Source organism: Winogradskyella sp. UBA3174 (assembly GCF_002364335.1).
In the GTDB taxonomy this organism is placed as follows: Bacteria; Bacteroidota; Bacteroidia; order Flavobacteriales; family Flavobacteriaceae; genus Winogradskyella.
This window is the reverse complement of sequence record NZ_DEXW01000048.1, coordinates 1-57,671: the sequence shown is the minus strand read 5'-3', so window position 1 is coordinate 57,671 and position 57,671 is coordinate 1. Positions and strand designations below refer to the sequence as shown.

Sequence of the window (57,671 nt, the reverse complement as noted above, 5' to 3'; positions counted from 1 at the left end):
CGGAGGATTGACACAGTTTGATATTCTAACAGATAATTTTAATACTACAAAGGGTAATGGTTGGCTAATTAGCGCTTCTGCCACCGGAGATTTACCTCATAAATGGTATAACATTAGCTATGGTATGCAACTTTCTGAAAACACACTCGAAATAACAGGAGCTGAGTTTGATGAAGATGCCTTTCGAGACACACAGATAGAATACAAGTTAATGGCGGTACAGTTGTCGTTACTTTTTCATGTAAAAGTCATACCTAACTTTATTACATTAGATTTAGGTCCGGTAATTCAGTATAATGGAAAATTAGAAATGCAGTCTTCTGATGAAGAAAACCTTTTTGTAACATTAGCCGGTTCTGAGACCGTTTTAGCTAAGAATTTAGAAGATATTTCGCAGTTTAATGTAAACGGAGCTGTTGGAGCTACTTTAGGTTTTAAGTTCATAAAATTTAGAGCACAGTACATATACGGCTTCACTAATATGTTGAATAAACTAAATGACCAAGAGTTTAATTCAGGTGCAGGCAAGAGCAACTTTAAGGGTAATCAAAGTATGCTTACTTTTTCAGCCTTGATTACGTTTTAAAAATTGATTTGTCACTCTGAGTTTGTTTTAGAGTCTTATTTAAACTAGCCTATAAACTTTATTAAAGCCTCCACACGACTTACAGTTTCGTCTCTACCAATCATAAACATAATATCAAAAACGTCAGGACCTTGTAAAGCGCCAACCAAGGCTAAACGCAACGGCATCATTACTTTTCCGAAGCCAATTTCGTAGTCTGTAATCCAACCTTTAATGTTTGTTTGAAGGTTTTCAACCGTAAAATCATCAGTTGTTTTTACAAGCGCTATGACTTTATTAAGAACGTCAGTAGTACCTTCTTTTAAGGCTTTTTTAGAGGCCTTTTCATCATAAGACGTTGGTGCGGTAAAGAAGAAATCACTTAATTCCCAAAAACCGCTAATGAATGTTGCTCGTTCTTTTATTAAATGAACAACTAAAGCAATATAATTAACATCTACGTCTGCCAATTCTGGTTGTATAGATTTATACTGCTCAGCCAAATCCAAATCTAACTGTTGTTGCATATACTGGTGATTAAACCACTTTGTTTTATCAGGATCAAAACGCGCTCCAGCCTTATTAACTCTTGCTAAATCAAAATCTGAGATTAATTGCTCCAAATTAAACAGTTCTTGTTCTGTTCCTGGATTCCAACCTAAAAAGGCCAAGAAATTAATAACAGATTCTGCAAAATAACCATCTTCTTTGTAGCCCCTTGAGACTGTTCCGTCTGGTGCCGTATACTCTAAAGGAAACACAGGAAACCCTAATTTATCACCATCTCGTTTGCTTAATTTCCCTTTTCCAGTGGGTTTTAAAATTAAAGGAAGGTGTGCAAATTGCGGTGCCTCCCAACCAAATGCATCGTATAGTAATTTATGTAAAGCTAAAGAGGGTAGCCATTCCTCACCACGAATAACATGCGAGATTTCCATTAAATGGTCGTCTACAATATTTGCTAAATGATAGGTTGGCATACCGTCACTTTTAAATAGGATTTTGTCATCTAATACATTAGTGTCAATCGTCATGTTTCCACGAATAAGATCTTTTAAATGCAAGGTTTCATCTTGTGGAGACTTAAACCGAATTACAAAATCATCTCCAGACACAATTTTAGATTGCGTTTCTGCTTCAGTTAATACTAAAGAATTTACTAAACGTCCTTTTTCGCGATTGTGCCAATTGTAAATAAAGGTTTTACCTTCAGCTTCATGGCCTTTTCTGTGTGCATCTAATTGCTTAGGTGTATCAAAAGCGTAATAAGCATTGCCATTTGAAATCAATTGATCGGCATATTGCTTATATAAATGTTTACGCTCGCTTTGTCTGTAAGGGCCAAATTTCTCGTTCTTTCCTGGGCCTTCATCAAAAGGAATTTTACACCAATTTAAAGCGTTTACAATATAATCTTCTGCACCATCAACATAGCGATTTTGATCTGTATCTTCAATACGAAGTACAAAATCACCACCATGTTTTTTAGCAAATAAATAGTTGAATAAAGCAGTTCTTACACCACCAATATGTAAAGGTCCTGTTGGACTTGGCGCAAAGCGCACGCGTACGTTTTTAGACATAATTGCAAATTAAAGCGCAAAGATAGTTTGATAAGGTTTGAGAACAAAGTAAATAAAAATTTAAGATGTAATCATTTCTTTAGGAACACGCTTATTCATTATCCGAAACCATAAAGGCGGAATCATAGCTAAAACCATAGAGGTTGGGTAACCGTATGGCATTTGCGGACTTTCATCGTGGCAATCTAATACCTGATATTTTTTTGAAGATTTAAAATGATGATCGCTATGCCTTGTCAATTCATACAAAACAATTCTGCCAATAACATGGTTTGAATTCCATGAGTGCATTTCTTTAACGCGTTCGTACCGACCAGATTTAGTTGGTAAACGCAATAAGCCATAATGTTCAATATAATTCACAGTTTCAAGTAAAATAAAACCAATAATTCCCGAAAAAACAGCAAATAGTAAAGCTGCTGTACTAAATATTAAGACAATTGCTGATACGTAAGTGATTTGAAAAACAACATACCACAACATATCGTTCTTAATTGATAAGAAAGACTGGTTATTATTTTTTAATAACTTATTCTGAATTTTCCATGCACCAAAATATTGTCTAATTGTTGAGGTAAACCAAAATGAATACACACTTTGATTGTAACGCGCTGTTGCAGGATCTTCGGGTGTTGCTGCATGTAAATGATGGCCAAAATTGTGTTCAATATAAAAATGCATATAAAACGAAGGCAGAAGTAAAGCTTTTCCTAAAAAGCGTTCGTTTGTGGTTTGTCTGTGTCCGAGTTCATGCGCTACGTTAATACCATTAACACCTAAAACAATTCCAACAGAAACGATTAAACCTACAAATTCATACGTTGCTAAAATTTCATTTGACACTGTGAATAATGCATATATAATCAGCCCAAAAATTAAAGGTAAATTAAGATATAGTAACCAGTCAAAGAGGTTTTGTTTTAATTTACTATCCGCTTCTTCAGGTTTTAAATTGTCGGTATCTATTGGGAAAATAAGTTCTAATATAGGGATACAAACAAAGGCAAAAATCGGTGTAGCCCAAACCCAGTAACCCTTAAAATATAAGCCTATAAAGGCCATTATCGGTATTGAAAATGCTGCTAAGTATTTCAGATCCTTCATAAAAAGCGATATGATTTAACAATTAATTCCTCTAAATTAACAGAATCTTACCAAATTTAAAGAAATGGCTGTTAAAATAAAATCGTAAATTAGTCAGTTAGAATAGTATATGAGCAATTTTGAAACCATAAAACACAAATTAGAGCAGTTCATTAAAAGGTATTATACTAGTGAGTTGCTTAAAGGAGCTATCTTATTTTTTGCCATAGGCCTGTTGTATCTCATCGTTACTTTGTTTGTAGAATATATGCTTTGGTTAAACCCAACAGCAAGAACTATTTTATTTTGGACTTTTATTGCGGTAGAAATAGGTCTATTTATTAAGTTTATAGCTATCCCTATATCTCACTTATTTAAATTGAGACAAGGTATAAATTACGAAACAGCTTCAAAACTTATCGGAAACCATTTCCCAGAAGTCAATGACAAATTACTCAACGTACTTCAGTTAAATCAAAATTCAAAGCAATCTGATTTGCTTTTTGCAAGTATAGAACAGAAGTCTCAAGAGTTGCAACCTATTCCGTTTAAATCAGCAATTAATTTTAATTCTAATACCAAGTATTTAAAATATGCTGCCATACCAATTGTAATTATATTGTTATCTCTAGTTTCAGGAAAAATAAACTGGTTTAGCGATAGTTACGAGCGTGTTGTAAATTATCAAATGGCTTATGAGCCACCAGCACCATTTTATTTTTTTGTGATTAATGAATCGTTAGAAGCTATTGAAAACAAGAAGTTTAAACTATTGGTTTCAACAGCTGGTGATGTAATTCCAGAGAATCCGCAGATAAAATTTAATGGACAATCGTATTTTTTACAGCAGATTGCTCCAGGTGAGTTTCAATATACATTTAGTCTTCCTAAAGAAGCTGTTGAATTTACACTATTAGCAAATGATGTGTTATCTAAACAGTATACTTTAAACGTTATAAACACACCGAATTTGGTGAATTTCGAAATGATTTTAGACTATCCGTCTCACACTAAGAATCAAGACGAAACTCTTAAAAGCACTGGTTCTGCTGTGATTCCTGAAGGTACAAATGTAACCTGGAGAGCAAAAACAAAATCTACAACTAGCGTTAATATTTATGCTGCTGACACGTTGAGCTTCACCACAGGCGACAATGGTAATTTTGAAGCGTCAAAACGGTTATATAAAAACTATAATTACAGTATTTCAACAAGTAATAAAAGCCTTAAAGATTATGAGAATTTAGCATATAATATTAGTGTTGTTAGAGATATCTACCCAGTACTAAGTATTAAAGTTCAGAAAGATTCAATAGATCAACAAAGTTTATATTTCTATGGACAAGCAAGTGACGATTACGGCTTAAGCAAGTTACAGTTAGTGTATTATCCGTCTGAAGATGAATCTAAAAAGGTGATTGAGCCGATTAGTATTTCAAAATCTAATTTTAGCGAATTCGTGAGTGCGTTTCCTAATCAGTTTAATTTGGAAGAAGGAGTTAGTTATCAATTGTATTTCGAAGTTTTTGATAACGACGTAATTCATAATTACAAGCATACAAAAAGCAGCGTTTTTAGTTACCGAAAACGAACCAAAGACGAAGAAGAGCAGAAGCAACTCCAAGAACAAAACGAAACTATAAAAGATATTAGCAAAACGTTTGATAAGCTTCAAGAACAAGATAAAAAGTTAGAAGAGTTATCTAAAACTCAAAAAGAAAAGGAAAGCCTCAACTTTAATGACAAAAAGAAATTCGAAGATTTTTTAAAGCGTCAGAAGAATCAAGAACAGTTGATGAAAAACTTCAATAAAAAGCTTCAGGAGAATATAGAGGAGTTTCAGAATGAAAAGAAAGAAGAAGACCCATTTAAGGAAGATTTGAAAGAGCGCTTAAAAGAAAACGAAGAACAGTTAAAGCAAGACGAAAAATTACTTGAAGAACTTGAAGAATTAAAAGACAAAATAAACAAAGAAGAGTTTACCCAAAAGCTAGAAGAGTTAGCTAAACAAAACAAGAATAAGAAACGCAGCATGAAACAGCTTTTGGAATTAACCAAGCGTTTTTATGTAATGAAGAAAGCTGAAAAAATAGCGAGTGAACTCGAAAAATTAGCTGAGAAGCAAGAAGAGCTTTCGGAAAAAGATAAAGAAAACACTAAAGAAGCTCAGGAAGAATTAAATAAAGATTTTAATGAGTTACAAAAAGATTTAGATGATTTAAAGCAAGAAGATAGACGTCTTCAAAAACCAATGGATATCCCTAGGGACAAACCTTTAGAAGATGGTGTGAAATACGATCAGAAAAAAGCCAAAGAAGCTTTAGAAAAACAGGAACAGAGCGCAGAAGAACAAAAACCAGAAGTAGCCAAAGAGGAACAAGAGAAGGCAAAAGAAAGACAAAAGAAGGCTGCAAAGAAGATGAAAGAAATGAGCGAAATGCTAAAGCAGAGCGCTAGTGGTGGTGGTGGTGGCGACCAAATGTCTGAGGATATTGATACACTTCGTCAAATATTAGAAAATTTATTATTGTATTCGTTTGATCAAGAGTCACTTATGAATACGTTTGACGGTATTGATATAGATAATAATAAGTATGGCAAGTATATTATAGAACAAAGTAATCTTAGAGACCATTTTGAACACATAGACGATAGTTTATTTTCTTTATCATTAAGACAACCTAAGCTTTCGGAAAAAGTAAATTCTCAGATTACAGATGTATATTTTAATATAGATAAAGCACTTGGTCAACTCACAGAGAACAGATTGTATCAAGGTGTTTCATCTCAACAATACGCTATTACTGCAAGTAACGAATTAGCAAGTTTTTTAAGTGATGTTTTAGATAATATGGAAATGTCCATGAACCAACAACCAAGTTCTGGTTCTGGAGGTGGCGAGCAGCTTCAAGATATTATTATGAGCCAAGAAGAGCTAAACAAGGAGATGGAGGAAGGTGTTAAGAAAAGTGAAGAAGGAAAGGAAGGTGAAGAAGGAAAAGAAGGACAAGGCAAGAAACCAGGTGAAGAGGGAAAAGATGGTGAGGGAGAAAAACCTGGAGAAACAGGTAAAGAAGGCAAAGAAGGTGAAAGTGGTCAGAGTGGAGAGAATGGTAAAGATGGAAAACAACAAGGAAAAGATGGTGAAGGCGGTCAGAGTGGAGAGAATGGCAATAATAATAATAGTGAAGGTAAACAGGGCGGAAAAGAAGGCAAGAATGGAAAGGATGGTAAGAACGGAAAAAAAGGTGGTGAAGGAGCTGATGTAGAAGGCGAAAAGAATGATGGTTATGGTGAAGGAGGAAGTGAAGAACAAAATGGAGAGCTTTTCAAGATTTATCAGAAACAACAATTATTGCGTCAAGCATTAGAAGACCGAATGGTTAAAGAAGGTAAGATTGAATCTGCTGGCGAATTGATTAAAAAAATGGAGGACATCGAACTCGATTTATTAAATTCTGGGTTCACAAATCAAACCTTGCAAAAGATGATGGATTTACAACATCAATTACTCAAATTAGAGAATGCAACATTTATGCAAGGACAAGATTCTAAGCGTAAATCTGAAACTAATAAAAAGCAGTTTAACCAAACAAACCCAAGTCAAATACCAACAGCTAAACAATATTTTAATACTACTGAAATTTTAAATCGCCAAGTACTACCTTTGCAGAATCATTTTAAGAAAAAGATCCAAGAGTATTTTAAAAACACCAATGATTAGTTTTAACTACGAAACAGATTTTGAATTAGAAAATTCTAACGATATTTCTAAATGGATATCTAAAGCCATTTTAGAAGAGAACCGCAAAGAAGGAGAGATTAATTATATCTTTTGTACGGATGATTATTTGGTGAAAATTAATCAAGATTTTCTTAATCACGACACCTTAACTGACATCATAAGTTTTGATTATTCTATAGGAAAAGAACTACATGGTGACATCTATATTTCTGCAGATAGAGTGAAAGAGAATGCTATAGACTTTAAGGTTGTTTTTAAAGATGAAATAGCGAGAGTGATTATTCATGGTATTTTACATTATTGCGGATATAAAGACAAGAACCAGGAGGATGAAAAGTTGATGCGTTCAAAAGAAGATCACTACTTATCTAAGCGTTCTTAAGTATCGCTATTTCATTGTATATTTGCAAACTGAAATTTTTGAAACCAAATTGTTCCACGTGGAACATAAATGAATTGAATTATGTTTAATGACGTTTACGATGTTATAGTAGTTGGAGCTGGTCACGCAGGAAGTGAAGCAGCAGCAGCAGCAGCTAATATGGGAAGTAAAACACTGTTAATTACAATGAATCTTCAGAACATAGCACAGATGTCTTGTAATCCTGCAATGGGAGGAATCGCTAAGGGGCAAATAGTAAGAGAGATTGATGCGCTTGGAGGGTATAGCGGTATTGTATCAGATACATCTGCGATCCAATTCAAAATGTTGAACAAATCTAAAGGGCCTGCAATGTGGAGCCCTAGAGTGCAAAGCGATAGAATGCGCTTTGCGGAAGATTGGAGATTGTTATTAGAGGGCACACCAAATCTTGATTTTTACCAAGAAATGGTTTCAGGACTTATTGTAGAAAATCATAAAGTAGTTGGTGTTAAAACATCACTAGGAATAGAAGTAAGGGCTAAATCTGTAGTACTTACAAATGGAACTTTCCTTAACGGTCTAATACATATTGGTAACAAGAATTTTGGGGGAGGAAGAGCGGGTGAAAGAGCAGCAACCGGAATTACAGAACAGCTAAGAGAATTTGGCTTTGAGTCTGGTAGAATGAAAACAGGAACACCGCCAAGAGTAGACGGAAGATCATTGGATTACTCTAAAATGGTTGAACAACCTGGTGATGAAAAGCCAGAGAAATTTTCGTATTTAGATACGACGAGTATCCTTAAAGAACAGCGTTCTTGTCACATGACTCACACGAGTCAATTAGTTCATGATTTATTACGGGAAGGTTTTGATCGTTCTCCAATGTTTAACGGTAGAATTAAAAGTGTTGGACCACGTTATTGTCCATCTATAGAAGATAAGATTAATCGTTTCGCAGATAAAGATAGTCATCAGCTGTTTGTTGAGCCAGAAGGTTGGAATACTTGTGAGGTTTATGTCAACGGATTTTCAACATCTTTACCAGAAGATATTCAGTTTAAGGCATTACGTTCTGTTGTTGGTTTTGAAAATGTAAAATTCTTTAGACCCGGTTATGCTATAGAATACGATTATTTTCCACCAACACAATTAAAGCACACGCTTGAAACCAAGTTAGTGGAGGGTTTATATTTCGCAGGTCAGATTAACGGAACAACAGGTTACGAAGAAGCGGCATCCCAAGGATTAATGGCTGGTATAAATGCTAGCTTAAAAGTCCAAGAAAAGGAAGCTTTTACGCTGCAACGTGATGAAGCTTATATAGGAGTTTTAATAGATGATTTAATCACCAAAGGAACTGATGAGCCTTACAGAATGTTTACCTCTAGGGCAGAATACAGAACCTTACTAAGACAAGACAATGCGGATTTTAGACTAACACCAAAGGGGTATCAATTAGGATTAGCCTCTAAAAAGCGTCTAGATCGAATGCAAATTAAACAATCCAAGTCAGATGCTTTTGTTCAGTTTTTTAGAGACACAAGTGTAACTCCGGCAGAAGCAAACCCTGTTTTAGAGGCTAAAAGCTCTGCTCCCGTTAAACAACAAGATAAAATGTTTAAGTTATTTGCGAGACCCAATATCACAATAGACGATGTTCGTAAATTTGAATCAGTAGAGAACTTTATTCAGTCTAATGAATTAGATACTGAGGTACTTGAGCAAACAGCAATTCAAGTTAAGTATTCTGGTTATATAGAAAAGGAGAAGAACAATGCCGATAAACTAAATAGACTTGAGAATTTAAAAATTCCTGCAGGTTTTGACTATACAAAGCTTAAATCTATGAGTATGGAGGCAAGACAAAAATTAACAGCTATTGAACCAGTCACCATTTCTCAGGCTTCTCGTATCAGTGGTGTATCACCTAACGACATTTCTGTTTTATTAGTTTACTTAGGAAGATAAATAATATGTTCCACGTGAAACAATTTGTAAAATATTAGAAATTAAAGAACCGTATTCTCAAATTCGTGGCAAACCAAAATCCAACATATCTAACTGTAAAAGACCACTCTGTTTCAGGAGAAGAATTCCAATTGTTACACAATGAGGAGTTAGACATGTTAGAAACATTTCCGCAGCCACAAACAGATAAACTATCTAACTATTATAAAAGTGAAGACTATATTTCACACACAGATACAAAGCGCAATCTTTTAGAATATGTGTATCATTTAGTGCGTCAAGTTTCATTAAAGCGTAAGTTGAAACTTATTAATTCTTTTGATTCAAAGAATAAAAATTTACTAGACATTGGTTGTGGAACAGGTGATTTTTTGGAAACAGCTTTAAAAGCGAATTGGACGATTACAGGAATAGAACCTAACCAACAAGCAAGAAAAATCGCCAATTCAAAAACAAATAATTCTGTTTTTGAAATAGAGCATTTAGAAAAATTAGAACCTAATAGTTTTGATGTCATTACGCTTTGGCATGTTCTAGAGCATCTACCAGATTTAGAAATGCATGCAGCATTATTTAAATCACTTTTAAAACCAAAAGGAACTCTTGTAATTGCAGTTCCAAACTTTAAGAGTTATGATGCTAAATACTACAAAAACTTTTGGGCAGCTTACGATGTGCCAAGACATCTTTGGCACTTTTCTAAAACATCCATTTTAGAATTATTTAAAAAGCAAAATTTACAGTTGGTAAAAACGTTACCTATGATTTTTGACGCTTATTATGTGAGCTTGCTTTCGGAAAAATATAGATCAGGATTTATGAATCCATTCAAAGCATTTTGGATAGGTTTCAGGTCAAATCGTAAAGCAAGAAATACAAATGAGCATTCTTCTCATATTTACATCTTAAAAAGCGGCAATTCGTAATTTAAAAAGAGCTCCTTTTAGCTTTAGAACTAACCTAGTGATTTTATAACCAAAAAAAAAGAAACGTCCTTAAAACGCTTTATTACGATTCAATTTCAATAGTTTTTTAAAATATTAAATAGCTTTTAGCATAGATATAATCAATATCTAAAAAATTAGTGAAAACATAAATGAACTTTTATACATTTACAAAAATTTAATTAGAATAATATTATGAAGAGAATAATTATTGCGATGGTTGTTTTACTCGCATTTTCATCTTGCCAAGAGCAGCAGAAAATTGCATTTGTTGATAACGGAAAAGTCATCAACGATTATCAAATGAAAATTGATATCGAAACGAGGTTCAAGAAAAAGGATGAAGCTTATACGAGAAAGACAGATAGTGTGGGTCAATCTTATCAAATAGATGCTCAACAAACGCAAATGAGATTAAGTCAGTTATCTCAAGATAAGCAGCAAGAAGGTTCTCAAGAATTTAGCCAAAAGTGGCAAGGCATACAACAACAACTGCAATTAGAGCAGCAACAGATGCAACAATCTTTTAATCAAGAAATGGATTCTGTGATTGTTAAGGTTAAGGCATTTGTTGGTGAATATGGAAAGGCAAAAGGATATACTTATATATTAGGGAAAAATGAAGCTGGTAGTGTTTTATATGGAAGTGCGTCTAACGATATTTCGGAAGAAGTAGCTAAAGCAATAAACGAGGCTTACAACGTAAAAAGCACAGAGAAAGTAGTCGCTACAGAAGAGAAAGAAGTTTCTGAAAAGTAAAAACGAAAACTTATTTTTATTAAAAGTCAAGCTTAAGCTTGACTTTTTTTATGCAATAAACGTGTTAGTTTAATCGATAAATCTGTAAGAATAATCTTAGAGTTGCCATTCCGTTCTATATGGTAAATTGCATCTTGTAATTCATCTGAGATTTCTAAAATATTTGAATCGTGAACAAAGGGAGCGAACTTTTCTAGCTTAAAACTTTCAGATTTTGGTTCTAAATAAACGAGCTCATTAGCCTTATAATTCATTAGTAAAGCTTGTCTAAAATAATTCAGACAAAACTTTAAAAATTTCTTTTGAGTTTCACGGCCAGTTTTAGCGACCTCTTCAGACCAAGAAATTAAATCGTGAATAGCGCTTTTATTTCCTTTAGCTTTAAATGCAGAACGTACCCAAAGTATAAACCATTTTTCAAACTGAATATCTTCACTATCCTGATATATTAGGTCACATGCTTTATTATAATTACCATTAGCTTGGTGTGCTATTTTTGAAGCGACGGAGTTTTCAATATGATAATTCTTTACTAGTGCGTCCGTGATAGCGGATTCAGCTAAAGGTGGAAAATGTAAAACCTGACAACGTGATCTAATTGTGTTTATAATTTGCTCTTCATCTTCTGCAATAAGAATGAAAACAGTTTTTTCTGGTGGCTCTTCAATTAATTTTAAAAGTTTGTTGGCCGCTGCTGTATTCATTTTTTCAGCCATCCAAATCAACATTATTTTATGACCTCCTTCATAAGCTTTAAGTGAAAGTGATTTTACGATTTGTAAAGCTTCATCAACACCAATTTGGCCTTGTTTATTGTCAATACCAAGTAGTTTGTACCAATCAAATAAATTACCATAAGGTTGTTGGTCTAAGAGTTGACGCCATTCTGGTAAGTAGTAACTCGAAACAGGCTTGCTTTTAACCTTATCGCTTGTTGTAACCGGAAATGCAAAGTGTAAATCTGGATGTGAGAATTTTTTAAACTTTAAATTACAAGAATCATTACCACCAGTATTTTCAGCATTAGAGTTGCTGCACAAAATATATTGAGCGTAAGCTAAAGCCATTGGGAGTGTACCAGAACCTTCTGGACCAACAAATAATTGTGCATGTGCAATTCTGCCTGCGTCAACACTTGTTGTAAGATGGTTTTTTATATGTTTTTGCCCTAAAATTTCAGAAAATAACATAAAGCAAAACTATGTAATTTTTTTATGTTTTCTAATCTTTATATTTGCCTTTCAAATTTTAAAAAATGAAGACTTTAAACGATTTTAATTTTCAAGATAAAAGAGCACTAATTCGCGTAGATTTTAATGTGCCGTTAGACGATAATTTTAAGGTTACTGATGATACAAGAATTGTGTCAGCCAAACCTACTATTATCAAAATTTTAGAAGACGGAGGTAGTTGTGTTCTAATGTCGCATTTAGGTAGGCCAAAAGGAGTACAAGACGAATTTTCTTTAAAACATATTGTCAATAAGATTGAAGACATTTTAGGTGTTGAAGTAAAATTTGCGAGCAACTGTGTTGGTCCGGAAGCTGAGGAAAAAGCAAATGCTTTACAGCCAGGTGAAATATTAGTGTTAGAAAATTTACGTTTTCACGAAGAGGAGAAAAATGGAGATAAGAATTTTGCAGAGCAATTATCTAAGTTAGGTGATATATATGTCAATGATGCTTTTGGTACTGCACACAGAGCACACGCTTCTACTACAATTATTGCTCAATTTTTTTCAGAAGCAAAGTGTTTTGGAAATCTTTTGGCTAAAGAGATAGAGAGCATTAAGAAAGTGATGGATAACGGAGAAAAGCCAGTATTAGCTGTTCTTGGTGGTGCTAAGGTATCTTCGAAAATCACAGTTATTGAAAACATTTTAGACAAAGTAGACCATCTTATTATTGGTGGAGGAATGACCTTTACCTTCGTAAAAGCGCAAGGTGGAAAAGTAGGAGATTCTATTTGCGAAGATGATAAAATGGAATTGGCTTTAGAAATCATGAAGCAAGCAGAAGCTAAAGGAGTGAAAATACATATACCAATAGATGTTATTGCGGCAGATGCTTTTAGTAATGATGCTAATATACAGATTTGTGATGTAAAACATATTCCTGACGGTTGGCAAGGTTTAGATGCTGGCCCTAAATCTTTAGCGATTTTTGACGCCGTTGTAAACGAATGTAAAACAATTCTTTGGAACGGTCCATTAGGAGTTTTTGAAATGGAAAGCTTTGCAAACGGAACCATTGCTTTAGGTAACTCAATTGCTAATGCTACCCAAAACGGTGCATTTTCTTTAGTTGGTGGCGGTGATTCTGTCGCTGCGGTAAAACAATTTGGTTTTGAACATAAAGTGAGTTACGTGAGCACAGGAGGTGGTGCTATGCTCGAAAGTTTAGAAGGTAAAACGTTACCAGGTATTGCTGCTATTTTAGATTAAAATAAAGATTTATGAGAGTATATGATCTAATATTAATTTTTGTAGCCTTATTTATTACAAGCTGCTCATCGAATAATGATTCAGATGCTAGTGATACAACAGATATAAGATACAAGGTGTTGTTGGATTCTGAAGGAGATATTGTCTTCATTGGTGATCAAACAAATAAAGTTATGAAGAAAATTTTTGCACCCACTAATGCTTTTAACATATTTGGGTATTACAATAAAACAGAAACAAATGAATTGTTTTACTTAACGAGAGATGATTTTTTTAGCGGTTACAAAATTAATCGGGTTGATTTGAATGAGTCATTTAACTCAGAGGAATACACTTACACGGTACAGCAATCAGATATTAATTTTGACAGTAACGACCTTCCTTTAAGTGGCGCATTTTTTGAATCTGAAAATAGATTTCACATTATGGTTGCCTCAAGCGGTTTTGATGCAAAACTTAAAACGTTTGATAACGGCATTGAAGTTTTAGAAAGAAACATAACTGAAACTTTTGGTATTGATAGATATAGTATAGAGGCACACAAGTTCTTTGGCAATTCACAAACACTTATGTTAATGGAAGGTGTATTTAACTCGTCTTTAAATCGAATTAAATTAATAGATATAAACACATTTTCATTAATCAGCGAGAACACGAATACAAGTTTCAACTTTTTTGAGGGTTTTGGGAATTCTGAAGTACAGTATTTAATAGGACGAAAAGAGATTAACTTCGTAGTACATGAGTATTTAACAGATATTCAAGGTAATATTATTTATGATATAACCGATGGCTATTTATTTTTAGGAAGATCATCTATTGGTTTTGATGAAGCAGAAGGTGCCTTTGAGTTTTTTGATAGAGGAGATGGTCGAAATGAAACAGGTACAATAAATGTTACAAATGGGGAGTTGATTAAAAGAGCAATAGATGGTGAGCCAAACTTTAGAAATTCACCGGTTTTTTATTTTACACCCAATTAATTAAAGTTTTTAAGAGACACAATCCTATTTTTGAGATATGTATAGAACATTAATAATATTGATTTTATGTTTTCTAACAACTATAGAAAGCACTCAAGCACAGTCTCAAAAAGACTCTATTGCCTCAAAAAAAGGTATTAAATCAGATTCAATTATTGATGGTCAGTCTGTAATTCTTAATAAAAATATTCCAGTAGAAATCGATTCTTCAAGTATAAAAAACCTTGAAGATTTACAGGAAGCAACCGAATTAGACGAAAAATGGCTTGAAGAATTATATAACAATTCTTTATTTGACAGCATTTATAAGTCAGTTTCTGAGTTAACGTATGAACCAGTAGATTATCCAGAACTTACAACAGACACATTAAAGGCGAGACTAAAACGACTAAATGCCAGAACACCTTTTAATGTAGAGTACAATCCATCTTTAGAAAGCGTCATTAAAAATTATTTAAAAAACAGGCGCACATCAATGGAACGTTTAATGGGTCTGAGCCATTTCTACTTTCCGATGTTTGAGCAAGAGTTTGATAATTATAACATTCCGCTAGAGATGAAATATTTATCTATAGTAGAATCTGCATTAAAACCAAGAGCAAGATCTCGTGTTGGAGCAACGGGTCTTTGGCAATTTATGTTTGCTACTGGTAAGGAATATAAATTAGACGTAAGTAGTTATGTAGATGAACGGAGCGATCCAATAAAATCTACAACTGCAGCAGCGCAATATCTTTCAAGGTTATATAAAATATTTGGAGACTGGGATTTGGCGTTAGCCGCTTATAATTCTGGGCCAGGAAATGTAAATAAAGCAATTAGAAGATCTGGAGGTTATAAAAACTATTGGAATATCCGTCAGAATTTACCGAGAGAAACCGCTGGTTACGTGCCAGCGTTTTTAGCCACTATGTATATTTTTGAATTTGCTGAAGAGCATGGTTTTAAGCCAGAGCGACCAGCATTTCAATTGATACAGACAGATACAATTCATATAAAACAAATGATAACCCTAGATCAGGTTTCTGAGACTACAGGTGTTAATATTGAAGAGTTACAATTCTTAAATCCATCTTACAAATTAGATATTATTCCTAAAGTAGAAGGCAAAACTTATGTATTGCGTTTACCTAGAGAAGCTATCGGTATTTTTACAACTAACGAAGATAAAATTTATGCTTTTGCTAAAGCTGAATTTGATGAACGTGAAAAACCATTACCACAACTTTTAAATTCGGATACAAAAGTTAGGTATCGTGTAAAAAGTGGAGATTACTTAGGTAAGGTTGCTAGGAAGTATGGAGTCAGAGTAAGTCAAATAAAACGGTGGAATGGTCTAAGAGGTAATAACCTTAAGATAGGGCAGCGACTTACAATTTACCCCAGGAATCCGAGTAGCTCAATAAAACCAAAAACAACAAAAAAAGTAGTTAGTTTAGCAGTAAAACAAACATATAAAGTAAAGTCTGGCGACTCGCTTTGGAGTATTGCACAAAAGTTTTCTGGAGTTTCTGTTCAAAATATTAAAGATTGGAACGATATTGGTAGCAGTAAACTCAAAATAGGAACAACGCTTATTGTGTCTAAATAGAAAAACCAACAAAAAAATAAATTTATGAGAACTTTATATACGGTATTAGTTTGTACAATATTACTTGCGTGTGGAGAAACCAAAGAAGAGGATAAGAAAATATACTTACCAGATTCAAACGGAAATTTAAATAGTATTTCTGTTGTTATTGATAATTTATTATGGGAAGGTAACGTTGGTGAGAACATTAGAAGCATTTTTGCGTCACCTTTAAACGGACTACCTGTACCTGAGCCAATGTTTAAAATGCGTCAAATTCCAAGCCAAGTATTTGACGGTATTACCACGCGTAGTAGAATTATTTTAAAAATCGAAAAAGGAGCTGACAATGCCTCAACAACCATCGTTAACGATATGTTTGCAAAACCACAAACCATAGCTGTTGTAAGAGGGAAAAATGACGGCGATATAATTGCACAACTAAAAGCGAATAAATCTAAAATATTTGATGCCTTTAATAAAGAAGAAGTACAGGAGAAGCAAAGGCGTATTAATAAATCTTTGCTAGACGATAATGTTATGGAAACGGAGCTTGGGTTTACTGTAGATATTCCTTCAGCTTATAAAATTGGTAAGGATGGTGAAGATTTTTTCTGGGTTAGAAAGAGTTTGAGTAATACTAAAACTATAGATTTAATGTTTTATTCAGTGCCTATGACATCTATATCTAAGAGTGATAGTACGGTTGTAGATATAGTTAATGTTAGAAATAATGTTACCAAGACTCAAATCCCAGGAGAGGACAATATTTACATGGCAGTAGATGATGCTTATGCGCCAGCACTATTTAATACAATAATAGATAATAAACCAACTTATGAAGTAAGAGGTATATGGGAAATGAAAGGCTACACCATGGCTGGTCCTTTTATAACTTACGTTATTGAAGATGAAATAAATAAAAGATATTTAATAGGAGATGGCTACGTATATGCACCATCTCTAGCGAAACGAGATTATGTTTTTGAGCTCGAATCTATTATAAAATCGATTAAGATTAAGTAAACAAAAAAGCCAACTAGTTATAGTTGGCTTTTTTGTTTTTATGTTAAAAGGTTTTATTCTTTTTCTTTAGTTTCAGTTGGCTCCTCTTCTTTACTAGCGTCTTTAAATTCTTTAATTCCACTTCCTAAGCCTTTCATTAATTCAGGAATTTTTTTCCCACCAAAAATCAATAAAACAATAACTGCGATAAGAATTACCTGAGGCATTCCAATCATTAATGGTATCATGCTTAAACTCATAACTTTAAATTTAGAATGCAAAGTTAATAATTATAGTTTAATAATAACGTTGTTAACCCAACTTTAGCACATATTGTTACTGCTATTTCACTATTTTAAGTAATTTTGTTTAGATGGCAAAAAAGAAAAAAAAAGAAAAGAAACTCACTAAAAAACTACTTCACAAGTACCGTTTAGTTATTTTAAATGAGGACACTTTTGAAGAGCGTTTTGCCATTAAGTTAACACGCCTTAATGTTTTTGTCTTAACGTCTTTATCAGCAATAGTTTTGGTGTTTTTAACTATTTTACTTATTGCTTTTACTCCGCTCAGAGAGTACATACCAGGATATTCCTCAACACGATTAATAAAAGAAGCTACATTATTAAATTATAAAACGGACTCGCTTGTTAGAGAGTTAGAGGTTAATAAACAATATTACGCTTCGATAAGAAAAGTACTAACAGGAGACGTCGCTAATGTTAATTTTAATAGGGACTCTATAATTAAGGCTACTCAAGCAGACATAGATATTTTACAAATTGCCACAAATAAAGAAGACTCTTTGCTAAGAGAGAAAGTAGATAAGGAAGACAAATACAATTTATTTGAGTCTTCTGAGGACAAATCTAACTTTGTTTTATTTCCACCAGCTAAAGGTTCAATTTCAGAAGGTTTTAATTTCGAAGAAAAACACTTTGCAGTAGATGTTGTGCTAGCTGAAGACACACCTGTTAAGGCCACTGCAGACGGCACAGTTATATTTGCAGAATGGACGGTAGAAACGGGATATGTTCTTATTATAGAACATAACCAAGAATTAATATCTGTTTACAAGCACAATGCTAAAATAACTAAATCACAAGGAGATTTAGTAAAAGCAGGAGAGGTTATAGCAATGTCAGGAAATACTGGAGAATTAAGTACAGGGCCTCATCTGCATTTTGAGTTATGGAGTAAAGGTTATCCTGTAAACCCAACTAATTTTATTGATTTTCAATAATGTCATCAATTAAAGCAGCACTTTCGAAACCTTTTGCAAAACGTATTGCAAAACGGGTCAATAAATGGGCCTCTATGCCTATTGAAACACAACAAAAAGTATTTGATAATTTAATAAGGGAAGCAAAATCTACAGCTTTTGGCGTAGACCATAGTTTTAATACTATTAATTCTCACGACGTATTTGTGTCTAAAGTTCCAATACGAGATTATGAAGAATTAAAACCATATGTAGAACGTGTAGTTGCTGGTGAGTCTGACATTTTATGGAAGGGTAAGCCTTTGTATTTTGCAAAAACATCGGGCACAACCTCTGGTGCCAAGTATATTCCCATTACAAAAGAAAGCATGCCAACGCATGTAAATGCTGCTAGAAATGCTATTCTTATGTATATCAACGAAACAGGGAACTCAAAATTCGTTGATGGCAAAATGATTTTTCTTCAGGGGAGCCCAACTTTAGAAGAAAAGAACGGAGTAAAACTTGGAAGACTTTCTGGTATTGTCGCGCATTATGTCCCAAAATATCTTCAAAAAAATAGATTGCCAAGCCTTGAAACTAATTGTATTGAAGACTGGGAAACTAAGGTTAATGCGATTGTAGATGAAACTATAAATGAGGATATGACCATTATATCTGGTATACCTTCTTGGGTTCAAATGTATTTTGAAAAACTCATTGAGAAGAAGGGTGAAAAGGTTGGTGATATTTTTAAAAACTTCAATTTATTTATTTTTGGTGGCGTTAATTACGAACCATATCGTGCAAAATTTGAAAGTTTAATCGGAAGAAAAGTTGATAGTATAGAACTTTATCCTGCTAGTGAAGGTTTCTTTGCATTTCAAGATAAGCAAGATGAAAAAGGGATGTTACTTCAATTAGATTCAGGGATATTTTATGAATTTGTAGAAGCGGAACATTTTTTTGTAGACCAACCAAAACGAATTACAATTAAAGATGTAAAACTTGGTGTTAATTATGTTATGATTATTTCAACAACGGCAGGTTTGTGGGCTTACAATATTGGTGACACAGTGGAGTTTACTTCAATAAAACCTTATAGAATTATTGTAAGTGGCAGAATTAAACATTTCATTTCTGCATTTGGGGAACATATTATCGGAAAAGAGGTAGAACACGCATTAAAATATGCTACAGAACAATTTTCTGTTTCTATTAATGAGTTTACAGTGGCACCACAAATAAACCCAGAAGGAGGGTTGCCTTATCACGAATGGTTTATTGAGTTTGAAAAAGAATTGGAAAACGCATCTGGTTTTGTTGAAGCGTTAGAACATTCATTACAAAAACAAAATAGCTATTATTTAGATTTAATAGAAGGTAAAGTTTTAAGGCCTTTAAAAATTACAGCAATACAGAAAGGCGGATTTCAAACGTACATGAAATCTATAGGAAAATTAGGAGGACAAAACAAAATACCGAGACTGTCTAACGATCGTAATATTGCAGATAAAATGTATGAACTTAATTTAACGAAATAAAGCTATATTTGCAGGTTAAAATAGTATATGAGTACAACTAAGAAAATACACGAAAGAACTAGAGCACAAGAAAGCTCAAGCGCAATAGAACGCATGTATATTACAATGCGTCATCTATTTAATCGTGGATTTTATAAGCCTATGGGTGTTTCAGGTGAAACGCTCAGAGAAGCACTGTTGCTTTTGCGCCCAGAAATTTATGGGTCTATTGGTGAAGAAAAAGCGGAACTAGAAGGACTACTATATGTTGTAGATCGTTTACCGCAAGGCATAGAAGAATGTACATTTATAAACCTTACAAGTGACGAGGGCTATGCAAACTCACATTTCGAACCTATAATTCCACCAAAAAGAAGGCGAAATTGTTATCGTATTGACAAAGAACAAATGAATATTGAAATCACAAGAGGGCGATCTGAGATTTACGATATCCTTACGCACCTTACCTTTCTTTTTGTTGAGTCGCACAAAATTAGTAAACGTGTAATTATAGATGAAGAAGGAACAACTGTTAGAGATTGGCAAAAGTTAGAAAAAGCAGTTACTTCAACAAAAAAATTGACGCAAAAAGAACGAGAAATAGCAATTACTCATACTGCAAATATTTTAGGGAGAACTTTTAACGAATTAACAGAGGCTTATCCAAAATTTTCTACAGAAAGTCAACCAGAACGCTTGCTGCATATTGTATATTGGTTAGGTAAACTAGCAATTGAAGAAACGGTTAATAATAATAAGCGCACTATAACTTTTAGCCCTGTTTTAAGAGAACGATTGGGGCATCATATACATGGGGAGATTTGGGCTGATGCTATTAAATCTGTATTACATAATAATGGATTGCTAGAACGACCAATACATATTATTAGTGCGAACATGCACAGTGTTATGAATTCTATTTTTGCAAAAGCGACCCTAAAAGGAACAGACGCTAAGAAAGATATATTTGATACATACGAAGCGCTTAGTGATTCTAAAAATTCTTCATTACGCAATAAAGTAGAAAAATTGGCCTTGCAAAGCGGAATGCTTTATATAAAAGATACATCAGGAACTAATATAGATGTTCAAATTTTTGACACTGATAAAATTGACTTTTCTAAAACAGGATTTAAATTTTCAGAAGAAAATAAAGAAAATAAACCTGTAATATTTGTTATGGATTATGCTTTTGGCGAGCAAGCTTATGAGACTTTAGATGAATTTCTAAAGCCCATAAAAGTTAATAGTAAAAAAGTACATTTAGATGTTAAGTCGATCTCAATAATGGGAAAATCTGGAATTTTAGAAGGTGGCAAAGGTGATGTTATGATTCCATCTGCACATATTTTTGAAGGTACAGCTGACAATTACCCTTTTAAAAACGAACTTAGTAAAAACGATTTAATAGATTGCGATGTAGATGTTTTTGAGGGTACAATGGTAACTGTTTTAGGCACTTCATTACAGAACAAAGAGATTTTAAAATTCTTTAAAAACTCGACTTGGAATGTAATTGGCTTAGAAATGGAGGGTGCACATTACCAAAAAGCCATCCAAGCCGCATCAAAGGTTAGAGGTAGTATAAATAAAGATGTAAAAGTGAGATATGCTTATTATGCTAGTGATAATCCTTTAGAAACCGGGAGTACTTTAGCTTCGGGTGGACTAGGAACCTCTGGTGTACGACCAACATATGTAATAACAAAAAAGATTCTAGAACAAATATTTAATTCTTAAAAAATGAGTGATAAATTACCACAAGATTCTCAAAACGAAGAGGTAGATCTAGGGCAACTATTTAATGCTATAGGCCGTTTATTTGAAAAACTATTTTCTTTTGTAGAGAAGTTATTTAAAGGGCTTTTTTCATTTATAATTTATGCCTTAAAACCAATTGTTACGTACTTTAAAGTTATAGCCATAGTTTTAATGGTCTCAGCTATTTTAGGGTTTATTGCTGAAAAGTATGAGAAACCAGTTTATTCTTCTAGCATGCTTGTTAAGCCTTACTTTGGTTCTAAATATCAATTGGCTAACAATGTTAATTACTTTAATGCCTTGATTGGTTCAGGTAATTTAAAAGAATTATCTACAGTATTTGAAATAGATACCATTAAAGCCGCTGAAATATTAGGTTTTGAAATTGAAATAGGACCCGAGACAGGTAATGATTTATTAAAAGAGTACAATGACTATATTAAAACAATAGATAGTACTTTAACCAAGGATATCCCTTATGAAGATTATATTGAGAATAGAGATATTTTGAGCGGCACTATTTTTTCTATTAAAGCAAAGTCAGAAACGAATGATATCTTCATAAGTTTAGAAAAAGGCTTTGACAAAACACTCAAAAACAAGTACTCAACAAAATTAAAAGGGATAAGAGATGGCTCTATAGACATACGGACAAAATCCCTTAAGAATGAATTAAGGAAAATCGATAGTCTACAAAACATATATCTTGAGGTTCTAAAAAATGAATCAGAAAAGGATAAAGTTTCAATAGGTTTAGAAGGCATGTTTCCTTTAACTAAAGAAAAAACACTAACTAGAGAATATGATTTGTTTAAAGAGCAAATGGCTATAAGTGATTCACTTAAGGTATTAGAACAAGAGTTAATTAAATATAATGATTATTATGATATTTTATCTGGTTTTGAAGAAGTAGGAACTATAGAAAAGAATATTTGGGATAAGTATTCTTTAATATTTCCATTTGTAACAATGCTTATTATATTATTTATTTATCTCATCTATAACGCATTTAAGTATGTAAAAAATTATGAATAAAAAAAAATCTATACTTATAACAGGAGGAGCTGGTTTTATAGGGTCACATGTAGTAAGACTTTTTGCACAAAATTATTTAAACTATCAAATTTATAACTTAGATAACTTAACATACGCAGGCAATCTAGAAAACCTTAAAGATGTTGAAAACAGTCCCAATTATAAATTTATTAAAGGGGATATTACTGATGAAAACTTTATTAATTCGATTTTTAATAAGTACAGATTTGAGGCGGTTATACATCTAGCTGCAGAATCTCATGTCGATAGGTCTATAAAAGACCCCTTGGCTTTTGTTAAAACCAATGTTATAGGTACAATGGTTTTACTTAATGCTTTTAAGTCTTGTTGGCAAGGTGCTTTTGAAAACAAACTTTTCTACCATATTAGTACAGATGAGGTTTATGGAACTTTAGGTCAAACAGGTCTCTTTACTGAAACAACAAGTTACGACCCAAACTCACCATATTCAGCATCTAAAGCGAGTTCAGATCACTTTGTAAGAGCTTATGGAGAAACCTATGGACTGCCTTATGTTATAACTAACTGCTCAAATAATTATGGGCGGCACCAATTCCCTGAAAAGTTAATCCCCCTTTTTATAAACAATATAATTAACGAGAAGTCACTTCCTGTTTACGGTGACGGAAATTACACTAGAGATTGGTTATATGTTAATGATCATGCCATTGCGATTGATTTGGTTTTTCATAAAGGTTTGAATGCTGAAACGTATAATATCGGCGGTTTTAACGAATGGAAAAACATCGATTTAGTAAAATTGTTATGTAAGCAAATGGATATTAAGTTAGGAAGACTAGAAGGAAGTTCTGAAAAACTAATAACCTATGTTAAAGACAGACCTGGACACGATTTACGATACGCAATTGATGCAAATAAGATAAAAAGTGAATTAGGTTGGCAACCATCAGTGACTTTTGAAGAAGGATTAAATAAGACAATAGATTGGTATTTAAACAATAAAGAATGGTTAGATAATGTTACTAGTGGAGAATATCAGTCTTATTATACAAAACAATATAGCTAACATATGAAGGGAATAATATTAGCCGGAGGATCTGGCACCAGGTTGCATCCTCTAACACTTACAATCAGCAAGCAATTGATGCCTATCTACGATAAGCCAATGATATACTACCCATTATCAACCCTTATATATGCAGGTATAAACGAAATATTAATAATTAGCACTCCTAAAGATTTACCGCTGTTTAAAGACTTATTAGGAGATGGGAAAAAGTATGGATGTAACTTTAGTTATGCTGTTCAAGACGCTCCTAATGGTTTAGCTGAGGCATTCATTATAGGTGAAGAGTTTATTGGATCTGATAAAGTTGCTTTAATTTTAGGGGATAACATTTTTTATGGATCAGGATTAGCTCCACTTTTACAAAGCAATAATAATCCAGATGGTGGTGTGATTTATGCATACAGAGTCCATGACCCAGAACGTTATGGAGTAGTAGAGTTCAATGAAAACGGTCAAGCAATTTCTATTGAAGAAAAACCAGAAAAACCAAAATCTAATTTTGCGGTTCCAGGTATTTATTTCTATGATAACACAGTTGTTCAAATAGCAAAAACTATAAAGCCAAGTCATAGAGGAGAATTGGAGATTACGGATATTAACAGAGAATATCTGAAGAACGGAAATTTAAATGTTAGTATATTAGATAGAGGCACTGCTTGGTTAGATACGGGCACTTTTGATTCTCTAATGCAAGCATCGCAATTTGTTGAAGTTATTGAAAACCGACAAGGATTAAAAATTGGCTCTATTGAAGCAGCAGCTTTTGAAATGGATTATATTGACGAAAAAGCCTTTAGGGATTTAGCAGAACCCTTATTAAAAAGTGGTTATGGAAAAAATTTGTTAGGATTATTGAAAGTAAAAAAATGATAATAAATGAAACTCATTTAGAAGGTTGTTATATTATTCAACCGAAAGTGTTTGATGATAATAGAGGTTATTTTTTTGAAAGTTTTAATAAAGAAAAATTTAACTCTGAAACAGGACTAAATGTTAATTTTATCCAAGACAATGAGTCATTTTCTTCGAAAGGAGTCTTAAGAGGTCTTCATTATCAAATAGGCAAACATGCTCAAGCCAAACTAGTGAGAGTAATAAAGGGTAAAGTTTTAGATGTTGCTGTAGATATTAGAAAAGACTCACCAACATTTGGTCAACACGTGTCAATAGAGTTAACTGAAGACAATAAGAATCAGCTTTTTGTGCCTCGTGGTTTTGCCCATGGTTTTATTGTACTAAGCGATACTGCCATTTTTTCTTACAAATGTGATAACTATTACAATAAAAATTCAGAAAGAGGCATAATTTATAACGATTCAGAACTTAAAATAAACTGGGTACTTCCTAACGATACGCTCATTGTTTCAGAAAAGGATATAATTCTCCCCACACTAGCCAATGCTGTACTATGAAAAAGATATTAGTCACTGGTGGCAATGGACAATTAGCAACTTGTATTAAAGCTATAGAAAAAGAAGTAACTAATCTTCATATTGTATATACTGATTCATCTAATTTAAACATAACGAATTCAGAAAGTGTAGACTTGTTTTTTAGTGAGAATAGTTATGACTTCTGTATTAACTGTGCTGCTTACACAGCTGTTGATTTGGCAGAGAAAGAAGAAGGTAAAGCTATTTTAGTAAATGAAACTGGAGTTAAAAATTTAGCTCTGGCTTGTGATAAGTATAATACAGTCCTTATACACGTTTCTACAGATTTTGTTTTTGATGGTTATAAAAATACTGCCTACAATGAGAATGATCAAACAAATCCGAGAGGAATTTATGGTGTTACAAAATTAAAAGGCGAGTTTGCGATAAGGGAAATATTAACAAACTATTTTATAATTAGAACGTCTTGGTTGTATTCAGAATACGGAAATAATTTTATGAAGACCATGCTAAGAGTTTCTAAGGATAGAAATGAAATAAGTGTAGTAGACGATCAAATAGGCACACCAACATATGCCATTGATCTTGCAATGGCAATCTTTAAAATCATAAATATAGAAACGAATGCATACGGTATTTATAATTACAGCAATGAAGGTGTAGCAAGCTGGTACGATTTTGCATGTGCTATATTTGACGAATGTAATGTTAAGATAGATGTAAAACCGATTAAAACAGTAGATTACCCTACACCAGCTGAGAGGCCTAAATTTAGTGTATTAAATAAATCAAAATTAAAAAGTAATTTAAATATTAGTATTCCGCATTGGAGAGATAGTTTACGCATAGCGATGCGCAATTTTAATTCTAATTAGAATTGCTTTAAATATATATTTTACTAACGAGTATTAATTGATAATACCTAATAGACCTATTAATGATAAGTAATAATTTACAAACAGCAATTTTAGGAGCATTAGACGCTGGTGAAGCTATTATGAAAGTTTATAACTCTGAGATATCTGTTGAATATAAAGCAGATGAATCACCATTAACAGAGGCAGATAAGCGTGCAAATACTATTATAAATGCTTATTTAGATAAAACAGAGTTTCCAATTATTAGCGAAGAAAACAAACAAACCGACTACTCCATAAGAAAAACTTGGAAAACATGTTGGATTGTGGACCCAGTAGATGGTACTAAAGAGTTTATAAAACGCAATGGGGAATTTACCGTTAACATAGCACTTGTTAAGCACGGAAAACCTGTTTTAGGTGTTATTTACGTTCCGGTAACTAAGACTTTGTATTATGCAAACGTTGAAGAAAAAGTAGCGTTTAAAGCAGAGTTAAATTCTCATAACACAGAAATAGTCGAGGTAATAAGAATCGCTGAGTTACTAGATAAGAAACCTTCAAACAATAATATTGTTAGAGTGGTTGCGAGTAGATCACACATGAATATAGAAACAAAAATTTTTATTAAATCTATTCAGAATACTGGCAAACAAATAGAAACTGTATCTAAAGGTAGCTCGTTAAAATTCTGTATTATAGCAGAAGATAATGCAGACGTATATCCAAGATTTGCGCCTACAATGGAATGGGATACTGCAGCGGGACAAGCCATTTGTAATGCCTTAGGCATTCATGTAATCTCACAAGAGACTAATGCATCCTTGCGTTATAACAAGGAAAATTTATTAAACCCTTGGTTTATTGTATCTTAATAAAATGTAACACTCAATAAAAGACAATTAACTTGAGGATCTCAGTTCTCTATACATAATTCTAGCTACTCGGTTAATATTAAACAAATGAATTAGTAAAAAATAGACTTTATATAAAGTTTTGGCATGGAAAATCAGGAGCTAAAATCTATATTAATTTGAAGGTTTTTTTTGATAGAATTACAAATAAAAAAGTTGCGGTATAGGCGATTGTTTCATTTAATATTCTATTGAGTAAATCATTAATTATAGTGTTTTTAGAAAAATAAAGTTTGAAAGAAGTTTACAGCATATCTACATGAAAAAGAAAAACCTTATTATATTCGGTACACGACCAGAAGCTATTAAAATGGCGCCTTTGGTGAAAGCATTTTTAAAAGACTCTGATCACTTTGAGACCAAAGTTTGTATAACTGCTCAACATAGAGAAATGCTAGACCAGGTTTTAAGTTTTTTCGATATCATCCCAGATTACGATTTAGATTTAATGAAACCCAATCAAAATCTTTACTCGTTAACGGCAGATATTATTACAAACCTTAAGCCTATTTTAGAAGATTTTAATCCAGATTTTGTTTATGTGCATGGAGATACAACAACGACTATGGCAGCGAGTATTGCAGCATTTTATTCTGGAGCTAAAGTATGCCATGTAGAAGCGGGCTTAAGAACATTTAATAAGCGTTCTCCTTTTCCAGAAGAGATTAATAGAAGTATTGCAGGAAGTGTTTCTGATTATCATTTTGCTCCAACAACAACTTCTAGAGATAATCTTTTAAATGAAAACATTAATGGCTCTAATATTTTAGTTACCGGAAATACTGTTATTGATGCTTTAGCACACAGCTCTACTATAGTCAATTCAGATAATTTTCAAGATAAAGAAATAGAAGAATTAAAAGAAATCGTAGATAATAAAAAGCGTTTAATTTTGGTTACTGGTCATAGAAGGGAGAATCATGGACAAGGTTTTATTAATATTTGTTCGGCACTAAAAACAATAGCCCAAAACCATGATGATGTCCAAATAATATATCCAGTTCATTTGAATCCCAACGTCCAAAAACCAGTATATGATTTGTTGGGTAATGAAAAAAACATCAAATTAATTGCTCCATTATCGTATCCTTCATTTGTTTGGCTAATGAATAAATCCTATTTAATTATAACAGATAGTGGAGGTGTGCAAGAAGAAGCGCCTAGTCTAGGAAAACCCGTGTTGGTTATGAGATATACTACTGAACGCCCAGAAGCCGTAGATGCAGGAACAGTTCTATTAGTAGGAACAAATACAAGTAAGATTATTAATGAAACAGATAAACTCTTAAATGATAATAAAAACTATGAAGCTATGAGTAAGTTACATAACCCATATGGTGATGGTAAAGCTTGTGAGCGTATAGTTGAATTCATTCTAAATAAATAATATGAATAAACCAGAAGTTGTAATGATCGGCTTGGGGTATATCGGTTTGCCAACGGCAGTTTTAATAGCTCAAAATAAAATCCATGTACATGGTGTAGATATAAACCCTAGTGTTGTAGAAACAATAAATGCAGGTAAAATACATATTGTGGAACCAGACCTCGATAAAGCGGTAGCAACAGCAGTTAAAGAAAAGTATTTAATAGCAGATACAAAGCCAGTAGAAGCAAATATATATTTAGTAGTTGTACCCACTCCGTTCAAAGCTAAAAATGAGCCTGATATTTCTTTTGTCCAAGCGGCTACTAAAGCGATAATTCCTTTATTAAAGCCTAATGATTTATATATAATTGAGTCTACATCACCAATTGGTACTACCGAAAAAATGATGGATTTAATTTATTCTGAACGCCCAGAACTACAAGGTAAGTTATATTTAGCTTATTGCCCAGAGCGCGTTTTGCCTGGAAATGTAATGTATGAGTTAGTAAATAACGATCGTGTAATAGGTGGTGTTAATGCTGAATCTACTGAGAAAGCGATAAGTTTTTACAAACAATTTATAGAAGGGGATTTGCATAAAACTAATGCACGTACTGCAGAAATGTGTAAACTTGTTGAGAATTCTTCTAGAGATGTTCAAATTGCCTTCGCAAACGAGTTGTCTCTTATTTGTGATAAAGCAGATATTAATGTTTGGGAGTTAATTGAATTAGCAAATAAGCACCCAAGAGTAACTATTTTACAACCTGGTTGCGGAGTAGGCGGACATTGTATAGCTGTAGATCCTTATTTTATAGTTTCTGACTACCCTATGGAGTCACAAATTATTGGAAAAGCTAGAGAAATAAATAATTACAAGTCTTTTTGGTGTGCAGAGAAAGTGCAAACAGCAAAACTTAATTTTGAATTAAAGAATGGCTATAAACCTAAAATTGCAATTATGGGCTTAGCGTTTAAGCCAAATATTGATGATTTAAGAGAATCCCCAGCAAAGTACATAGCTCAAAAAATATTACAAAATGCTAATAATGAAGAATGTTATATTGTAGAGCCTAATATAGATAGCCATAAAGTTTTTAAACTAACTAATTATAAAGAAGCAGCTAAGCAAGCTGACATTATAACATTTTTAGTAGCCCATGAAGAGTTTAAAACACTAGAGATACCTTTAGATAAAATTGTATTAGATTTTTGTGGAGTTTTAAACAAATAATAATGGTGTTCTGATATTAAAGCGCTATTTGTTTTAACATAAGATAATTATCTAGCTATTTTCAAATATTTTATATTTATGCTCTTTATGAGTTTTAGATATAAATTCTTTGGTTTTATCTAAAGAATAGGGAGTGAATGCTTTTGGGTGACCAATTAGAATAAAATTGTCATTACTATCTGTATTTTTTACGTATTTTTTGAATGCCTTATAAACATATGATGCTTTGTAACCGTCAATAGCAATAACGCTATTAGAAAAAGAAGTCATTAATCTTAAAACTTCCTTTTTAGGTTTAGATATAGCAGAACCATTTCCTAGAGCGATATGTTTTTTTGATTTTTTAAGTTTTTCAAAAGCAAATAGCCAAAAGCAAATAGCCAAAAGAAAATAGGACTTACTCTGTATGAGCTTATAGGATATTCTATGAATCTGCCGTTAACATCTTCAATTGTTAAATCATCTTCAAACCTATATTTAGTCTTGTACTGTTTAACATTTCTAAAATCAAACTCTTGGTGGCTAGATTTATGAAAATCCTTAGGGTATGTTGTACTATCAATAAAAATATTACAATCTTTAAGTGCTTGTTTAATATGAGAAAACGGTTGTGCACTCCAGCCACCAGCCCTATAAGCTAGAGCTTTTTTACCAGAAATATCTTCTAGAAAATTAGTGTATTTTGTTACAATGGTGTAGGCTTCTTCTTTTGTAAAATTTTTAAGTTTATATTTAGAAATATTAAAAACCCACTTATCTCCGTCATATATAGTATTTTCCCAATGCGGATGAATATGTTAAGGCCTTTAATGCAAAGAAAGTAGCTCAAGGTTTTAGTTATAACTCTGGTGATAATGAGGAATGGGAGACTGTTGAGAGTTTGAGAAAGCTAATAAAAGAACATGTAGATTCAACTTTTGAAGCATAATGAGTAGCCAAATTATACCTTACGGAAGACAACATATAGATCAAGATGATATTGATGCTGTAGTTAAAACATTAACGGCAGATTTCTTAACTCAAGGACCAAGGGTTAATGATTTTGAAGAGAAATTTGCTGAATATATTGGAGCAAAATATGCAGTCGCAGTATCAAATGCAACAGCAGGTCTTCATATAGCAGTTATGGCTTTAAACTTAAAACCAAGTGAACGCGTTATTACAACACCGATTACCTTTGCAGCCTCTGCAAACTGTGTAAGATATGCAGGCGGAGAGGTCTGGTTCTCAGATATAGACCGAGATAGTTATACGCTTTCGTTAGAAGACACTAAAAATTTAATTGAAAGTAAACCTAAAGGGTTTTTTAAAGGAATAATACCTGTAGATTTAGAAGCATTCAGGGAATCAGCAGACAAACACGGTTTATGGATTATTGAAGATGCCTGCCATGCACCAGGCGGTTATTTTACAGACTCTAAAAGAAATAAGCAGTATTGCGGTAACGGAAACTATGCAGATATTGGTATATTTTCTTTTCACCCTGTAAAGCATATTGCACGCGGTGAAGGAGGAATGGTTACCACAAATTCAGAACAATTATATAAGAAATTATCCAGTCTAAGAATGCACGGTATTACTAAGGATAATATGACAGAAAATCACGGTGGTTGGTATTATGAAATGCAAGAACTTGGCTATAACTATAGACTCACAGATATTCAATCTGCATTAGGTATTACACAATTAGCTAAGAATAGTGAGGGTGTTGTTAGAAGAAATGAAATTGCTAATACTTATAAAGAAGCATTTAAGGGTAAGTTAAAGTTTCAAAGTTTACAAGACGGTGCTTATAATGCCCATCATTTATTTATTTATTGTAGAAGTTGAAGACAGAAAAGGCTTATACGATAACTTAAGAACACATAATATATTTGCTCAAATACATTATATACCAGTACATACCTTGCCATATTATAAAAGTATTGGCTATGATAGTGCTGACTTAAAAAATTCAGAAGCGTATTATTCTAAATGTATTAGTTTACCCATGTACCCTACATTAACGGATAAGGAGCAGTAATTTGTTATTGATAAGGTTTTAAGTTTTACCAATGGCTAATCTAGCAATTATACCAGCCCGTGGCGGAAGCAAGCGTATTCCAAGAAAAAATATTAAACCATTTTTAGGAAAACCTATAATTGCATATTCAATAGAAGCTGCTTTAAAGAGTAAGCTTTTTGATGAGGTTATGGTGTCAACAGACGATCAAGAAATTGCAGATATTGCAATTAAATATGGTGCTAAAGTTCCTTTTTTAAGAAGTAAAGAAAACGCTAATGATTTTGCCGTTTTGGCAGAGGTTATAGAGGGGGTGCTTATTAATTATTCTATTAAAAGTATAAAATTTGATAATATCTGCTGCATTCTACCTGCGGCTCCATTTATTAATTCAATAAAAATAGAGCAAGCACACAGTACTTTATTAGAGAATGATTTTGCTAGTGTTTTTACGGTTTTAGAGTATTCTTTTCCAATACAACGCTCTTTAAAGATTAAAAATACCATGGCCTCTATGGTCTGGGAAGAACATATGAACACGCGCTCACAGGACTTAGAACCTCGATTCCATGATTCTGGTCAGTTTTATTGGCTAAACACAAATAGATTTTTAGAAGACAAAAAACTTTTTACGACAAACTCAGGAGCTATAATAATATCACAGCTTGAAGCTCAGGATATTGACACAGAATCCGATTGGAGATTAGCAGAACTGAAATATAAATTAATGATAAATGACCAAGACAATACTATTTAGAGCAGATGGAAACTCTGATATTGGCTTGGGTCACTTATATCGATTATTCAGTCTTGTAGAAATAATTATAGACTCATACGACTTTGTATTTTTAACTAGAGAGACTTCAGAACATTCAATAATTCCTTCAAATTATAGAAAAGTATGTATTCTTAAAGATTTAGAAATTGAAAACGAACCACAGTGGTTAGTTAATAAGTATTCACCAGAAGAACATATAATAATAGCTGATGGCTATCAATTTATTAGTTCATACCAGAAGCTCATAAAGGGTTATGGTTTTAAGCTAATTTATATTGATGATTTAGCAAAAGAATATATGTACGCTGATGTTGTAATTAATCACTCTGCAGGTTTAGAAATAACAGATTATAAAAAAAAACGATACGCAACTAGCATTAGGTACAGCGTATGCTTTATTAAGACCATTATTTTTAGATATCGCTAAACATAATAGAATAGTAAACACTATTGATACTGCTTTTGTTTGTTACGGCGGAGCTGACCCGCTTAATCTCACCTTGAAGACTATTGAGGCGCTTTTAGAAATAAAGCAAATCAAAAAGATTAACACAGTTTTAGGTGGAGCCTATTTAGATGACGACATATTAAATTTAGCAGCAGACAATCCAAAAATTAAAACACATAGAAATCTTTCAGAACCTGAACTTGTTGAGGTTATGAATAATAGTAATTTTGGAATAGCACCTGCAAGCACTATTTTATATGAGCTTTGTTGCATAAAGATGCCAATTTTAAGTGGTTATTATGTTGAAAACCAAAAAAATGTTTATTATGAGTTTTCAAAAAAAGGAGCTATTTTTAAAGGTGGTGATTTTAGTAATTATACGATCTTAGATTTTAAGAAAAAAATAGAAGAAATAATTTTTGAATCGTCTTATAATAATTTTATAGACAGTCAAAAGTCTTAATTGATGGCAAAAGTAAAACACGACTTTTAGGGCTAATTAATCAGCTCAATATATCATTTCGGGAAGCTACTTAAGACGATTTAATGCGAGTTTATAATTGGTCAAATGATGTTTTATTTAGAGAGCAATCTTTTAATTCTGAACCTATTATACTAGAAAATCATAGAGCTTGGTATTTAGGTAAGATTAGAGATAAAAACACCTTATTTTTAGTGGGCTTAGTCAATGGAAAACCTGCTGGCTTAGTTAGATTTGATATTAATGAAGAACATAGTACAGTTGGAGTATTAATTGACCAAAAATATAGAGGACAAAAATTGGCGAGTATATTTCTAAAAAAAGCTTCTAAAATTTATTTTTCATCTCACGACGTTCCTATTTTTGCTTATATTAAATATAATAATATTGCGTCAATAAAATCTTTTGAGAATGCATGATATATATATCACAAGGACGTTGTAATAAATGATAATAATAGTTTTATTTACAAATTAGATTATGCGAATTGAAAATGATGAATGCTTCATAATTGCAGAACTGTCCGCTAATCATGGTGGAGACATAGAAATAGCTAAAGAAACTATAAAAGCAGCTAAACGCGCAGGTGCTGATGCTATAAAACTACAGACGTATAGAGCAGATGCGATTACACTTAATGTAAAAAATGATTATTTTAAAATTGATCAGAATTCACATTGGGACGGTAGATATTTCTATGATTTGTATGAAGAAGCTTATACACCATGGGAGTGGCACAAAGAACTATTTCAATTAGCTAAAGAAGAAGGCTTAGTCTGTTTTTCATCTCCGTTTGATTTTACAGCTGTTGATCTTTTAGAGTCTTTAGGTAATCCAATATATAAAATAGCATCCTTTGAAATAACAGATATACCGCTTATAGACTATGTTGCTTCAAATGGAAAACCGATTATTATATCTACAGGTATTGCATCTATCGAAGACATTGAGTTAGCATTACAGACTTGCAGAAATCAAAATAATAATGACATTACATTACTTAAATGTACGTCTCAGTATCCTGCATTACCAGAAGATGGTAATTTAGCAACTATACCAGATTTAAAAACTAGGTTTAATGTAAACGTAGGGCTATCTGATCATACTTTAGGTATTGAAGCTCCTGTGTTTGCATTAAGTTTAGGTGCGAAGGTTATTGAAAAGCATTTTATACTAGATAAAAGTATTGGTGGACCAGATGCACATTTTTCTTTAGATGAAAGCGAATTTACACAATTGGTTAGTGCAGTAAGAAAAGCAGAAAAAATGATTGGTATAGTAGATTATGAGATGACTGACAAGAAATTGAAAAGGCGAGAATTTTCAAGATCACTTTTTGTTTCAAAATCAGTGAAGAAAGGAGATATTATAACTAAAGATAATATTAAGTCTGTAAGACCTGGTTTTGGACTTCATCCAAAACATTATAAAAACACTATTGGTAAAAAGTTTACTGAAGATGTTAATGAGGGCAAACCACTTACGCTATCAATGATAGAGAATAATTATTTATAGTTTATGATAAAATATTTTAATTTAAAACAAGAGAAGAGATAAAAAATGAAGTCGAATTATAGCTCTAAATTAGAGATAGTTCATATTAATATAAAATCTTCTCTTAAGACATACTTTGTTAAAGTATAAACTAGTTTTTTAAATTTAAAATTTGTTGATTATTTGGAATATATCTACAAATAAAATCTATATTATTGCGTTTAAATAAGAAAAAGACTAGTATGAAAAAAATAATTTTAATGATTATAATTTGTCTTGTTTCATGTAAAGAAGAAAAAAGTTTGAAACTTGAAGAACTTGATAAATTTGAAAAGGAAGAGGTTATTGTTAAAGATGAAGATGTTTTTAAAGTCGTACTCAGTATAAAAATTAAAGAAAATGATAGATTAGATCTTTTTTATACAGGTGAATTTCCTGATGACGAATTTAATGAGTATGAGAGGTTAGGTAAAGACGTAAAAGGTAGTAATGAATTTCAAATTATTGAATTTAACCTTCCGGAAGGAGTTTTACCTTATAAGTTTAGAATTGATTTAGGAAAAAATTCCAATAGACACCAAACCCAAGTAGACATTGAGTGGATAAATTTAGAATTTAATGACAATAAAATTAATATTAAAAATTTAGTTCTAAAAAGTTTCTTTCATCCAAATATATATTTAGAACAAAATGATGATGGTTACCTTAGAAAAACTGTAGCAGACAAATTTGATCCTTTTATTGTTTCAAAACCAGTTCTTAATAAAAAAATTGAGCTAGAACTATAGGTTTTATAAATTGATTTAATACCTTATCATATACATGGAAAACGACTACATAATGAAATTAGTAAATTGTTCTCAAGAATATTGGGAGTTTGTAAGAAGACTTAGAAATGATGAGAGAGTAGCGGACGGATTTATCGAGACTGAAAAAATCACTAAAAGCATGCAAATAAATTATATGAGAAACCAAGCTCAAAATTATAGAGTTGCAATTTTAAATGGATCTGCATTGGGCTATGTCGGTGTTATTGATGATGATTTTAGAATATGCACTCACCCAGATTTTCAAGGTAAAGGTGTTGCAAAGTTTATGATTAATGAGAGTCTAAAGATTTGGCCAAACGCTTTTGCCAGGGTAAAAATTTCTAATGTCAAAAGTTTAAAACTTTTTAAAACTTTAGGTTTTAAGGAGAAATATATTATTTTAACAAGGGACATATAATATTATAATATAATCTTTTTCGTAAACTTTTTTTAATGAATAAATCAATTCCATTTAATAAGCCATATTTGACAGGTAAAGAAACCTACTACATTAATGATGCGGTTAATACAGGTAAGATTTCGGGGAATGGTAAATACACTAAAAAATGTCAAACATTTTTTGAAGACAAGTATGGTTTTAAAAAGTGCCTACTCACTACATCTTGTACAGATGCTCTAGAGATGGCTGCAATACTTATTAATCTAAAAGAAGGCGATGAGGTGATAATGCCTTCTTACACATTTGTATCAACTGCCAATGCATTCATTTTAAGAGGAGCTAAAATTGTTTTTGTCGATAGTAAAAAAGATCATCCAGGAATGGATGAGGATGCAATTGAAAAATTAATTACAGATAAAACAAAAGCTATTGTACCTGTTCATTATGCTGGTGTCTCTTGCGATATGGATAAAATAATGGATTTAGCTGAAACTCATCGTTTATTTGTTATAGAAGATGCAGCTCAGGCAATTGACAGCTATTATGTTGGTAAAGATGGTATTCAGAGGGCTTTAGGCTCAATTGGGCACTTAAGTGCTTTTTCATTTCATGAAACGAAAAATATTATTTCAGGAGAGGGAGGAATGCTAGCTATTAACGATTCACAATTTGAAGCAAGAGCAGAAATTATATGGGAAAAAGGAACTAATAGATCATCTTTCTTTAGAGGAGAAGTGGCTAAATACGAGTGGGTAGATTTAGGTTCTTCTTTTTTGCCGTCAGAGATTATTGCATCATTTCTATGGGCACAACTGGAAAATTTAAATGATATTCAGAACAAAAGAAAAGCAATTTGGACAACATATAGTTTAAAACTTAACCAATGGGCATCAAATAATAATATTAAGCTTCCTTCTATTCCAGAATACGCTACCAACAATGCTCACATGTTTTATTTAACTTTTGATAATAATTTTAATAGAACTAAGGCTATTGAGTTTCTAAAGAGTAACAATATTCTTGCCGTTTTCCACTATATTAGTTTACATACGAGTTCCTTTTATAAATCCAAACATGATGGACGAAAACTACTTCAAAGTGATCGATATACTAATACATTATTAAGACTTCCGATGTATTATGAATTATCTGATGTGGAAATTGATAGAATTATTAATTCTCTTAAAGAATATAAAGTTTAATGGTGCTTCATTTTGTAATTGATGAAAAGGTTACGGATCAAATAATTGAAAATTTCAGCTCAGTTGATAAAGACTGTTATTTTTTAATCTTCACTTCTTCAGAAGAGGGCGAGTATAACTATATCTCAAAAAGAGCAAAAAACGTGATGCGTTTTAATTCTCAAAAAGAGGATATTAATGGTGTTATGGAAACGTTAAAGCCGTCTGTAGTCTTTATTCATGCATTTCATATTGAGTTTGCTTACGCAATTTTAAAAATTAAAGCAAAAATAAAAATCGCATGGTATGCATGGGGTTTTGATGTTTACGGCTTACCAAGAATAAAGCCTAGCACTTATGGACCACTTACAAATAAATACTTATTGAATAATAACGTTAATTTGAGATTTGGACGCTTAATACTTAAGTATGGCTTATTAAGAAAAACATTTTTTTTTTTAAAAAAGGAGGAAGATAGATACACAATTATTTTTAAAGCTTTAAGAAAGGTAAATTATTTTGTTTCTTATATAGAAGAAGATTTTTCTCGATTTTCAAAATATTATAGCAACAAACTTATTTTTGTCTATTGTCCTTTTAGCAATATAAATCAGTATTTGGGTGGGTCAAAAACAATTTTTTTAAAGAAAAATGCATCCAATTTGTTAGTTGGAAATTCAAATTCTTTCGAATCAAATCATTTAGATGCTTTTCAAATTATTACTAAGCACCATGATGTTAAAATGAAATCTAAAATTTATGTACCATTGAGTTACTCTAATGATAATAAATATAAGGATTGTGTTCTCAAAAAAGGTCGTGATTTATTTGGGGATTCATTTTCACCGCTTTTGTCCTTTATTGATAGAGTAGAATATATAGAAATATTAAGATCATGTTCAACAGGAATATTTTATCATCTGAGACAACAAGCTATGGGTAATATTATAGCAATGTTATATTTAGGTTGCCGGGTCTATTTATCTTCAAATAATCCAGCATATTCCTTTTTTATAAAAAACAACATCAAAGTCTTCAACTTAGAAACAGAATACCCTATTTTTAAAAATACTATTTTAGAATTGAGTGATATTAATCATAATAGATTAGTGCTAGACTCGTTGTTTAATGAAGAAAAAGTGTTTAATGATATTAAAAACTTAGTTTCAATTATTTCATAATTTATGTCACTAAAAAAAGAAGTATTACTAGGTTTAAAATGGACTTCTATAGCAACTGTTTGTATGGCGATAGTTGGAATACTTAAAATTAGTATTCTTACTCGTTTTTTAGATAAATCTGATTTTGGTTTAATGGCCTTAATTATGTTCGTTTTAGGTTTCATGAATTTATTTAGTGATATGGGCTTGTCTACTGCTATTCTCCATAAACAAAATATTACAAAAAAAGTTTATGCTAGCTTATATTGGTTAAACATTTTATTTTGTTCTTTTCTATATTTTTTGCTTTGGTTAATAACACCATTTGTATCTAAACTTTATGATCAACCAGAGCTTAATACTCTCATTCCTCTTGTTGGTTTTGTTATAGTTTTTTCCGCTTTAGGAACACAATTTAAAACTATTGAAATTAAGAATCTTAATTTTAAATATATTAGTTTAATTGACATAATTGCCGGAATATTATCTTTAGTTGTTGCAGTATTTTTAGCAATAAATGATTATGGAATATTATCTCTTATATATTCTGTTTTACTGCAATCTTTTGTCTCAAATCTATTATATTTTTTACTAGGCTTAAAAAAGTATGGTCTGTTATTTTCTTTAAACCTTAAGGATACTATACCTTATTTGAAAATTGGTGTTTATCAAGTAGGGGGTCAAATAGTAAATTATTTTAATAGAGACCTTGATATATTATTAATAGCGAAGTTTTTTTCTACAGAAATCTTAGGTGGTTACAGTTTAGCAAAGCAATTAGTTTTCAGACCAGCCCAATTAATTAATCCTATTTTAGTTAAAGTAGCGTCTCCAACTTTGGCAATGTTTCAAAATAATTTAGAATTGTTAAGTTCACGTTACTTAAAATTAATTAATATTGTTGCTTCAATCAATTTACCGATATATGGTTTAATAATTATATTTGCACCATTCGTAATTGAGATAATGTATGGTCCTGGTTTTGAAGACATAGTTAGTTTAGTTAGAGTTTTAAGTTTATATATGATTTTTAGAGCGATTGGCAACCCAATAGGAAGTCTTGTAGTTGCAACAGGCAAAACACATTTAGAGTTTATTTGGAATGTGTTAAATTTACTATTGATTCCACTTGCAGTTTACATAGGAGCTCAATTTGATATTATATGGGTAGCTATTTCGCTTCTAATTACATCAGTGTTGCTTTTTGTACCAAGTTGGAAACTGCTGGTTAATAAAATGACTGGAGCGTCTTTATTAGACTATGTTTTAGCCATCATTAAATTGGATTTTAATTTTAAAAAACTATATCATTTAAAAGAGTGAAAGAATTCGCTAAATTATATAAACTTAGTTTTTACTGTATTAGTCTGTTGATTTTTTTACTCGGTGGATTTTTTCAATATTTCTTTGGACTGTCAAATACTATTTTGACATTTGGCATAACAGCTTATTTGTTTTTTGTAAGCGGACTTTATTTTATTTTAAAAAACAGAATAGTATTAAACAGCATAGTTCTTTATTCAATTTCGTACATATTTTTAATTTATTTTTCGGGTTTAATTAACGGATCAAACTTTTTAGCTACAAACATTTATTTAATTTTCCCACTCTTACCTTTATCTGTTTTCTTATTCTGTTATATAAACTACAAAGAGTGTTTTATCAGCAATACAAAAATCTATTCTTTTTTCTTAAAAATTGGATTAGTTCAGTTACCTATATTACTCTTACAATCAAATTTTTACGACTTTTTAATACAGTTTAATTTTAGTGGTAAGCAAATTGATTGGTATGATTTTATGTTTGGTACATTTTTCATAAAGTCAGATCACTCCCTCTCAATTTTTTTAGTTTTTTTAGTTTTAATTATTATTTTAAATAAAGATGGCTTTAGGGATAAATTAAAATTTCCGTTTATAATAATTGGTTATCTAAGTGTAACTGTATATATCGCTGAATCTAATATTTCAAAAGCATTTCTAACTATTTTTCTTTTCTTTTCTTTCATTATTCCGTTATATAAAAAGTATAGACATACTTTAAAGTTTAAATTAGTAATATTATTTTCTTTAGCCGCATTTTTAATCTCCGTTAATCAAATAAAAGATGCAGAATTTATAAAAAAGAGGTTTGGTGGTTCAATAGAAAGACAGTTTTCTATAGCAGTTGCCCAGAAGCAATATGATTTAAAAAACGCAAAGAGAAGTCAAATATTAATTGTTGTCATTAATAACCTTGAAAGAAAATGGATTGGTGATGGACCATATTCATATTTTGATATATTCACAGGTAAATTTAATTACACTAAACATTTTACCCAGATTATTTGGTCCTACTTCGATTTAGGCTTGCTTGGAATTTTTATAGTGTTAGGTTATTTAAGAGCTATTATTAAATATTTAGACATAAAAAAAGGAATCCCTAAACTAATATTTTTTGGATTTCTTTTGACATATACATTTTACACAACAATATATTCTGATATTGCCATTATATTTAGCATGTTTATAATCTTTAATAAGAAAAATTCTAATGAACTTAATAATTATTCCTTTTCACGATTGGAGAAAGAGTGAGGCAGAAGGTTTTAGAACCAGGGATGTCCATTTAATCAGAGCACTATCAAAATTAGATAGTGTAGATAGAATTTTAGTAATTAATAGACCTACAACGAAGTTAGAACTTATTTATAAAAAACTAAACACCAAATTGAATGGCAAAATTATTCTCAAAACAAATAAGTTCAATTTAACACATGTAGACTCAAAAATATATGTAGCAGATTACATATCTTACGATATTATAGGTCAAATAAAACAGAAGCAATCTTGGTTTTTTAATAAATATGGTAATGCAAATTATATTAATTTTATTAAAACTTGTATAACTGAATTGAATATAGAAGATAATAATTTACTTATTCAAAATATATTTTCTTACAAGTGTGCTGAACAAATTAGCTCTAAACACAAACTAGTAGATGCTTGGGATAATTTCTTGAAATTTCCAGTATATAAAAATTTCAGACAAAAAATCGAGATTGCTTATAAGAGTTTGAGTAATTCTATTCCTTTATGGGTAACCAATTCTAATGAAAATATAATTTTTTATAAAGAAACCTTTGGAGTAAGAAACTTGACTTTGTTAAAAAATGGATTAAACATTGATTTTGCATCTAATAATAATACCCCTGAAGAATTACAATCATTAAAACGCCCAATTGTAGGTTATGGTGGTAAAATTTCATATTTAATTAATGTAGATTTAATTAATTATGCAACTAATCATAATCCAGAATTATCTTTTGTATTTGTTGGGCAAGTTTTAGACAAACAGGTATATGATAATATAATTAAAAGAGATAACGTATATTTTTTAGGAGACAAGCATTATGATGTTTATCCATCATATGTTAATAGTTTTGATATTTGTATTGTTCCTTATAATATTAATGAAGGACAGCATGGGGGTGATTCGATAAAGGCTTACGAATATCTTTCAACTAATAAAAAGGTTGTAGGAACAAAAGGTAATGGGTTACTAGATTTGGAAGAATACATTTATTTAACGGATGATAAAGAAATTTTTTCTAACGAATTAAAGACGGTAATTAATGAAAAGCCTAGAATAAATTTAAAGGATTTTTCTTGGAGCTCAAAAGCAGAAAGAATAGTTAACTTATTGAGCAAAGAGTAAAATGAATAAGTTTTTTAATAACAATCAAATAAATACAGCCTTACTCTCCTTAGTAGGATTGGGTTTGTGTTATAAGGTCAATATAGGAAATTTATTGTTGATTATCGCGGCTGTCTATACTTTGTTTTTTACAAAGAAGAGTTTTATTAGATTAAAGAGTATTGCTATTGGTTTTCCTTTGTTATTTTTTTTTATCACGATTATAAGTGCTCTTTACAGTAAAGATAAAAATGAAGGAATCGGACATCTCGATTTAATGTTGTTAATGGTTCTTGTAGTAATTCCATATTTATCTCAAAATTTAGAATTTAAAAATGTAAAAAAAGTAGTAAATTTTTTTTTTTATTCCATATCATTAGGAACTTTTATTTTACTATTGTTAAGTATTGCCAAGTATGTAAATGGGCAAGACTTTTCTGAGATAACTTTTCATGGTTTTACTAGGCTATATGATCAGCATCCTGTTTATTATTCTATGTATATAGTTTTTGCGTTGTACACTCAAATAACGAGTTATAAAATTAAATTTAACAATAAATTTATAGAATTAATTCCAATTTCAATTTTAGTCGCTGGTCTTTTGTTATGTGCGTCAAAAGCTGTAATAGTTGTATTTACAATTATGTTTTTTACACGTGTATTTTTAATTATAAAGAGTATCAGGCAAAAAGTATATATTTCAATTTCAGTTTTGGCATTTGTAATTTTAACCTATTCGATACCTTTTTTAAATGAGAGATTTAATAGTGGTTTAACCTTTTCAAGCGAAATTCTATCTTTCAAGCCCACAAATGATTTTACAAATAAAAAATTGTTTAGTTATGATGAAAAAGAAAATATTTCAGACCTAGAAATAAGATATATCTTTGCTAAAATAATGCTTTATCATTTTTTAAAAGATGATATTTTGATTTTTGGTTATGGACAAGGCGATGTTCAAAACTATACTGACTATTACAATTTCTCCTATAATTTAGGCCCTAGGTGGTATGAAGGTTATAATGTTCACAACCAATATATCTATATATTAATAACCTATGGACTTTTTGTTTTAATTTTATTCTTACTCTATATTTGCTACAGCTTTTATTATGCAATAAAACATAGGAACCATTTATATATATTCTTTTTAATAATTAGTAGCTTTGTGTTTTTCTTTGAAGTAACTTTAGTAAGAAATAAAGGCATAGTTTTCTTTTATTTTTTTAACACCTTATTTTTAATTAGTCATATATATTTTGAAAATAGCAATTCTAGGCACAAGAGGAGTCCCAAATCATCACGGAGGGTTTGAGCAGTTTGCAGAATATTTTTCGGTTTATTTAGCGAGTAGAGACCATCATGTTTATGTTTATAATTCTCACGATCATCCTTATCAAGAAGCAAAATTTAACGGAGTAAATATTATACACTGTTATGACGCAGAATCAAAAATAGGAACTGCAGGTCAATTTATTTATGACTTAAATTGTATAATTGATGCTAGAAAAAGAAATTTTGATGTTATTCTTCAATTAGGTTATACCTCTAATTCTATATGGTATTGGTTCCTACCAAAAAAGCCGGTTATAATAACCAATATGGATGGGATGGAGTGGAAGCGATCAAAATACTCCAAAAAAGTTAGGAAATTTTTAAAGTTTGCAGAAAAACTAGCAGTAAAGAGTAGTGACTACCTTATAGCAGATTCAATTGGTATTCAAGATTATTTACAAGACACTTATAACAAAACCTCAGAATATATCGCTTATGGTGCAGAAGTTTTTAAAAATCCAAATCAGGAGGTATTATCCAAATATAATGTAGAGAAAAACGAATATTGTGTTTTAATAGCGCGTTTAGAGCCAGAAAATAATATTGAAACTATTATTGAAGGCTATGTGCAATCTAACTTATTTTACCCTTTAATAATCTTTGGTGGATTAAATGAGTTTGGCAAAAATTTAAAATTAAAATACGCTAACGATTTAAGAATTCAGTTTGTAGGAGCGAATTATAATCAGAATCAATTAAATAATATGAGATATCATTCTAGATATTATTTTCATGGACATTCCGTTGGAGGTACTAATCCATCCCTTTTGGAAGCTATGTCATCAAACACTTTAATAATTGCTAATAATAATATTTTTAATAAAAGTATCTTGGGTACTGAAGCTTTATATTTCGATACGTCAAATGACATTAAAATAATATTAGACCAGGATAAAGCATTCAAGTTGAAAAAGCAATTTTCTGAAGCCAATATCAGTAAAATAAATGATTGTTTTAATTGGAGTACTATTAATAATCATTATGAAACGTTTATTCTAGGAACACTAAATAAATAATTTTTCATTTACTATCTTTTATATCCTATGTATTTTGCAATCTAATATGAGTTAAAATCACTAAATTGAAATCAAATTATTATACATTTAACTAAATTAAAAAATTCCAAAACAAAGTAATTTGAGTTTATTTAAACACGGAAGATATTCAGGATATTTAAGACCAATCTCATACTTAATTGATTTAAGCATAATCAATAGTGTGGCTGTTTTATATCTTTTAAGCTCTAATGATACGTTAAAGCCTAATGATGATCTTATTTTTAGCGCATTTATATCTGTTGGTTGGATTTTATTATCATTTTATTCAAACTTTTATGAGGTCTACAGATATACAAGACCTGTAAATATTTTGTCCCTAATTTTAAAGCAATTAGTACTTTTTATGTTATTTGCATTTGCTTTTTCTGGGTTATACCATGAGCTAAATATCTACCCCAGACCTATAGTAAAATATACGTTTCTTTGTTTTTTAATTATAACAATTTTAAAATTTACTATTTATTATTTGTTGCAGAAATACCGTGTTTCGTTTGGCGGTAACTATAGAACTACAGTTATTTTGGGTTTAAACAAAAAAACAGTTGCCTTAGAAAGGTTTTTTAAAATGAATCCCGAATACGGATATTCTCATGAAAAGACTTTTAACCCTAAAAACAAAGAATTTATTTTACAAGAATCATTTGAGTATATACTTAACGAAGGTATAGATGAAATTTATTGTTCCATTTCAGAACACACAAATGCACAAATTGCAGATATTGTAGATTTTGCAGATAACAATCTTAAAATACTAAAGTTTATTCCGGATAGTAAGGAGATTTACTCAAAAAAATTAAGATATGAATACTATGATTATATCCCAGTACTTACATTAAGAACAATTGCTCTAGAAGATTCCGTAAACACGATTATAAAGCGTGTTTTTGATATTGTCTTTTCTAGTATTGTTATTGTTTTTGTATTGTCTTGGTTAACACCAATAATAGCGTTGCTGATAAAGTCAGAATCTAGAGGTCCTGTATTTTTTAAACAATCTCGAAATGGATTTAACTATAAAGAGTTTGATTGTTATAAATTTAGGTCTATGATGCCTAACAAAGATGCTCATTTATATCAAGTTACTAGAGGTGATCAACGTATTACTAAAGTTGGTAAGGTTCTTAGAAAGACAAGTATAGATGAGCTACCACAATTTTTTAATGTGCTTTTTGGTGATATGTCTGTGGTTGGTCCAAGACCGCATATGGTGAGTCATACCAATATGTATGCAAAAAAGATTGATAAGTTTATGGTTAGACACTTCGTTAAACCTGGTATAACAGGCTTAGCTCAAACAAGTGGTTTTAGAGGAGAGGTTGAAACGGATAAAGATATAATTGGTCGTGTTAAGTATGATATATTTTATATAGAAAACTGGTCTTTAATTTTAGACTTAAAAATTATTATACAAACATTTATGAACGCAATCCAAGGTGAAGATAAAGCGTATTAAAGTAACTCTTTAAGAGCGTCTAACTGAATATTAAAATTAAAATGCTTAGATGCATTCTTTTTAATTGCTTGTCTGAATTTCACATCAATTATGTCTTTATTAATAGATTTTAGAACAGAGTTTAGATTATTATAATCTCCACTCTTAGCAATCCAACCTAAATCATAATTACTTATTATTGTTTCTCCTTCGCCTCCACCAAAATAGAGCATTGGTAGTCCTAGTTTTGCATATTCAAATATTTTTGAAGGCACAGAACCATAAATTCTATTTAGAAGAGGAATTATTGCAACGTCATACACTACAATTTCTTTGTGAAGTGATTTTCTATCCAGTCTGCCATAATAATATATAGGTAAGTCAGAATTAGACGCAATATATTCTTTAATCGATTCTTCTTCCGTACCAGAACCGTAGATATGAAATTCAATATTAGAATAATCTAACTCATTACAAAGCTTAAAAACACCCTGTGCAACACCCAAAAGACCTGCATAAACAATTCTTAATTTCTGACTAGACTTACTTTGTTCTGTTATCTCAGGTGAATCAATATTAGGATAATTTCTATACAAAAATAATTTTGGTTCAGTTGTAATCTTTTTAATATGCGTTAATATTTCATTGCTTTGACCCATTACAAGTGTTGCATTTTTGTAATTAAAATGCTCAAGTTTTTTTAAAACCGAGTAGCCAATACTTTTTTTTAAAGCGCCAAGCTCAAAACCTGCACTTGGCCACAAATCACTCACATTTAAAATGAGCTTTCGCTTTTTTGACCTTAGAAAGAGCATACAAGTAAATGAAACCAATAGAGGAGGTGACTGAATAATCACTTTATTCGGAATATTATTCCAGAGAAAAAACCAAATCAGACTTAAGCTATAAGACAACATGGCAAACAATCGTACTATTTTGTTTTTAGATACGCTTGGGTATATCCAAATTCTATTTACTTCTATACCAGCTTCAATAGAGGTGTTTTTAATTTCACCTTTGTATTCTGCAAAAATTTTTCCGGTAGGGTAATTTGATAATGGTGTTACTACTTTAACCTTATAATCGTTTTTTAAACCTTCAGCTAAATGACAAATACGGTTAGAAGCCGCTCCAATTTCTGGTGGATAATAGCTCGTTATTATCATTAAATCTTGCATAAATCTATATTAAGTTAAATGTGAGATAAACTGTTTTAATTTTCCCGATTTTGATCGGTTTAGTTTTTCAACACGATTAAATTTCAGTGAAATACCATGTTCTAAATAGCGTTCTATTTCAGAAGTAATAGTAATTATTTCAGCCTTAGATAATGCTTGTTTACTCACATATGTAATTTTAAAAGTACTTATATCGAGTTGTTCTACACTAAACTCAGAAACATTACCATCATTTTTTATAACGCTTTTTGTGATATAATAAAATGTAAGACCAGCTGCTTTTTTACCACTTGGTAATATTATAATATCATTTGTTCGTCCTACGAGTTTTTCTAAAATGGGCTTTTTTATAGTGCTGCCCTTTGATAAAACCCCAATATCACCAATATCATACCTAATAAAGGGATGCGCTTTATTGTACAAAGAGGTAATAACTATTCTTCCTTCTTCACCCAAAGGCAACACCTTATCATTTTCGTCTAAAATTTCAACATATAAGGTTTCACTATTAATTTGCCAACTATTTTCTTTATTCTGAAAAGCAATAAGATCTAACTCAGAAGCGCCATATTCGTTAATTACAGGAATTCCAAACTGTTCTTCCATTAAAGACTTATCATCCTTAAAAAGCATTTCAGAAGTGGTTATACACACTTTTAAACTTGGGCATATAGTTTTAAGAATTATGTCATTTTGTTTTAAGTACTTTGCAAACTGTACCACAGCACTTGCATAGCCATTTATATAATCGAATTTTGAGGTTTTAAAACGGTTTAAAGCAGATTTAAAAGCACGATCACTTAAGTCAAAAACCGAAAACCGAACGCGATTACTAAACCAATCTTTTAAACACTCTTTATAATAGTCTTTTTTGTCTAAAGGAATACCGTAAAACCTAGCTTGTTTGGAGGTGTTAAAATCAATACCATACCAAGAAAACCGATTCATAATTTCAGCCCAAGTTAATGCATGGCACCATTTGTCTTTCGCAAATATAAAAGGGTCACCAGAGCTTCCTGATGTTTTATTTATATAAACATTACCATTTGTAAAACCATCACTAAGCCTTTGCTCTAAAGGAATTTGTAAGTAATGTTTAGTCATCACAGGAACAGATTCCCAATTATTCAAATCAATGATTTCACCAAAAGATTTGTAGAATGAATTATATTCTAAATGATAATTTAAAATCTCTTTTTTTTGATCTCTAACATAAGTTTCAAATTCTGAATCATTTTTAGCCTGAATTTTAGACAAAGCAGCAAGCGCTTTATCAATACTAAAGCCATTTATTTTCAATGAAAAATCAAATAATTTCAAGATATTTTGAGCCGTTAAGGTTTCTGTAAAATAATTGCTTTTTATACTTAAAACCAATTATTTTTGACCAAACAAATTTGAAACATGAATATTTTAGTACTTGGCTCTGGCGGAAGAGAACACACATTTGCATGGAAAATGGCTCAAAGTAGCCGTTGTGGCAATCTTTTTGTTGCACCAGGAAATTCAGGAACTCAAGCTATTGCAACAAATTTAAATATTAGTGTAACTGATTTTGATGCTATAAAAAAGGCTGTCATTCAAAATAATATTGAATTAGTTGTTGTTGGGCCAGAAGACCCTTTAGTACAAGGCATACACGATTTCTTTTTAGAAGACGAAGCGTTAAAAAACATTTCTGTAATCGGACCACAAAAAGCTGCTGCAGAACTAGAAGGAAGCAAAGAGTTTGCAAAAGAATTTATGATGCGTCATAACATACCTACTGCAGCTTATGCGAGTTTCACCAAAGACAATGTAGAAGAAGGTTATACATTCTTAGAAACGCTGAATGCACCTTATGTATTAAAAGCAGATGGTTTAGCAGCAGGAAAAGGGGTGTTAATTCTTAATGATTTAAGTGAAGCCAAAGCTGAACTTAAAAGTATGTTAGTTGATGCTAAATTTGGAGACGCTAGCGCAAAAGTTGTGATTGAAGAATTTTTAGATGGTATTGAGCTAAGTTGTTTTGTACTAACCGACGGTAAAGATTATAAAATATTACCAACAGCAAAAGATTATAAACGCATTGGCGAAGGAGATACTGGCTTAAATACTGGAGGCATGGGAGCCATTTCACCAGTACCATTTGCGACCAAAGCGTTTTTAGATAAGATTGAAAACGAAGTTGTTAAGCCAACAGTTGAGGGTCTAAAGAAGGATAATTTACCGTATGTTGGTTTTATTTTTATTGGCTTAATTAAAGTTGGTGATGAGCCAAAGGTGATTGAGTATAATGTAAGAATGGGTGATCCAGAAACAGAAGTGGTTTTACCTAGACTTAAAACAGATTTGGTTGAAATTTTTCAGGCAATGGCAAATCAGACCTTATCTAAAATTTCTATAGCCATCGATGAACGTGCGGCAACAACAATAATGCTAGTATCTGGAGGTTATCCTGAAGCTTATGAAAAAGGGAAAGTCATCAAAGGTTTAGATTCAGTCAAGGATTCTATTGTATTTCATGCAGGAGCAAAATATCAAGAAGGGCAAGTTGTAACTTTTGGTGGTCGTGTAATGGCTATTACATCTTTCGGAAAAACGTATAAAGAAGCCATAAAAAAATCTTATCAAAGTATAGAAAATCTATCTTTTGATAAGATGTATTATAGAAAGGATATTGGTTTTGACCTATAAATAAGAGTGTGCAGAAACACTTTTATCCTCCTCGTCATTATCATTATATTTTTTTAGCTGAAGCATCCAATATGTAAATGCGACAAAGCCAATTGTTATAAAAATCCATGACATAATATTAGCCGAAAACCAACTCTCTAGTTCTAACGCTCTAAGCGCATCAAAAGGAGCAAATAAACCATTAACAAATAAATCTTGTATTCCGTAAAAGAAATCATTCATAACTTTATAAATTTACACAACAAAAATACAAAAAGACTTAATGATTACAAGCATTTTTAGTAAATCTAAACCCATAAACATTATAATCGTATTGGTTTTTGTTGGTTTACTGTTTGTAATATCTAATTATACAACCGTATTTATCAATTTTAATTCAAGTTTAAGTGGTTTAGCTAAATTAGTAATTGCCTTATTTTCAGTATTTCTTTCAGATTTTATTATCTCCAAAAACAGTCTAACTAAGAAAAATAGTTATGCTATTATGACCTTTGGACTTTTGTTTGCTTTATTTCCAGAGGCCTTAAAATATTCAGATTTATTACTGTCTAACCTGTTTATTCTATTTGCATTAAGACGAATTATAAGCTTACACACAAGAGTTAATGTAAAGAAAAAACTATTTGATGCTGCCTTCTGGATTGCTATGGCTACTTTGTTTTATTTTTTGGCGATACTATTTTTCGCCATTCTTATAGTAGCATTAATATACCACTCTCAAAATGACGTTAAAAACACCATAGTACCTTTGACAGGTGTTATTACAGTAGCTGTACTAATGTTATCTTATAATATTATTTTTTATGATGTCTTTTTCAAAGACTCTAATTTTAATCTTAGCGTAAGTATAGATTATACAGCATATAACAGTACCGAAAGTATAATTAAACTAACCACTATTTTCGTTGCCTTTATATGGATAGTTGTTTACTTTTTTAAAAATTTAGGTGATAAAAATAAAAAGATAAGACCTTCTTATTTTTTAATTGCTTGGTCTGCAATCATAGCTATTTTAATTGCTATTATTTCGCCAGTAAAGAACGGAAGTGAATTCTTATTTTTATTTGCTCCTTTTTCAATAATAATGGCAAATTATATTGAAGTTATAACAGAACGCTGGTTTAAAGAACTCTTTGTATCTATTTTTATCATTATCCCTTTGGTGAGTTTAGTGTTGTAGTTTACTTCCAAAAGCCAAATCGCCAGCATCACCTAATCCAGGAATAATATAGCCCTTATCGTTTAAAGTTTTATCTACTGCGGCTATCCAAAGATGCGTGTTAGAATGAAAAGAATTAGCAATAAAATCGACACCGTCTTGTGCACCAATAACGCTAACTAAATGAACTTCCTTTGGAGTTCCAAAGGGTTTTAAAGCTTCAAATGTAGCAACCATAGATTGACCAGTTGCCAGCATAGGGTCTGCTAAAATTAACGTTTTACCCTCTAAACTCGGACATGCTAAATATTCAACAACTATTTCAAAGCTTTCAGGATTATGCTTGTGGTGTCTGTAGGCTGAAATAAAAGCATTTTCTGCGGTATCAAAATAGTTAAGCAATCCATTATGAAGCGGAACACCAGCTCTAAGAATAGAGCATAGTACAATATCATTTTTAGGTAAAAAGGACTTAGAAACTCCTAAGGGAGTTTCGGTGTTTTGAGCTTCAAATTGCAGAGATTTACTCAATTCATACCCTAAAACCTCACCGATACGTTCAATATTTCGTCTAAAACGCATACTGTCTTTTTGAATGGTTTTATCTCGTATTTCTGCTACAAAGGCGTTTAATATTGAAGGACTTTCAGATAGGTTATGAATTTTCATTGAATGCTATTTTGTTGAACAGCTAAGTTAATAATTCAAACTATATTTGCATATTATAAAATGATTTCAATATGTTTTCAGAAAAAACAAATGCCATATTTCAAGATGTTATTAAGACTTATAAAGTATTAAACACAGTAGATCAGTCTTTTACAAATAAGTTTGATAAAAATGACGATCTAATCGCCCATTTATTATACAGAAAATCTTGGATAGATACAGTGCAATGGGCTTATGAAGATATAATTAGAGATCCAAATATAGACCCAGTTGCAGCTTTAAAGTTAAAGCGAAAGATTGATGCGTCTAATCAAGACAGAACAGATACTGTTGAGTTTATTGACAGCTACTTTTTAGAGAAGTATAATGCCGTAGAGGCTAAGCCTAATGCTAAGATTAACTCTGAAAGTCCGGCTTGGGTGATAGATAGAATGTCAATATTAGCATTAAAAATCTACCACATGCATATAGAAACCGTAAGAGAAGACGCTAGTGATGCTCATAAAGCTGCTTGCCAAACTAAACTCAATGTTCTATTAGAGCAACGTACGGATTTAAGTACTGCTATTAACGATCTTTTAGAAGACATTTCTAAAGGAGATAAATACATGAAGGTGTATAAGCAGATGAAAATGTATAATGATGATGAGCTTAACCCTGTATTGAGAGGCCAAAAATAGTTATGAACTTGTTAGGTTTTATAAAAACCTGATAAGTTTGGTGTAAAATGCAAAAACTAAAACACATACTCGTTATTAGGTTTTCTGCAATGGGAGATGTTGCAATGACAGTGCCTGTTTTAAAGGCATTTACTGAACAATATCCTGAAGTAAAAATAACAGTTCTTACAAGAGCTTTTTTTAAACCCTTCTTTCAAGATTTAAAAAATGTTAATGTGTATGTTACAGATTTAAAAGGCAAGCATAAAGGTGTTTTAGGACTCTATAAATTATCTAAAGAACTTAAATCTTTAAATTTTGATGCCGTTGCAGACTTACACAATGTACTTCGTACTAAAATCCTAAAATTATTTTTCACTGGGAAAAACGTGATTCAACTCGATAAAGGACGAGCAGAAAAGAAGGCTTTAACTTCAGGAAAATTATTCAAGCAAGTAAAAACAACACATCAACGCTATGCAGATGTTTTTGAAGCTCTAGGTTATTCATTAAATTTATTAAACCCAACATTTCCAAAACAAAAAGAGCTATCAACTCATTTAAAAGCTTTCTTAACTAATACTGAATTGAAAACTATTGGTATTGCACCTTTTGCAGCATATAAAAGTAAGATGTATCCTTTAGGACAAATGGAAGCCGTTATTGCTGAGCTTTCAAAAAATTATAATATCGTTTTATTTGGTGGAGGAATTAACGAAATAGACGTTTTAAATCAGTTTGAAATAAAATATAATAACGTTAAATCCGCAGCTGGTAAATTAAACTTGGAAGATGAATTGGTACTTATTTCAAATTTAGACGTCATGCTATCTATGGATTCTGGTAATGCACATTTAGCAGCCATGCTTGGTAAAAAAGTGATTACCATTTGGGGAGTGACACATCCTTTTGCTGGTTTTATACCATTTAATCAACCAAATAGTTATGCTTTGTTAGCTGACAGAGATAAATTTCCGTTAATTCCGACTTCGGTTTATGGTAATAAATTTCCTGAAGGTTATGAGAATGCAGCAGGTTCCATTTTGCCTAAAACTATAATTGAAAAAGTAAATAGTCTTTACTTTAATAGCGAAGTGGTCTAGTACTTTGGTTCTAATTAAACATCATCATAATCTACAACGATAGAATCAGAAGTAGGATGCGCTTGGCATGTTAAAATTAGGCCTTCAGCAACTTCACCATCTGTAAGTATGTTATTCTGTCGCATTGTTGCTTCACCTTCGGTAACCTTAGCAATACAACTACTACAAATTCCGCCTTGGCAAGAATAAGGTGCATCAATATCTTGTTTTAGAGTAGCTTCTAGTATGGTTTTTTCTTGTGACATTGTAAACTCAAACTCTTCGTCATCAACTAAGACTTTAATTTTTGAACTTCCCGAAGGTAAATCTGTGCTTGAATCTGATGTTACTTCAACAGTAGCTGTAAACAATTCAAATGAAATTGCTTTTTCTTTCACACCATTTTCAACTAATACATCTTTTACCGTATGTATCATTTGTTCTGGTCCGCAGAGGTAGAATTTTTCAATTGAAACCCCTTTGTATTTATTTTTCACAATTAAGTTAACTGTGCTTTTTTCTATGCGACCAAATAAAGCGTCTTCTTCTTGACTTTGACTGTAAATAAAATGAGGATGAAACCGATTTCCGTAAGTCTTCTTCAGCTCCAACAAATCACTAACAAACATAGAATCTGCTAATGTTCTGTTGCCATAAACCAGAATAAAATTACTAAAAGGCTCGTCTTCTAAAAGTGTTTTGGCAATACTTAGAATTGGTGTAATACCACTACCTGCTGCAAAAGCTGCTATAGTTCTTGTTTTACCATCGTTAGCTTCAAATACAAAACGACCGTTTGGTTCTGCAACTTCAATAGCATCTCCTGCTTTTAGTTTTTCGTTGGCATAAACAGAAAATGTTCCATTTTCTACAGCTTTTACGGCTACAGTAAGATGTCCACTGTTTTGCGAAGAACAGATTGAATAATCTCTACGCACGTCTTCACCGTTAATAGCAGTTTTTAAAGTAATGTATTGACCTGCTTTAAAACTAAATGTATCTTTTAAGTGTTCAGGAATATCAAAAGTTATGGCTACCGATTTATCAGTTACGTTTTCTATTGACTTTATATTTAGAGAATGAAATTGTGACATTGCAATATTTTTTTGCAAAAATAAGGAATATCAAGATAGACCTGCAAGGTTTTGCGAATCTTGTAGGTCTAAATTTTAAAAATTTTAATTAATTCTAGTGTTAAAACATACATAAGATGATTATGCATAAGTTAATTATGTATAAATTTGTAGTGATATGAGTAATTCAAAATTATATAAAGGGAGTTTAAATACTATTATTTTACAGCTGCTTAATCAGCACGATAAAATGTATGGCTACGAAATCACCCAAAAAGTAAAAGCATTAACTAAAGGCGAACTTAATATTACGGAGGGAGCTTTATACCCAGCGTTACATAAGTTAGAAGCTGAAGGTTTGCTAGATGTTGAGGTAGCCAAAGTAGATAATCGTTTACGTAAATATTATAAACTTACAGAAACCGGAACAAAAGAAACGGTAAATAAGCTTGAAGAATTAGCTGAGTATATTAGAACGATGCAAGCTTTAGTTAATCCTAAATTGGCTTAGGTTAAAACGAAGCGTACAAATTTTTATTCATTGCGATTTTAAAAACGTTGTAGGTATTAAAACAAGAAATGAAACTTAGTAAAGAAGAAATACAATTTATAGATAACTATCTCATAAAAAATGAGGTGAAGTATTGGGATGTGCGTTTAGAGCTTTTAGACCATATTGTTTCTGCTGTAGAGGATAAAATTGTAAATAATGGAATTTCTTTTAATGAAGCTTTGCTCGAAGTTCATAGAGGTTTTGGAAATCAGTTTATAGAATTTGGAGTTGCTAAAAGCGACGTTTTTGAAAAAGGTTTATACCAGAGTAATATTGGGTTTAAGAAGTTTATAAGACAAAAGCAAAAAGAGGTTGGAAGAAAGTATCGAAAAATCACATGGAAACATCTTAAAATAAAGTTTACGAATATTCAGTTTTTGATAGAGTATATCGCTTTTGTTTTGCTTTTTATTTCTATCTATAAGTTTTCACCAAAATCATCTTTTCTGATTGGCCTATTGGTATTAATTCTGCCTAATATTTATTCTGTATATTATTTTTTTAAAGATAAATCCGCCAGAAAGTCCTTGAGTTTTTCAATGGCAACTGGCTCTGCAATGTTTTTATGGTCAATGTACAATCTTTCATTTTATATTTTAAAGGAGAGTTATGAAAGTGTGGCAAATATACCCTACATCATATTCGTTCTTGTTACATGTTTATTTTATCCCTTAGTAAGTGTTAATATTGAAGTTTATCGAAAGGTTTATAAAGAAAATAAGAAAATCTATAACCTTAAGTTTTATAAATGAAACTGACAGAACCCCAAATACAACAGCTTTACACTTTTACTCAAAAACATTATGTAGATTGGTACGATGTACAAACAGAACTTGTAGATCATTTAGCCAACGGCATAGAAACCCAGTTAGAAGAAAACCCAAACTTAACTTTTGAGTCTGCTCTACATTTTGAATTTAAAAAATTTGGAGTTATAGGTTTTTCTGATGTCATCGAAGAAAAAATTAAAGCACTCAACAAGCATTATCAACTCTTAGTATGGCATTATTTTAAAGACTTTTTTAAACTGCCTAAAATTATACTAACACTTTTCTTTGTTTGGGGATATTTTCAAATATTAATTGCTGTACCTAATAGATTGTGGGTTGTAGGTGTTTCGTCCTTTTTGTTATTTGTAATTCCTATTTATAAAATTTACAAACAATCTCAGAGAATAAAACGTATTAAAAAACAAACTAATAAAAAATGGTTGTTTGATAATACATCCTTACAACTAGGCGGAATGATTCAGAGTTTGAATATTGTTATACAAATAGGGTTTTTTAATAGAGACGCTATTTGGAGTAATGCTTTTAGTCTAAGTTTTTCTGTAGCAATTGTTTTATTTTCTTTGGCACTCTATATCGCAATTTACATTGTCTCACCAAAATTAAGAAAAGACATGGCAAAACAACAACCAGACTATAAATTTGCATAACTTGTGTAACAAATCTTATTAAAATGGTACTAATCCAACATACAAACCAACCAAAAGACTATGATAAAGTATTTTATTAATTTAGAGAGGAAACAATATTTCCGCTCGTCCTATTGGCAAAAAAGCATTGTGATTAATATTTTAATGGTGTTTTTTGCGTTGTATTTTGTTGGTATATTTCTTTTTCTTGGAGCTTTTCTTTTTAAAATAGTTGGTAAACTGGTTCCGGACCTAGATCCTTTTGAAGTCGTAAACAACTATCTTTTTTATTGGATTATTGGTGATCTACTAATGCGTTTTTTTCTACAGAAATTACCAGTAATGAGCGTTAAGCCTTTACTAACTCTTCCAATTAAACGCTCTACAGTCGTAAATTACGTGTTGGGTAAATCTGCTTTATCATTCTTTAACTTTTTACCATTATTTGCCATAATACCGTTTAGCATTTCTCTACTACTTAATGGCTATGAGACTTCCATGGTATTAACCTGGATGTGTACAATGATATTAATTGTGCTCATTATAAATTTTACAAACTTTATTATTGAAGCATTTTCAGCAAAAACAGAATTGTCATTTCTTCCTGTTATTGTTATTGTTGGCGCATTATTTGGCTTAGATTATTTCGATATTTTACCTATGAAATCACTTATAGGAGACAGTCTTATAAGTCTAGCTAATAACCCTATTTTAATTATAATACCAATAGCTGTTTTAGGATTGTGTTATGCTTACAACTTTAAAATATTAAGAGAAAAATTGTTCTTAGACAGTTCCCTTAAATCTAAAGTAACTGAAGTAAACGCTTCCGATTTATCTTGGACTAAACGTTTCGGGGATATTGCACCATTTATGCAGCTAGATTTAAAATTAATTTGGCGAAATAAACGCACTAAATCTATGGCTATGTTTATGGTTGTTGGTTTGCTTTACGGATTGTTTTTCTATCCACAATCAATGTATCAAGACAAGGTGTTTTTGTATGCTTTTATTGGAATCTTTTCTACAGGTATTTTTCTTATCAATTTCGGACAATTTATACCAGCATGGGATAGTGGTTATTACAAAATGTTAATGAGTCAAAACATTAAGTATGAGCAATATCTTCGATCTAAATTTATACTTATGATTATGAGTGTGGTTATTCTTTTCGTATTAGGAATTCCTTATGTGTATTTCGGTTGGAAGATATTAATAGTGCATTTCGCAGCTGCTATTTATAATATTGGAGTGAATACGCATGTTATTCTTTATGGTGGTTCATTTAACAGAAAAAAAATAGATTTAGACAAAAAAGCGGCATTTAATTACCAAGGCACTGGTGCTGTGCAATGGATTATCGGTATTCCGCTTATGCTTTTACCAATGGCTCTATTTGCCCTTGTAAATTGGTTAGTTGGTTTTGAAGCTTCAGTAGCGTTATTACTCATTCTTGGAATAACAGGCATTGTACTTCACAAAAAACTAATGAAAATAATAACTAAACGTTACCTAGATTCAAAATATAAAATGATTGACGCATTTAGTCAAGACAACTAATAATACACACAATATATCATGATATATACAAAAGACCT

The 57,671-nt window shown here is 31.4% G+C and carries 56 protein-coding genes (1 of these 56 running past the window's edge); 46 read left to right on the top strand and 10 right to left on the bottom strand.

The window, feature by feature from the left end:
• Positions 1 to 586 carry the 3' portion of a hypothetical protein gene (locus B2U95_RS09200; RefSeq protein WP_296315365.1) on the top strand. 107 nt of this gene lie to the left of the window's left edge, so the window shows 586 of its 693 coding nt (coding positions 108–693); the start codon falls outside the window, past its left edge; the stop codon is at positions 584 to 586.
• A 44-nt stretch (positions 587 to 630) separates the two neighbouring features.
• Here the strand turns inward: B2U95_RS09200 and gltX are convergent, their stop codons facing one another.
• Both gltX and B2U95_RS09190 read right to left on the bottom strand, forming a co-directional pair.
• A complete protein-coding gene (gltX, locus tag B2U95_RS09195) occupies positions 631 to 2,148 on the bottom strand; it encodes a glutamate--tRNA ligase (protein WP_296315363.1) in 1,518 nt (505 codons plus the stop codon).
• 60 nt (positions 2,149 to 2,208) lie between these two features.
• Positions 2,209 to 3,252 (bottom strand): alkane 1-monooxygenase, encoded by a 1,044-nt coding sequence (locus tag B2U95_RS09190; protein WP_296315361.1) that lies wholly within the window; start codon positions 3,250 to 3,252, stop codon positions 2,209 to 2,211.
• A gap of 109 nt (positions 3,253 to 3,361) precedes the next feature.
• On the opposite strand from B2U95_RS09190, the gene B2U95_RS09185 reads away from it, so the two are divergent.
• From B2U95_RS09185 to B2U95_RS09165, 5 genes are all read left to right on the top strand, one after another.
• The gene (locus B2U95_RS09185) at positions 3,362 to 6,955 is read left to right on the top strand and encodes a DUF4175 family protein (RefSeq protein ID WP_296315359.1); all 3,594 of its coding nucleotides are present in this window, start codon (positions 3,362 to 3,364) and stop codon (positions 6,953 to 6,955) included.
• Positions 6,948 to 7,358, top strand: coding sequence for an rRNA maturation RNase YbeY (gene ybeY, locus B2U95_RS09180; protein WP_296315357.1), 411 nt, complete (start codon positions 6,948 to 6,950; stop codon positions 7,356 to 7,358). The genes B2U95_RS09185 and ybeY overlap by 8 nt, the downstream gene beginning before the upstream one ends.
• An 81-nt stretch (positions 7,359 to 7,439) precedes the next feature.
• Positions 7,440 to 9,311 (top strand): tRNA uridine-5-carboxymethylaminomethyl(34) synthesis enzyme MnmG, encoded by a 1,872-nt coding sequence (gene mnmG / locus B2U95_RS09175; RefSeq protein WP_296315354.1) that lies wholly within the window; start codon positions 7,440 to 7,442, stop codon positions 9,309 to 9,311.
• 65 nt (positions 9,312 to 9,376) lie between these two features.
• Entirely contained in the window at positions 9,377 to 10,237 is an 861-nt protein-coding gene (locus tag B2U95_RS09170; RefSeq protein ID WP_296315353.1) for a class I SAM-dependent methyltransferase, read from the top strand.
• Between the two features lie 213 nt (positions 10,238 to 10,450).
• The gene (locus B2U95_RS09165; RefSeq protein ID WP_296315352.1) at positions 10,451 to 11,014 is read left to right on the top strand and encodes an OmpH family outer membrane protein; all 564 of its coding nucleotides are present in this window, start codon (positions 10,451 to 10,453) and stop codon (positions 11,012 to 11,014) included.
• 32 nt (positions 11,015 to 11,046) lie between these two features.
• Here the strand turns inward: B2U95_RS09165 and B2U95_RS09160 are convergent, their stop codons facing one another.
• A complete protein-coding gene (locus B2U95_RS09160) occupies positions 11,047 to 12,204 on the bottom strand; it encodes an ATP-binding protein (RefSeq protein ID WP_296315348.1) in 1,158 nt (385 codons plus the stop codon).
• Between the two features lie 65 nt (positions 12,205 to 12,269).
• Between B2U95_RS09160 and B2U95_RS09155 the strand changes: the two genes are divergently transcribed.
• The 4 genes from B2U95_RS09155 to B2U95_RS09140 are packed head-to-tail and all read left to right on the top strand — an operon-like array spanning position 12,270 to position 17,036.
• On the top strand, positions 12,270 to 13,457 hold the full coding sequence (locus B2U95_RS09155; RefSeq protein WP_296315345.1) for a phosphoglycerate kinase: 1,188 nt from the start codon (positions 12,270 to 12,272) through the stop codon (positions 13,455 to 13,457).
• An 11-nt stretch (positions 13,458 to 13,468) separates the two neighbouring features.
• Positions 13,469 to 14,440, top strand: a complete 972-nt coding sequence (locus tag B2U95_RS09150; protein WP_296315341.1) for a hypothetical protein — start codon at positions 13,469 to 13,471, stop codon at positions 14,438 to 14,440.
• A gap of 37 nt (positions 14,441 to 14,477) precedes the next feature.
• A complete protein-coding gene (locus tag B2U95_RS09145; protein WP_296315338.1) occupies positions 14,478 to 16,031 on the top strand; it encodes a lytic transglycosylase domain-containing protein in 1,554 nt (517 codons plus the stop codon).
• A 24-nt stretch (positions 16,032 to 16,055) separates the two neighbouring features.
• Positions 16,056 to 17,036, top strand: a complete 981-nt coding sequence (locus B2U95_RS09140; RefSeq protein ID WP_296315335.1) for a DUF4837 family protein — start codon at positions 16,056 to 16,058, stop codon at positions 17,034 to 17,036.
• Between the two features lie 53 nt (positions 17,037 to 17,089).
• Here B2U95_RS09140 and tatA read toward each other — a convergent pair whose 3' ends face one another.
• A complete protein-coding gene (gene tatA / locus B2U95_RS09135; protein ID WP_296315330.1) occupies positions 17,090 to 17,275 on the bottom strand; it encodes a twin-arginine translocase TatA/TatE family subunit in 186 nt (61 codons plus the stop codon).
• Positions 17,276 to 17,388: 113 nt separating this feature from the next.
• Here tatA and B2U95_RS09130 point away from each other — a divergent pair, with 113 nt between their 5' ends.
• The 11 genes from B2U95_RS09130 (at position 17,389) to wecC (ending at position 29,354) form a co-directional block, all read left to right on the top strand.
• Positions 17,389 to 18,258, top strand: a complete 870-nt coding sequence (locus B2U95_RS09130; RefSeq protein ID WP_296315327.1) for a M23 family metallopeptidase — start codon at positions 17,389 to 17,391, stop codon at positions 18,256 to 18,258.
• Positions 18,258 to 19,760, top strand: coding sequence for a GH3 auxin-responsive promoter family protein (locus tag B2U95_RS09125; protein ID WP_296315322.1), 1,503 nt, complete (start codon positions 18,258 to 18,260; stop codon positions 19,758 to 19,760). Before B2U95_RS09130 ends, B2U95_RS09125 begins: the two co-directional genes overlap by 1 nt.
• A gap of 27 nt (positions 19,761 to 19,787) precedes the next feature.
• Positions 19,788 to 21,479: a DUF6909 family protein gene (locus B2U95_RS09120; RefSeq protein ID WP_296315318.1), complete on the top strand. Its 1,692-nt coding sequence runs from the start codon at positions 19,788 to 19,790 to the stop codon at positions 21,477 to 21,479.
• A 3-nt stretch (positions 21,480 to 21,482) separates the two neighbouring features.
• Complete coding sequence (locus B2U95_RS09115; protein WP_296315313.1) at positions 21,483 to 22,535, top strand: hypothetical protein; 1,053 nt, start codon at positions 21,483 to 21,485, stop codon at positions 22,533 to 22,535.
• Positions 22,528 to 23,583, top strand: a complete 1,056-nt coding sequence (rfbB, locus tag B2U95_RS09110; RefSeq protein ID WP_296315310.1) for a dTDP-glucose 4,6-dehydratase — start codon at positions 22,528 to 22,530, stop codon at positions 23,581 to 23,583. Before B2U95_RS09115 ends, rfbB begins: the two co-directional genes overlap by 8 nt.
• A 3-nt stretch (positions 23,584 to 23,586) precedes the next feature.
• Entirely contained in the window at positions 23,587 to 24,456 is an 870-nt protein-coding gene (gene rfbA, locus B2U95_RS09105; RefSeq protein ID WP_296315306.1) for a glucose-1-phosphate thymidylyltransferase RfbA, read from the top strand.
• A complete protein-coding gene (gene rfbC, locus B2U95_RS09100; RefSeq protein WP_296315300.1) occupies positions 24,453 to 24,998 on the top strand; it encodes a dTDP-4-dehydrorhamnose 3,5-epimerase in 546 nt (181 codons plus the stop codon). The genes rfbA and rfbC overlap by 4 nt, the downstream gene beginning before the upstream one ends.
• Complete coding sequence (gene rfbD / locus B2U95_RS09095; protein WP_296315296.1) at positions 24,995 to 25,855, top strand: dTDP-4-dehydrorhamnose reductase; 861 nt, start codon at positions 24,995 to 24,997, stop codon at positions 25,853 to 25,855. The genes rfbC and rfbD overlap by 4 nt, the downstream gene beginning before the upstream one ends.
• Before the next feature lie 62 nt (positions 25,856 to 25,917).
• A complete protein-coding gene (gene cysQ / locus B2U95_RS09090) occupies positions 25,918 to 26,712 on the top strand; it encodes a 3'(2'),5'-bisphosphate nucleotidase CysQ (RefSeq protein WP_296315294.1) in 795 nt (264 codons plus the stop codon).
• Positions 26,713 to 27,010: 298 nt separating this feature from the next.
• A complete protein-coding gene (gene wecB, locus B2U95_RS09085) occupies positions 27,011 to 28,138 on the top strand; it encodes a non-hydrolyzing UDP-N-acetylglucosamine 2-epimerase (RefSeq protein WP_296315290.1) in 1,128 nt (375 codons plus the stop codon).
• Position 28,139: 1 nt separating this feature from the next.
• Positions 28,140 to 29,354, top strand: a complete 1,215-nt coding sequence (gene wecC, locus B2U95_RS09080; protein ID WP_296315287.1) for a UDP-N-acetyl-D-mannosamine dehydrogenase — start codon at positions 28,140 to 28,142, stop codon at positions 29,352 to 29,354.
• 51 nt (positions 29,355 to 29,405) lie between these two features.
• Here the strand turns inward: wecC and B2U95_RS09075 are convergent, their stop codons facing one another.
• Positions 29,406 to 29,738 carry a hypothetical protein gene (locus B2U95_RS09075; RefSeq protein ID WP_296315281.1) on the bottom strand — a complete coding sequence of 111 codons (333 nt, stop codon included), beginning with the start codon at positions 29,736 to 29,738 and terminating at the stop codon, positions 29,406 to 29,408.
• Positions 29,739 to 30,281: 543 nt separating this feature from the next.
• Here B2U95_RS09075 and B2U95_RS09070 point away from each other — a divergent pair.
• From B2U95_RS09070 to B2U95_RS08990, 17 genes are all read left to right on the top strand, one after another.
• The gene (locus B2U95_RS09070; RefSeq protein WP_296315277.1) at positions 30,282 to 31,184 is read left to right on the top strand and encodes an aminotransferase class I/II-fold pyridoxal phosphate-dependent enzyme; all 903 of its coding nucleotides are present in this window, start codon (positions 30,282 to 30,284) and stop codon (positions 31,182 to 31,184) included.
• Positions 31,150 to 31,377 carry a DegT/DnrJ/EryC1/StrS family aminotransferase gene (locus B2U95_RS09065; RefSeq protein ID WP_296315274.1) on the top strand — a complete coding sequence of 76 codons (228 nt, stop codon included), beginning with the start codon at positions 31,150 to 31,152 and terminating at the stop codon, positions 31,375 to 31,377. Before B2U95_RS09070 ends, B2U95_RS09065 begins: the two co-directional genes overlap by 35 nt.
• A gap of 31 nt (positions 31,378 to 31,408) precedes the next feature.
• Positions 31,409 to 32,113, top strand: a complete 705-nt coding sequence (gene pseF, locus B2U95_RS09060) for a pseudaminic acid cytidylyltransferase (RefSeq protein ID WP_296315269.1) — start codon at positions 31,409 to 31,411, stop codon at positions 32,111 to 32,113.
• Positions 32,091 to 32,561 carry a hypothetical protein gene (locus B2U95_RS09055; protein WP_296315266.1) on the top strand — a complete coding sequence of 157 codons (471 nt, stop codon included), beginning with the start codon at positions 32,091 to 32,093 and terminating at the stop codon, positions 32,559 to 32,561. The genes pseF and B2U95_RS09055 overlap by 23 nt, the downstream gene beginning before the upstream one ends.
• 73 nt (positions 32,562 to 32,634) lie before the next feature.
• Entirely contained in the window at positions 32,635 to 33,045 is a 411-nt protein-coding gene (locus B2U95_RS09050; RefSeq protein WP_296315264.1) for a hypothetical protein, read from the top strand.
• Between the two features lie 83 nt (positions 33,046 to 33,128).
• Positions 33,129 to 33,482 carry a GNAT family N-acetyltransferase gene (locus B2U95_RS09045; protein ID WP_296315262.1) on the top strand — a complete coding sequence of 118 codons (354 nt, stop codon included), beginning with the start codon at positions 33,129 to 33,131 and terminating at the stop codon, positions 33,480 to 33,482.
• A 61-nt stretch (positions 33,483 to 33,543) separates the two neighbouring features.
• A complete protein-coding gene (pseI, locus tag B2U95_RS09040; RefSeq protein ID WP_296315259.1) occupies positions 33,544 to 34,578 on the top strand; it encodes a pseudaminic acid synthase in 1,035 nt (344 codons plus the stop codon).
• Between the two features lie 221 nt (positions 34,579 to 34,799).
• Positions 34,800 to 35,345, top strand: coding sequence for a hypothetical protein (locus B2U95_RS09035; RefSeq protein WP_296315258.1), 546 nt, complete (start codon positions 34,800 to 34,802; stop codon positions 35,343 to 35,345).
• 52 nt (positions 35,346 to 35,397) lie between these two features.
• Positions 35,398 to 35,784 carry a GNAT family N-acetyltransferase gene (locus B2U95_RS09030; RefSeq protein ID WP_296315256.1) on the top strand — a complete coding sequence of 129 codons (387 nt, stop codon included), beginning with the start codon at positions 35,398 to 35,400 and terminating at the stop codon, positions 35,782 to 35,784.
• A gap of 35 nt (positions 35,785 to 35,819) precedes the next feature.
• Positions 35,820 to 36,968: a dTDP-4-amino-4,6-dideoxygalactose transaminase gene (rffA, locus tag B2U95_RS09025; RefSeq protein ID WP_296315254.1), complete on the top strand. Its 1,149-nt coding sequence runs from the start codon at positions 35,820 to 35,822 to the stop codon at positions 36,966 to 36,968.
• The gene (locus tag B2U95_RS09020; protein ID WP_296315252.1) at positions 36,968 to 38,128 is read left to right on the top strand and encodes a TDP-N-acetylfucosamine:lipid II N-acetylfucosaminyltransferase; all 1,161 of its coding nucleotides are present in this window, start codon (positions 36,968 to 36,970) and stop codon (positions 38,126 to 38,128) included. The genes rffA and B2U95_RS09020 overlap by 1 nt, the downstream gene beginning before the upstream one ends.
• 3 nt (positions 38,129 to 38,131) lie before the next feature.
• On the top strand, positions 38,132 to 39,430 hold the full coding sequence (locus B2U95_RS09015) for an MOP flippase family protein (protein ID WP_296315249.1): 1,299 nt from the start codon (positions 38,132 to 38,134) through the stop codon (positions 39,428 to 39,430).
• On the top strand, positions 39,427 to 40,683 hold the full coding sequence (locus tag B2U95_RS09010; RefSeq protein WP_296315247.1) for a hypothetical protein: 1,257 nt from the start codon (positions 39,427 to 39,429) through the stop codon (positions 40,681 to 40,683). The genes B2U95_RS09015 and B2U95_RS09010 overlap by 4 nt, the downstream gene beginning before the upstream one ends.
• A complete protein-coding gene (locus tag B2U95_RS09005; RefSeq protein WP_296315244.1) occupies positions 40,640 to 41,803 on the top strand; it encodes a hypothetical protein in 1,164 nt (387 codons plus the stop codon). The genes B2U95_RS09010 and B2U95_RS09005 overlap by 44 nt, the downstream gene beginning before the upstream one ends.
• A gap of 1 nt (position 41,804) precedes the next feature.
• Entirely contained in the window at positions 41,805 to 43,097 is a 1,293-nt protein-coding gene (locus B2U95_RS09000) for an O-antigen ligase family protein (protein ID WP_296315241.1), read from the top strand.
• On the top strand, positions 43,042 to 44,133 hold the full coding sequence (locus tag B2U95_RS08995) for a DUF1972 domain-containing protein (protein ID WP_296315239.1): 1,092 nt from the start codon (positions 43,042 to 43,044) through the stop codon (positions 44,131 to 44,133). The genes B2U95_RS09000 and B2U95_RS08995 overlap by 56 nt, the downstream gene beginning before the upstream one ends.
• 121 nt (positions 44,134 to 44,254) lie before the next feature.
• A complete protein-coding gene (locus tag B2U95_RS08990; protein ID WP_296315237.1) occupies positions 44,255 to 45,628 on the top strand; it encodes an exopolysaccharide biosynthesis polyprenyl glycosylphosphotransferase in 1,374 nt (457 codons plus the stop codon).
• Here B2U95_RS08990 and B2U95_RS08985 read toward each other — a convergent pair.
• Entirely contained in the window at positions 45,625 to 46,785 is a 1,161-nt protein-coding gene (locus tag B2U95_RS08985; RefSeq protein ID WP_296315236.1) for a glycosyltransferase family 4 protein, read from the bottom strand. The genes B2U95_RS08990 and B2U95_RS08985 overlap by 4 nt on opposite strands.
• Before the next feature lie 9 nt (positions 46,786 to 46,794).
• Positions 46,795 to 48,105, bottom strand: coding sequence for a phenylacetate--CoA ligase family protein (locus B2U95_RS08980; protein WP_296315234.1), 1,311 nt, complete (start codon positions 48,103 to 48,105; stop codon positions 46,795 to 46,797).
• An 84-nt stretch (positions 48,106 to 48,189) separates the two neighbouring features.
• Here B2U95_RS08980 and purD point away from each other — a divergent pair, with 84 nt between their 5' ends.
• The gene (gene purD, locus B2U95_RS08975; RefSeq protein WP_296315231.1) at positions 48,190 to 49,461 is read left to right on the top strand and encodes a phosphoribosylamine--glycine ligase; all 1,272 of its coding nucleotides are present in this window, start codon (positions 48,190 to 48,192) and stop codon (positions 49,459 to 49,461) included.
• On the opposite strand, the gene B2U95_RS08970 is transcribed toward purD, so the two are convergent.
• Positions 49,456 to 49,683, bottom strand: coding sequence for a DUF6341 family protein (locus tag B2U95_RS08970; RefSeq protein WP_296315228.1), 228 nt, complete (start codon positions 49,681 to 49,683; stop codon positions 49,456 to 49,458). The genes purD and B2U95_RS08970 overlap by 6 nt on opposite strands.
• Positions 49,684 to 49,723: 40 nt before the next feature.
• On the opposite strand from B2U95_RS08970, the gene B2U95_RS08965 reads away from it, so the two are divergent.
• Positions 49,724 to 50,641 (top strand): DUF6427 family protein, encoded by a 918-nt coding sequence (locus B2U95_RS08965; protein ID WP_296315226.1) that lies wholly within the window; start codon positions 49,724 to 49,726, stop codon positions 50,639 to 50,641.
• On the opposite strand, the gene upp is transcribed toward B2U95_RS08965, so the two are convergent.
• Positions 50,630 to 51,289, bottom strand: a complete 660-nt coding sequence (upp, locus tag B2U95_RS08960; RefSeq protein ID WP_296315223.1) for a uracil phosphoribosyltransferase — start codon at positions 51,287 to 51,289, stop codon at positions 50,630 to 50,632. The two genes, B2U95_RS08965 and upp, sit on opposite strands and share 12 nt — an antisense overlap.
• Positions 51,290 to 51,360: 71 nt before the next feature.
• On the opposite strand from upp, the gene B2U95_RS08955 reads away from it, so the two are divergent.
• Both B2U95_RS08955 and B2U95_RS08950 read left to right on the top strand, forming a co-directional pair.
• A complete protein-coding gene (locus tag B2U95_RS08955) occupies positions 51,361 to 51,969 on the top strand; it encodes a DUF4254 domain-containing protein (RefSeq protein WP_296315220.1) in 609 nt (202 codons plus the stop codon).
• A gap of 47 nt (positions 51,970 to 52,016) precedes the next feature.
• Positions 52,017 to 53,051, top strand: coding sequence for a glycosyltransferase family 9 protein (locus B2U95_RS08950; RefSeq protein WP_296315217.1), 1,035 nt, complete (start codon positions 52,017 to 52,019; stop codon positions 53,049 to 53,051).
• 14 nt (positions 53,052 to 53,065) lie between these two features.
• Here the strand turns inward: B2U95_RS08950 and B2U95_RS08945 are convergent, their stop codons facing one another.
• Positions 53,066 to 54,124, bottom strand: a complete 1,059-nt coding sequence (locus B2U95_RS08945; RefSeq protein WP_296315214.1) for a ferredoxin--NADP reductase — start codon at positions 54,122 to 54,124, stop codon at positions 53,066 to 53,068.
• Positions 54,125 to 54,281: 157 nt separating this feature from the next.
• Here B2U95_RS08945 and B2U95_RS08940 point away from each other — a divergent pair, with 157 nt between their 5' ends.
• From B2U95_RS08940 to B2U95_RS08925, 4 genes are all read left to right on the top strand, one after another.
• Positions 54,282 to 54,614: a PadR family transcriptional regulator gene (locus B2U95_RS08940; RefSeq protein ID WP_296315211.1), complete on the top strand. Its 333-nt coding sequence runs from the start codon at positions 54,282 to 54,284 to the stop codon at positions 54,612 to 54,614.
• Between the two features lie 68 nt (positions 54,615 to 54,682).
• Positions 54,683 to 55,408, top strand: a complete 726-nt coding sequence (locus B2U95_RS08935; protein ID WP_296315208.1) for a hypothetical protein — start codon at positions 54,683 to 54,685, stop codon at positions 55,406 to 55,408.
• Positions 55,405 to 56,094, top strand: a complete 690-nt coding sequence (locus B2U95_RS08930) for a hypothetical protein (protein WP_296315205.1) — start codon at positions 55,405 to 55,407, stop codon at positions 56,092 to 56,094. The genes B2U95_RS08935 and B2U95_RS08930 overlap by 4 nt, the downstream gene beginning before the upstream one ends.
• A 60-nt stretch (positions 56,095 to 56,154) precedes the next feature.
• Positions 56,155 to 57,633 carry a DUF5687 family protein gene (locus tag B2U95_RS08925; protein WP_296315202.1) on the top strand — a complete coding sequence of 493 codons (1,479 nt, stop codon included), beginning with the start codon at positions 56,155 to 56,157 and terminating at the stop codon, positions 57,631 to 57,633.
• Positions 57,634 to 57,671 lie beyond the last annotated feature (38 nt).

Coding starts and splice junctions, on each gene's coding strand:
- gltX (WP_296315363.1), bottom strand. CDS start 2,148: ATGTCTAAAAACGTACGCGTGCGCTTTGCGCCAAGTCCAACAGGACCT.
- B2U95_RS09190 (WP_296315361.1), bottom strand. CDS start 3,252: ATGAAGGATCTGAAATACTTAGCAGCATTTTCAATACCGATAATGGCC.
- B2U95_RS09185 (WP_296315359.1), top strand. CDS start 3,362: ATGAGCAATTTTGAAACCATAAAACACAAATTAGAGCAGTTCATTAAA.
- ybeY (WP_296315357.1), top strand. CDS start 6,948: ATGATTAGTTTTAACTACGAAACAGATTTTGAATTAGAAAATTCTAAC.
- mnmG (WP_296315354.1), top strand. CDS start 7,440: ATGTTTAATGACGTTTACGATGTTATAGTAGTTGGAGCTGGTCACGCA.
- B2U95_RS09165 (WP_296315352.1), top strand. CDS start 10,451: ATGAAGAGAATAATTATTGCGATGGTTGTTTTACTCGCATTTTCATCT.
- B2U95_RS09160 (WP_296315348.1), bottom strand. CDS start 12,204: ATGTTATTTTCTGAAATTTTAGGGCAAAAACATATAAAAAACCATCTT.
- B2U95_RS09155 (WP_296315345.1), top strand. CDS start 12,270: ATGAAGACTTTAAACGATTTTAATTTTCAAGATAAAAGAGCACTAATT.
- B2U95_RS09150 (WP_296315341.1), top strand. CDS start 13,469: ATGAGAGTATATGATCTAATATTAATTTTTGTAGCCTTATTTATTACA.
- B2U95_RS09145 (WP_296315338.1), top strand. CDS start 14,478: ATGTATAGAACATTAATAATATTGATTTTATGTTTTCTAACAACTATA.
- B2U95_RS09140 (WP_296315335.1), top strand. CDS start 16,056: ATGAGAACTTTATATACGGTATTAGTTTGTACAATATTACTTGCGTGT.
- tatA (WP_296315330.1), bottom strand. CDS start 17,275: ATGAGTTTAAGCATGATACCATTAATGATTGGAATGCCTCAGGTAATT.
- B2U95_RS09130 (WP_296315327.1), top strand. CDS start 17,389: ATGGCAAAAAAGAAAAAAAAAGAAAAGAAACTCACTAAAAAACTACTT.
- B2U95_RS09125 (WP_296315322.1), top strand. CDS start 18,258: ATGTCATCAATTAAAGCAGCACTTTCGAAACCTTTTGCAAAACGTATT.
- B2U95_RS09120 (WP_296315318.1), top strand. CDS start 19,788: ATGAGTACAACTAAGAAAATACACGAAAGAACTAGAGCACAAGAAAGC.
- B2U95_RS09115 (WP_296315313.1), top strand. CDS start 21,483: ATGAGTGATAAATTACCACAAGATTCTCAAAACGAAGAGGTAGATCTA.
- rfbB (WP_296315310.1), top strand. CDS start 22,528: ATGAATAAAAAAAAATCTATACTTATAACAGGAGGAGCTGGTTTTATA.
- rfbA (WP_296315306.1), top strand. CDS start 23,587: ATGAAGGGAATAATATTAGCCGGAGGATCTGGCACCAGGTTGCATCCT.
- rfbC (WP_296315300.1), top strand. CDS start 24,453: ATGATAATAAATGAAACTCATTTAGAAGGTTGTTATATTATTCAACCG.
- rfbD (WP_296315296.1), top strand. CDS start 24,995: ATGAAAAAGATATTAGTCACTGGTGGCAATGGACAATTAGCAACTTGT.
- cysQ (WP_296315294.1), top strand. CDS start 25,918: ATGATAAGTAATAATTTACAAACAGCAATTTTAGGAGCATTAGACGCT.
- wecB (WP_296315290.1), top strand. CDS start 27,011: ATGAAAAAGAAAAACCTTATTATATTCGGTACACGACCAGAAGCTATT.
- wecC (WP_296315287.1), top strand. CDS start 28,140: ATGAATAAACCAGAAGTTGTAATGATCGGCTTGGGGTATATCGGTTTG.
- B2U95_RS09070 (WP_296315277.1), top strand. CDS start 30,282: ATGAGTAGCCAAATTATACCTTACGGAAGACAACATATAGATCAAGAT.
- B2U95_RS09065 (WP_296315274.1), top strand. CDS start 31,150: ATGCCCATCATTTATTTATTTATTGTAGAAGTTGAAGACAGAAAAGGC.
- pseF (WP_296315269.1), top strand. CDS start 31,409: ATGGCTAATCTAGCAATTATACCAGCCCGTGGCGGAAGCAAGCGTATT.
- B2U95_RS09055 (WP_296315266.1), top strand. CDS start 32,091: ATGACCAAGACAATACTATTTAGAGCAGATGGAAACTCTGATATTGGC.
- B2U95_RS09045 (WP_296315262.1), top strand. CDS start 33,129: ATGCGAGTTTATAATTGGTCAAATGATGTTTTATTTAGAGAGCAATCT.
- pseI (WP_296315259.1), top strand. CDS start 33,544: ATGCGAATTGAAAATGATGAATGCTTCATAATTGCAGAACTGTCCGCT.
- B2U95_RS09035 (WP_296315258.1), top strand. CDS start 34,800: ATGAAAAAAATAATTTTAATGATTATAATTTGTCTTGTTTCATGTAAA.
- B2U95_RS09030 (WP_296315256.1), top strand. CDS start 35,398: ATGAAATTAGTAAATTGTTCTCAAGAATATTGGGAGTTTGTAAGAAGA.
- rffA (WP_296315254.1), top strand. CDS start 35,820: ATGAATAAATCAATTCCATTTAATAAGCCATATTTGACAGGTAAAGAA.
- B2U95_RS09020 (WP_296315252.1), top strand. CDS start 36,968: ATGGTGCTTCATTTTGTAATTGATGAAAAGGTTACGGATCAAATAATT.
- B2U95_RS09015 (WP_296315249.1), top strand. CDS start 38,132: ATGTCACTAAAAAAAGAAGTATTACTAGGTTTAAAATGGACTTCTATA.
- B2U95_RS09005 (WP_296315244.1), top strand. CDS start 40,640: ATGAACTTAATAATTATTCCTTTTCACGATTGGAGAAAGAGTGAGGCA.
- B2U95_RS09000 (WP_296315241.1), top strand. CDS start 41,805: ATGAATAAGTTTTTTAATAACAATCAAATAAATACAGCCTTACTCTCC.
- B2U95_RS08985 (WP_296315236.1), bottom strand. CDS start 46,785: ATGCAAGATTTAATGATAATAACGAGCTATTATCCACCAGAAATTGGA.
- purD (WP_296315231.1), top strand. CDS start 48,190: ATGAATATTTTAGTACTTGGCTCTGGCGGAAGAGAACACACATTTGCA.
- B2U95_RS08970 (WP_296315228.1), bottom strand. CDS start 49,683: ATGAATGATTTCTTTTACGGAATACAAGATTTATTTGTTAATGGTTTA.
- B2U95_RS08965 (WP_296315226.1), top strand. CDS start 49,724: ATGATTACAAGCATTTTTAGTAAATCTAAACCCATAAACATTATAATC.
- upp (WP_296315223.1), bottom strand. CDS start 51,289: ATGAAAATTCATAACCTATCTGAAAGTCCTTCAATATTAAACGCCTTT.
- B2U95_RS08955 (WP_296315220.1), top strand. CDS start 51,361: ATGTTTTCAGAAAAAACAAATGCCATATTTCAAGATGTTATTAAGACT.
- B2U95_RS08950 (WP_296315217.1), top strand. CDS start 52,017: ATGCAAAAACTAAAACACATACTCGTTATTAGGTTTTCTGCAATGGGA.
- B2U95_RS08945 (WP_296315214.1), bottom strand. CDS start 54,124: ATGTCACAATTTCATTCTCTAAATATAAAGTCAATAGAAAACGTAACT.
- B2U95_RS08940 (WP_296315211.1), top strand. CDS start 54,282: ATGAGTAATTCAAAATTATATAAAGGGAGTTTAAATACTATTATTTTA.
- B2U95_RS08935 (WP_296315208.1), top strand. CDS start 54,683: ATGAAACTTAGTAAAGAAGAAATACAATTTATAGATAACTATCTCATA.
- B2U95_RS08930 (WP_296315205.1), top strand. CDS start 55,405: ATGAAACTGACAGAACCCCAAATACAACAGCTTTACACTTTTACTCAA.
- B2U95_RS08925 (WP_296315202.1), top strand. CDS start 56,155: ATGATAAAGTATTTTATTAATTTAGAGAGGAAACAATATTTCCGCTCG.